Genomic DNA, 57,434 nt, shown 5'->3' on the forward strand with positions numbered 1-57,434 from the left:
TGAAGATCACATGTGATCAAGGAAACGCGGGATTGCTCCGGCGGAATTCGAGATCACAAATAGATCGAAGATCAAACAACTCTCATCAAGGCTAGCAGCTCACGGGCCACGTCTTCGACAGAGGTGTTGACCAGGGTCGTATCGAACTCCGCTTCGGCCGCGAGCTCGACCTTGGCGGCCGCGAGTCTGCGCTCGATCACCTCGGGGGCCTCGGTCCCCCGGCCGGTGAGCCGGCGGACCAGCTCCTCCCAGCTCGGCGGGGCGAGGAAGACCAGCTGCGCCTCGGGCATCGACTCGCGGACGAGTCTGGCGCCCTGGAGATCGATCTCGAGGAGGACGGGTTCGCCCGACTCGAGACGGTCCAGGACGGCCCGGCGCGGGGTCCCGTACCGGTTGCCCGCGAACTCGGCCCACTCCAGCAGCTCGCCGTTGGCGATCAGCTTGTCCATTTCCTCGTCGGTGACGAAGAAGTAGTGGACACCGTGCTTCTCGCCGGGGCGCGGCCTGCGGGTGGTGGCCGAAACCGACAGCCAGACCTCGGGGTGTTCCTTGCGCATATGAGCGACGACCGTGCTCTTGCCGACCCCGGAGGGGCCGGAGAGCACGGTCAGCCGCGGACGTTCACTCATGCGGCGATTATTCCAGCTGTCCCGTAGTGCCCGGACCAGTCGGCCCGGACTCACGGAACTAAGCGCCGGTGCTGCCGAACTCGCGCTCCAGGGACGCGATCTGGTTGGAACCGAGTCCACGCACGCGGCGGCTCTCGGAAATTCCGAGCCGCTCCATGATCTGCTTGGCACGGACCTTGCCCACGCCGGGGAGGGACTCAAGGAGGGCGGAGACCTTCATCTTGCCGATGACGTCGTTCTCCTGACCCTGCTTGATGACCTCGTGCAACGAGGCGCCGGAGTGCTTGAGTCGATTCTTGACCTCGGCCCGCTCCCGGCGAGCCGCGGCGGCCTTTTCGAGCGCGGCTGCGCGCTGTTCAGGGGTAAGGGGCGGAAGAGCCACGCCTACGTCACCTCGGATGTCGAACTGTCGGATACGGACCGGTGAGGAACCTAGTCGCCCCTCACCTGGGGAGCAACGAGCAATACGCTCGCCCGTTTCTCCCCCACTGCCTTGAGAGCGTGGGAGGTGCCCTCACTCGACGGAGACTAGCGGCCAGGACCGCCTGAGTCAGCGAGAACAGACGAAAAGTCCTGGTCAGCCTCCGTCGAGCCCGACATTACGGACATATAGCCCCGGATTTCTGCCCGGATCCCTGTGCGAGCCCCTCCCTGAGGCCCCGTTGAAACATCACGGAATGGTCAAGGAGGCTCCCGCGGGCCCTCGCGAGGACCCTTTTCGCACCTCGGCGGCGCCTCTCAGCACCTCGAACAGCCGCGAATCCGTCACCGGATCGGGTCAGCCGGCGGCGACCGCCGCGCGGACCTCATCGGCGAAGCGCACCGACGCGTCGCGCAGGGCGGCGATCGAGGGGCCCGCCTTCAGGACGGCGCGGCTGACGTTCGGGACGACGTTGCGCGCGGCCGCGCCGAAGACGGCCGGCAGATCCGCCGGGGTCGCGCCCTGTGCACCGATGCCCGGGGCGAGGAGCGGACCGTTGATGTCCAGGTCGTACGAGGACAGGTCCCCGAGCGTCGCGCCGACGACCGCGCCGAAGGAGCCCATGGGCGTCTCGCCCGCGTTCTCCTCGCAGAGGTGGGCGAGCATCGTCGCGCCCACATTGCGCCCGTCGGCGCGTACGGCGTGCTGGACCTCGCCGCCTTCCGGGTTGGAGGTCAGGGCGAGGACGAAGAGGCCGGCGCCGGACTCGCGGGCCAGGTCGACGGCCGGCTTCAGGGACCCGTAGCCGAGGTACGGCGAGACGGTGAGGGCGTCCGAGAAGAGCGGGGAGCCCTTGTGCAGGAAGGTCTCCGCGTACGCGGCCATGGTGGAGCCGATGTCGCCGCGCTTGGCGTCCATGACGACCAGCGTGCCGGCGGCGCGCAGGTCCGCGACGGCGCGCTCCAGGACGGCGACGCCGCGCGAGCCGAAGCGCTCGAAGAACGCCGACTGGGGCTTGACGACGGCGACGGTGTCGGCGAGCGCCTCGACCGAGATCCGCGTGAAGCGCTCCAGGCCGTCGATGTCGTCGTTCAGGCCCCAGGCCGACAGGAGCGCCGCGTGCGGGTCGATGCCCACGCACAGGGGGCCGCGCTCATCCATGGCGCGGCGCAGGCGGGCGCCGAAGGGTTCGAGAACCGTCATGCGTGGGCCTTCTTCACGTCGGCGCCGACGGCGTCGGCGAGGGTGGCGTACGGCGAAGTGTTCAGGCGGGCGGCGAGGCCCTTGTGGAGGGCGCGGGCGTAGAACGGGCCTTCGTAGATGAAGGCGCTGTAGCCCTGGACGAGGGTGGCGCCGGCGAGGATGCGCTGCCAGGCGTCCTCGGCGTTCTCGATGCCGCCGACGCCCACCAGGGTGATCCGGTCCCCCACGCGCGCGTAGAGGCGCCTGAGGACCTCCAGGGAGCGTGCCTTGAGGGGTGCGCCGGACAGGCCGCCGGTCTCCTTCACGAGGGACGGGTCGGAGGCCAGGCCGAGACTGTCGCGCGCGATGGTGGTGTTCGTGGCGATGATCCCGTCGAGACCGAGCTCCACCGCCAGGTCGGCGACGGCGTCGACGTCCTCGTCGGCGAGGTCGGGGGCGATCTTCACGAGGAGGGGGACGCGGCGCGAGGTGACGGTGCGGTCGGCGGCCTCGCGCACGGCGGTCAGGAGCGGGCGCAGCGCCTCGGTTGCCTGGAGGTTGCGCAGGCCGGGCGTGTTCGGCGAGGAGACGTTCACGACGAGGTAGTCGGCGTGGGCGGCGAGCCGCTCGGTCGACTTCACGTAGTCGCCGACCGCCTCCTCCTCGGGCACGGCCTTGGTCTTGCCGATGTTCACGCCGACCGTGGCCCTGAAGGCGGGCCTGCGGGCCGCCAGGCGCTCCGCCACGGCCGCGGAGCCCTCGTTGTTGAACCCCATGCGGTTGATCAGCGCGCGGTCCGGCACGAGGCGGAACAGGCGCTTCTTGGGGTTGCCGGGCTGCGGCTCGCCCGTGACGGTGCCGATCTCGATGTGGTCGAAGCCGAGCATCGTCATGCCGTCGACCGCGACGGCGTTCTTGTCGAAGCCGGCGGCGAGCCCGAAGGGGCCGTGCATCCGCAGGCCGAGGGCCTCCGTGCGCAGCTCTTCGTGACGGGGCGCGAGGACGGCCGCGACGAACGTGCGGAGCACGGGGACGCGGGCCGCGAGGCGGATCCAGCGGAAGGCCAGGTAGTGGGCCTGCTCCGGGTCCATGCGCTTGAAGACGAGGTTGAAGAAGAGTTTGTACATCGTGGGTGTCCTCACACGGGGGGCTCACACGGAGGGGGACACCGTTTCCGATGTCCCCCTCTGTGGGCTGCTAGTCGCGGGCCGCGGTCAGGTGTTCCGCGTGTTCCTGGAGTGAACGGACGCCCACGTCACCGTGGTTGAGGGCGTCGATGCCCTGTACGGCGGCTGCGAGGGCCTGCACCGTGGTCAGGCACGGGACGCTGCGCGCCACTGCCGCCGTACGGATCTCGTAGCCGTCGAGGCGGCCGCCCGTGCCGTACGGGGTGTTGACGATGAGGTCGACCTGGCCGTCGTGGATGAGCTGGACGATGGTCTTCTCGCCGTTCGGGCCCTCGCCCTCGCTGAGCTTGCGCACGACCGTGGCGTTGATGCCGTTGCGGCGCAGCACCTCGGCGGTGCCGGACGTGGCGAGCAGTTCGAAGCCGTGGGCGACGAGCTCGCGCGCCGGGAAGATCATCGTGCGCTTGTCCCGGTTGGCGACCGAGATGAACGCGCGGCCCTTCGTCGGCAACGGGCCGTACGCGCCGGCCTGCGACTTGGCGTACGCCGTGCCGAAGACCGAGTCGATGCCCATGACCTCACCGGTGGAGCGCATCTCCGGGCCGAGGACGGTGTCCACGCCGCGGCCCTGGATGTCGCGGAAGCGGCTCCACGGCATCACGGCCTCCTTGACGGAGATCGGCGCGTCCAGCGGCAGCGTGCCGCCGTCGCCGGTCTTCGGGAGCAGGCCCTCCGCGCGCAGCTCGGCCACGGTCGCGCCGAGCGAGATGCGCGCGGCGGCCTTGGCGAGCGGCACCGCGGTCGCCTTCGAGGTGAAGGGGACGGTGCGCGAGGCGCGGGGGTTGGCCTCGAGGACGTACAGGATGTCGCCGGCCATGGCGAACTGGATGTTGATCAGGCCGCGGACGCCGACGCCCTTGGCGATGGCCTCGGTCGAGGCACGCAGGCGCTTGATGTCGAAGCCGCCCAGCGTGATCGGGGGCAGGGCGCACGCCGAGTCGCCGGAGTGGATACCGGCCTCCTCGATGTGCTCCATGACGCCGCCGAGGTAGAGCTCGTGACCGTCGTAGAGCGCGTCCACGTCGATCTCGATCGCGTCGTCGAGGAAGCGGTCGACGAGCACGGGGCGGGACGGGGAGATCTCCGTGGACTCCTCGATGTACGAGGCGAGGCGGGCCTCGTCGTACACGATCTCCATGCCGCGGCCGCCGAGGACGTACGACGGGCGGACGAGGACCGGGTAGCCGATCTCGTCGGCGATGGCCTTGGCCCCGGAGAAGGTGGTCGCCGTGCCGTGCTTGGGCGCGGGCAGTCCGGCCTCGGCGAGGACGCGGCCGAAGGCGCCGCGGTCCTCGGCGGCGTGAATGGCCTCGGGCGGGGTGCCCACGACCGGTACGCCGTTGTCCTTGAGCGCCTGCGCCAGGCCCAGCGGGGTCTGGCCGCCGAGCTGGACGACGACGCCCGCGATCGGGCCCGCGAGGGACTCCGCGTGGACGATCTCCAGGACGTCCTCGAGCGTCAGCGGCTCGAAGTACAGGCGGTCGGAGGTGTCGTAGTCCGTGGACACGGTCTCCGGGTTGCAGTTGACCATCACGGTCTCGTAGCCGGCATCGCTCAGGGCGAAGGAGGCGTGGACGCAGGAGTAGTCGAACTCGATGCCCTGGCCGATGCGGTTCGGACCGGAGCCCAGGATGATCACCGCGGGCTTGGTGCGCGGCGCGACCTCGGTCTCCTCGTCGTACGACGAGTAGAAGTACGGGGTCTTGGCGGCGAACTCGGCGGCGCAGGTGTCGACCGTCTTGTAGACCGGGCGGACACCGAGCGCGTGGCGCACCTCGCGGACGACGTCCTCGCGCAGGCCGCGGATCTCGGCGATCTGGGCGTCGGAGAAGCCGTGCCGCTTGGCCTCGGCGATCAGGCCGACGTCGAGGCGCTCGGCGGCGGCCAGCTCGTCGGCGAGCTCCTTGATGAGGAAGAGCTGGTCGACGAACCAGGGGTCGATCTTCGTGTACTCGAAGACCTCTTCCTGGGTGGCGCCGGCGCGGATGGCCTGCATGACGGTGTTGATGCGGCCGTCGGTCGGGCGGACGGCCTCGGCCAGGAGCTCGGCCTTGTCGCCGGGCTCGCCGACGAAGGTGAACTGGCTGCCCTTCTTCTCCAGGGAGCGCAGCGCCTTCTGGAGCGCCTCGGTGAAGTTGCGGCCGATCGCCATGGCCTCGCCCACCGACTTCATGGTGGTGGTGAGGGTGGAGTCGGCGGACGGGAACTTCTCGAAGGCGAACCGCGGGGCCTTCACGACGACGTAGTCGAGCGTCGGCTCGAAGGAGGCCGGCGTCTTCTCGGTGATGTCGTTCGGGATCTCGTCGAGCGTGTAGCCGACAGCCAGCTTGGCGGCGATCTTCGCGATCGGGAAGCCGGTGGCCTTCGACGCGAGCGCCGAGGAGCGGGAGACGCGCGGGTTCATCTCGATGACGATAATCCGGCCGTCGGCCGGGTCGATCGCGAACTGGATGTTGCAGCCGCCGGTGTCGACGCCGACCTCGCGGATGATCGCGATGCCGATGTCGCGCAGGCGCTGGTACTCGCGGTCGGTGAGCGTCATCGCCGGGGCGACGGTGATCGAGTCACCCGTGTGGACGCCCATCGGGTCGAAGTTCTCGATGGAGCAGACGACCACGACGTTGTCGTTCTTGTCGCGCATCAGCTCGAGCTCGTACTCCTTCCAGCCGAGGATGGACTCCTCCAGGAGCACCTCGGTGGTGGGGGACAGGGTCAGGCCCTGGCCGGCGATGCGGCGCAGCTCCTCCTCGTCGTGCGCGAAGCCGGAGCCCGCGCCGCCCATCGTGAAGGAGGGGCGGACGACGACGGGGTAGCCGCCGAGCGTGTCGACGCCCTTGATGACGTCGTCCATGGTGTGGCAGATGACCGAGCGGGCGGACTCGCCGTGGCCGATCTTGGCGTTGACGGCCTCGACGACGCCCTTGAAGAGGTCGCGGTCCTCGCCCTTGTTGATGGCCTCGACGTTGGCGCCGATGAGCTCGACGCCGTACTTCTCGAGGACGCCGTTCTCGTGCATGGAGATCGCGGTGTTGAGCGCGGTCTGGCCACCGAGGGTGGGCAGGAGCGCGTCGGGGCGCTCCTTGGCGATGATCTTCTCGACGAACTCGGGCGTGATCGGCTCGACGTACGTGGCGTCGGCGATCTCCGGGTCGGTCATGATCGTCGCCGGGTTGGAGTTCACGAGGATGACCCGCAGGCCCTCGGCGCGCAGGATGCGGCAGGCCTGGGTGCCCGAGTAGTCGAACTCGGCGGCCTGGCCGATGACGATCGGTCCGGAACCGATGACCAGGACGGACTGGATATCGGTGCGCTTAGGCACGCTGGGCTCCCTTTTCTGACATGAGCTCTACGAAGCGGTCGAACAGGTAGGCCGCGTCGTGCGGGCCCGCCGCCGCCTCGGGGTGGTACTGGACGCTGAAGGCCGGCTGGTCGAGGAGGTGGAGTCCCTCGACGACCTGGTCGTTCAGGCAGACGTGGGAGACCTCGGCGCGGCCGAAGGGGGTGTCGGAGACCTTGTCGAGCGGGGCGTCGACGGCGAATCCGTGGTTGTGCGCGGTGACCTCGACCTTGCCGGTCGTGCGGTCCTGCACCGGCTGGTTGATGCCGCGGTGGCCGTACTTCAGCTTGTAGGTGCCGAAGCCGAGGGCGCGGCCGAGGATCTGGTTGCCGAAGCAGATGCCGAACAGTGGGGTCTTACGGGAGAGGACCTCCCGCATGACCGCGACGGGGCCGTCGGCGGTGGCCGGGTCGCCCGGGCCGTTGGAGAAGAACACGCCGTCGGGCCGGACCGCGTAGATGTCCTCGGCCGTGGCCGTCGCGGGCAGCACGTGCACCTCGATGCCGCGCTCGGCCATGCGGTGCGGGGTCATGCCCTTGATGCCGAGGTCGACGGCGGCGACGGTGAACTTCTTCTCACCGATCGCGGGGACCACGTACGTCTCCTTGGTGGCGACCTCGGCGGCGAGGTTCGCGCCCTTCATCTCGGGCGCCTGGCGCACCTCGGCGAGCATCGTGCCCGCGTCGGGCAGCGCGTTGCCGGAGAAGATGCCGACGCGCATGGCGCCGCGCTCGCGCAGGTGGCGGGTGAGGGCGCGGGTGTCGATGCCGCTGATGCCGACGACGCCCTGCGCCCGCAGCTCCTCGTCGAGCGAGCGCTGGGAGCGCCAGTTGGAGGGCACGCGCGCGGGGTCCCGCACGACGTAGCCCGCGACCCAGATCTGCTTCGACTCGGGGTCCTCGTCGTTCACGCCGGTGTTGCCGACGTGCGGGGCGGTCATCACGACGACCTGCCGGTGGTACGACGGGTCGGTCAGCGTCTCCTGGTAACCGGTCATGCCGGTGTTGAACACCGCCTCACCGAAGGTCTCCCCCACGGCCCCGTAGGCGCGGCCGCGGAAGATGCGGCCGTCCTCCAGGACGAGTACGGCGGGAGCGTTGGCGGCTCCCCGGGTGGAGGTCGTCATCGTGCGGTGCCTTCCGTCGTGATGGTCGTGCTGCTTGAGCTGCTCGTACTGCTTGTGCTGTTCGTGTCGATCATGTTGTTGAGGGTCTCGACCCACTCGGCCTGCTCCGCGGCGTGGTCGGAGCGGAAGCCGGAGTCGATCAGTTTGTCCCCGTGCCCCCAGGTGACGATCAGGAGACCGCCCTCCGTGAGGACCTTGCCGGCGATGCCCTTGTCGAGCCGGGCCTCGCGCAGCTGTGCGACGGGGATGAAGAAGTCCGTGGCCCCGGGGCGTACGACGTCCAGACCCGCGTCCGTGAGCGTGAGCTCGACACGGCTGCGGGTGCCGAGGCCGTGCGCCACGATGCGGTCGAGCCACTGCCCCGCGGTCGTGGAGCCGTGGTACCGGCCGCTCAGCTCAAGTCTGGCCGGACCGGGCGCGGACGGCGATCCGGGCAGGGGCGGCTCGCCGCCTCCGTTGAGGGTGGCGGTGGGAGACGGGCGGGCGGGGAGCGGCGGCAGGTCGCCCTGGAGGGTGCCGCGCCACTTCCAGCCCTGGCGCATCAGCCAGTAGACGAGCGCGATGAAGAGGAGGAGCCCCACGATCCAGCCGATCCGGTCGGGCCAGTCCGTCACGTCCGCCGACTTCTGTTCGGCGGCGAGCACTGCCAGTGGTTGCGTCAGTCGTGTCACGCGAGCTTCCCGTCGACGAGCGTGGCCTTGCCCCGCAGCCACGTGTGCGTGACGCGCCCGGGCAGCTCACGCCCCTCGTAGGGCGTGTTGCGGCTGCGCGAGGCGAAGCCGGCGGGGTCCACGGCTCCACGGTAATCGGCGTCGACCAGGACCAGGTTCGCGGGCTCACCTGCCGAGACGGGCCGCCCGTGGCCCTTGGCGCCGCCGATCTGCGCGGGCTTGACGGACATGCGGTCGGCGACGCCGGCCCAGTCGAGCAGCCCTGTCTCGACCATCGTCTGCTGCACGACGGACAGGGCGGTCTCGAGCCCGACCATGCCCATGGCGGCCGCGGCCCACTCGCAGTCCTTGTCCTCGTGCGGGTGCGGGGCGTGGTCGGTGGCGACGATGTCGATCGTGCCGTCGGCGAGCGCCTCGCGCAGGGCCGTCACGTCGCGCTCGGTGCGCAGCGGCGGGTTGACCTTGTAGACGGGGTTGTACGAGCGGACCAGCTCGTCGGTGAGGAGCAGGTGGTGCGGGGTGACCTCGGCGGTGACGTCGATGCCGCGGGACTTGGCCCAGCGCACGATCTCGACGCTGCCGGCCGTGGACAGGTGGCAGATGTGCACGCGGGAGCCGACGTGCTCGGCGAGCAGTACGTCGCGGGCGATGATCGACTCCTCGGCGACGGCGGGCCAGCCGCCGAGCCCGAGCTCCGCCGACACGATGCCCTCGTTCATCTGGGCGCCCTCGGTGAGGCGGGGCTCCTGGGCGTGCTGGGCGACGACGCCGCCGAAGGCCTTCACGTACTCCAGGGCGCGGCGCATGATCACCGCGTCGTCGACGCACTTGCCGTCGTCGGAGAAGACGGTGACGCCGGCGGCGGACTCGTGCATGGCGCCGAGCTCGGCGAGCTTCTTGCCCTCCAGGCCGACGGTGACGGCGCCGATGGGCTGCACGTCGGCGTAGCCGGACTCCTGGCCGAGCCGGTAGACCTGCTCGACGACACCGGCGGTGTCGGCGACCGGGAAGGTGTTGGCCATGGCGAAGACGGCGGTGTAGCCACCGGAGGCGGCGGCGCGGGTGCCGGTGAGGACGGTCTCGGAGTCCTCGCGGCCGGGCTCGCGCAGGTGGGTGTGCAGGTCGACGAGACCAGGCAGGAGCACCTTGCCGCCCGCCTCGACGACCTGGGCGCCCTCGGCGGACAGGCCGGTGCCGACCGCCTCGATGACGGAGCCGTCGATCAGGACGTCCTGCTGCTCGCCGCCGAGCACCTTCGCACCTCGGATAAGGATCTTGCTCATGGTTCTTACTTCTCCTCGGTACGGGTGTGGGTGACGGCGGGCTCGTTGCCGCCCAGAAGCAGGTACAGGACGGCCATGCGGATCGAGACGCCGTTGGCGACCTGCTCGATGACCGTGCAGCGGTCGGAGTCGGCGACCTCGGCGGTGATCTCCATGCCGCGGACCATCGGGCCCGGGTGCATCACGATGGCGTGCTCGGGCATCTTCGCCATGCGGTCGCCGTCCAGGCCGTAGCGACGCGAGTACTCGCGCTCGGTCGGGAAGAAGGCTGCGTTCATCCGCTCGCGCTGGACGCGCAGCATCATGACGGCGTCGGACTTCGGCAAGGTGCTGTCGAGGTCGTACGAGACCTCGCAGGGCCAGGTCTCGACGCCGACCGGGACGAGGGTCGGCGGGGCGACGAGGGTGACCTCGGCGCCGAGGGTGTGCAGCAGGTCGACGTTCGAGCGGGCGACGCGGCTGTGCAGGACGTCCCCGACGAGCGTGATGCGCTTGCCCTCGAGGTCCTTGCCGAGTCCGGCGTCGCGCCCGACCAGGCGGCGGCGCATCGTGAACGCGTCGAGGAGCGCCTGCGTGGGGTGCTGGTGGGTGCCGTCGCCCGCGTTGATGACCGGGGCGTCGATCCAGCCCGAGGTGGCGAGGCGGTAGGGCGCGCCGGAGGCGCTGTGCCGGATGACGACGGCGTCGACACCCATCGCCTCCAGGGTCTGGGCGGTGTCCTTGAGGGACTCGCCCTTGGAGACGCTGGATCCCTTGGCGGCGAAGTTGATGACGTCCGCGGAGAGGCGCTTCTCGGCGGCCTCGAAGGAGATCCGGGTGCGGGTCGAGTCCTCGAAGAAGAGGTTGCAGATCGTGCGGCCGCGCAGGGCGGGCAGCTTCTTGATCGGCCGGTCGGCGACCCGGGCCATCTCCTCGGCGGTGTCGAGGATGAGGACGGCGTCGTCGCGGGTGAGGTCGGCGGCCGAGATGAGGTGTCGCATCATCGGGGAGGCTCCGTAGGAAAGTTCAGGAGTATTCGGGCATACGGGCGCGCGGCGGCACCCTCAGGGTCGGGCTGAGGGTGGCTACTGCTCGCCGGCCGGAGCGGTCCGCTTGGCGCCGAGCAGCACGGAGTCGCGTCCGTCCTCCTCGGCGAGCTGGACCTTGACCGTCTCCCGCAGCGACGTGGGGAGGTTCTTGCCGACGTAGTCGGCGCGAATGGGGAGTTCGCGGTGGCCACGGTCGACGAGGACCGCGAGCTGCACGGCGCGGGGGCGCCCGATGTCGTTCAGGGCGTCGAGTGCGGCGCGGATGGTGCGGCCGGAGAAGAGCACGTCGTCGACGAGGACGACGAGGCGGCCGTCGATGCCGTCGGCGGGGATCTCCGTGCGGGCCAGCGCCCGCGGCGGGTGCATGCGCAGGTCGTCGCGGTACATGGTGATGTCGAGGGAGCCGACCGGGATCTTGCGTCCGGTGATCTCTTCGAGCTTGTCCGCGAGCCGGCGGCCCAGGAAGACGCCACGGGTGGGAATGCCCAGGAGCACGACGTCTTCGGCGCCCTTGGCGCGCTCGACGATCTCGTGAGCGATGCGGGTCAGTACCCGCGCGATGTCGGGGCCCTCGAGTACGGGGCGTGCCTCATCGGAGCTGCTGATGTCCATAAAAAACGGACCCCCTTCTCCGCCTCACGGGACGGACCTTAAAGGACGTCGGATTTGCGCCATCCACGGTACCAGGCCCGCAATGCCGCTGATCACCCCCCTGGAGGTGCGAGAGACGCCGTTCCAGGGGAAGGTCGGTAACGGACCACTCGGCTTGACGCAGCCAAGTAACGCTGCGTAACCTCACAGTGAGTTACCAACCACGCGGCGGAGCCGCACGTTGATACAGCGTCCGGGAGCTATATGTCCAGCGAATACGCCAAACAGCTCGGGGCCAAGCTCCGCGCCATCCGCACCCAGCAGGGCCTTTCCCTCCACGGTGTCGAGGAGAAGTCCCAGGGACGCTGGAAGGCGGTCGTGGTCGGTTCGTACGAGCGCGGCGACCGTGCCGTGACCGTGCAGCGCCTCGCCGAGCTGGCGGACTTCTACGGAGTGCCGGTGCAGGAGCTCCTGCCGGGCACCACGCCGGGCGGTGCGGCCGAGCCCCCGCCCAAGCTCGTCCTCGACCTGGAGCGCCTGGCCCACGTCCCGCCGGAGAAGGCGGGCCCCCTGCAGCGCTACGCGGCGACGATCCAGTCCCAGCGCGGCGACTACAACGGCAAGGTGTTGTCGATCCGCCAGGACGACCTGCGCACCCTCGCCGTCATCTACGACCAGTCGCCCTCGGTCCTCACCGAGCAGCTCATCAGCTGGGGCGTCCTGGACGCCGATGCGCGTCGCGCCGTCGCACACGACGACCTCTGACGGACAGAAGTCGGCAGAAACGTCACGCCAGAGGGGCGGGCCCGCGTTTTCGCGGCCTGCCCCTCCGGCGTTTCCGTGCCCTGCCGTCGTCCCAGGAACGCGTCAGGCCCGGAGCGGAACACTGATTCAGTGTTCCGCTCCGGGCCTGACGGCTGTCGCTGCCTGTCTGCTACGCCTCGTCGCGGCGCAGCGTCGGCTTCAGGTCCTTGAAGCGTCCCAGAAGCCCGTTGACGAAGGCCGGGGAGTCGTCCGTGGAGAACTCCTTGGCGAGCTGCACGGCCTCGTCGAGCACCACGGCGTCCGGGGTGTCGTCGACCCAGACGAGCTCGTAGGTGCCCAGGCGCAGGATGTTGCGGTCGACGACCGGCATCCTGTCCAGCGTCCACCCAACGGCGTACTGCGAGATGAGCTCGTCGATACGCGCGGTCTTGCGCGCGTATCCCTCGACCAGCTCCATCGTGTACTCGCTGACCGGCGGCTGCCGGGTGTCGGACCGGGAGTGCCGGATCCAGTCCGCGAGGACCGTCTGGACGTCGACTCCGCGCTGGTCTGCCTCGAAAAGGATCTGGAAGGCGCGCTTGCGGGCCGTGTTGCGAGCAGCCACGGTTAGCTGTTCACCCGGCCGAGGTAGTCGCTCGTGCGGGTGTCGACCTTGATCTTCTCGCCGGTCGTGATGAAGAGCGGCACCTGGATCTGGTGGCCGGTCTCCAGCGTGGCGGGCTTGGTGCCACCGGTGGAACGGTCGCCCTGGACACCGGGCTCGGTCTCCTGGACGACGAGCTCGACGGCGGCCGGCAGCTCGACGAAGAGCACCTCGCCCTCGTGCTGCGCGACGGAGGCGGTGAAGCCCTCGATCAGGAAGTTGGCGGCGTCACCGACGGCCTTGCGGTCGACCATGAGCTGGTCGTAGGTCTCCATGTCCATGAAGACGAAGTACTCGCCGTCCATGTAGGAGAACTGCATGTCGCGCTTGTCGATCGTGGCCGTCTCGACCTTGACGCCGGCGTTGAAGGTCTTGTCGACGACCTTCCCGGAGAGCACGTTCTTGAGCTTGGTGCGCACAAAGGCAGGGCCCTTGCCGGGCTTGACGTGCTGGAACTCGACGACGGACCAGAGCTGGCCCCCGTCGAGCTTGAGCACCAGGCCGTTCTTGAGGTCGTTCGTGGAAGCCACGGTTGCGGAATCTCCTGGACTGACGATGGACGACCCCGGGCGCGCGCGCCTTACAGCGCGAGCAGCTCCTTGGTCGTAATGGTGAGTAGCTCGGGTCCGCCGTCCGCCTCGGGGCGCACGACGAGCGTGTCATCGATCCGGACACCGCCCCGGCCCGGGAGGTGGACCCCCGGTTCGACGGTGACCGGCACACAAAGGTCCAGTTTACCCATGGCCGCGGGGGCCAACTGCGGCTCCTCGTCGATTTCGAGTCCGACACCGTGTCCGGTGAGCTGTGAGAGGCCGTCCGCGTACCCCGCGGAGTCCACTACGTGGCGTGCCGCGCGATCCACCTCGCGGCACTCGGCGCCGGGTGCGAGGCTCTCCCGGCCGGCCTTCTGGGCTGCGAAGACCAGGTCGTACAGGTCGATCTGCCAGTCCGCGGGCGAGGTTCCGATGACGAACGTACGGCCGATCTCGCAGCGGTAGCCGCGGTAGGCGGCGCCGAGGCAGACCGAGAGGAAGTCGCCCTCCTCCACACGGCGATCGGTGGGGCGGTGGGCGCCGCGGCCCGAGTTCGGCCCGGTGCCGACCGAGGTCGGGAAGGCGGGGCCGTCGGCACCGTGGTCGACGAGGCGGCGCTCCAACTCCAGTGAGAGGTGGCGTTCGGTGCGGCCGACGAGGATCGATTCGAGCAGTTCACCGAGGGCCTGGTCGGCGATCTCGGCGGCGATGCGCAGACAGGAGATCTCGTCCTCGTCCTTGACGAGCCGCAGCTGCTCCACGGCGCTGCCCAGGTCGCCGAGGCGCAGCCGGGGCGCCACGGAGCCGAGCGCCCGGTGCCTGGCCACGGTCAGATGGTGCTCCTCGACGGCGAGCGAATCCGCCCCGAGGGTCAGCGCGACGTCGGCCGCGGCGACGGCGGGGTCCCCGCCGGGCGCATCGAGCACCTGGATCCGCAGCGACTCGTCGGGCCGCCCGTCGGCGGGCTGTTCGCTGGGCGGCACCCGGCACATCAGGACGTCACCTTCGGCGCCGGGGCCCTTGCCCAGCAGGAGTACGGCGCCGTGGGGCGCCGCACCCGCGAGATAGCGAACGTTGGCGGGGCGCGAGACAAGGGCGGCGGCACTGCCGCCCGCCGCAGCGCGCTCCCTCAGCCGGTCCCTACGGGCCGCGTACACCTCTGACATGAATCGAGCGTACGAGTGATATAGGTGCGCGGCCTGGTCAGCGCGTCCGGACGGGCGGCGAGGTGGCCGCTCCAGGGTGCTCTGCGCGGCCCGCTACCACTGGGGCGGGCTCGCGATCGAGCGGGCGAGGACGTCGTCGAGGACGCGGGCCGTGGTCGGCACGTCCAGCTGGGAGTTGTCGATGATGGGCAGACCCGAGCCGTACCAGCCGGCCATGCGGCCGTGGATGCGGGCGACTTCCTCGTCCGTGAGGCGGCGGTTCCCGCTGCGCTCCGCGTTGCGCTCGAGGACGATCTCCAGGCCGGGGAGCAGCACCACGGGCAGCAGGCCGGGGCCCACGTGCCGCTTCCAGCCGCCGAGGCCCACGACCGGACGGTCGGGGAAGACGGCGTCGTCGAGGATGCAGGAGATGCCGTTGGCCAGGAAGTTGCGCGCGGCGAAACCGCAGGTGCGGCGGGCGAGGCGGTACTGGGCCTCCGAGTGGTCGTTCCACCCCGACTGCGGGTCGGCGAATCCGGAGCGCACCCACTCGCGCACGTCGTCGAGGCTGATGTGAGCCGTGGGGACGCGGCGCTGGTCCGCCCAGTACTTGGCGACGCTCGTCTTGCCCGCGCCGGCGGGGCCGATGAGCAGGACGGCGAGCGTCGTGGCGGTGGCGTCGGCGGTGCCCGCGGCGGGCGGCGGGCTCGGCATGGCGACGGGGCCGCCGGGCGGGAGCTGCACATGGCCCGTGGTGTCCCGTGAGGGGGTCTGCGGGGACTGCTGAGGGGCGCCCGGGTGCGGGGGCCGACCCTGCGGCGGCTGGGTGTGCGGGGCCTGAGGGTGCGGCGCGGGTTGGTGCGGGGAGGGCGCCGGCGCGTGCGGCGCTGGTGCGTGCGGTGCCGGGCCCGAGGGGCCGGGTGGGCCGGCGAAGCCGGGGGCAGGCGGTGGCGGACCCGCCGGTCCGGGGCCCGGGTGGGCGCCCGGGTGATGCCCGGCCTGGGACCAGCCGGCGGCCGGTCCGTGCCCCGGCTGAGGGGGCGGCGGCAGCGGCGAACCCACTCCGTGCTGCATCCGGTGCGACTCCGTCTCGTACAGGCAACTGGCGCCGGCGAACAAGGCGCTACCGAACGGTACCTTCCCCGGCCGCCGTTGTGTGAACGGCCGGGGAGGTCGCGAAGTGCCCGAAGACGGGAGCTATTCGGCCACTTCGCCGTACGCCGCGAGGAGCACGGCCGGGTCGGGTCCTTCGAGGACCGTCGGCTTGGCGAGGCCGTCGAGGACGATGAACCGCAGCAGGTTGCCGCGGGACTTCTTGTCGACCTTCATGTTCTCCAGGAGCTTGGGCCACTGGTCGTAGCGGTAGCTCAGGGGCAGCCCGACGGACTCGAGGACGCTGCGGTGCCGGTCGGCGGTCGCGTCGTCCAGGCGCCCGGCGAGACGGCCGAGTTCGGCGGCGAAGTGCATGCCGACGGAGACGGCGGCGCCGTGCCGCCACTTGTACCGCTCGTTCTTCTCGATGGCGTGCGCGAGGGTGTGCCCGTAGTTGAGGATCTCGCGCAGGCCCGACTCCTTGAGGTCGCCGGAGACGACCTCGGCCTTGACCTTGATGGAGCGCTCGATGAGCTCGGCGGTGTGCGGGCCCTGCGGGGAGCGCGCCGCCTCGGGGTCGGACTCGATCAGGTCGAGGATCGCCGGGTCGGCGATGAAGCCGGCCTTGATGATCTCCGCGAGCCCGGACACGAAGTCGTTGACCGGCAGCGAGTCGAGGGCCGCGAGGTCGCAGAGCACTCCGGCCGGCGGGTGGAAGGACCCCACGAGGTTCTTGCCCTCGGCGGTGTTGATCCCGGTCTTGCCGCCGACGGCCGCGTCCACCATGCCGAGCACGGTGGTCGGCACGGCGATCCAGCGCACCCCGCGCAGCCACGTCGCGGCCACGAACCCGGCGAGGTCCGTGGTGGCGCCGCCGCCCACGCCGACGACGACGTCGGTGCGGGTGAAGCCGGACTGCCCGAGCGCCTTCCAGCAGTAGGCGGCGACCTCCGCCGTCTTGGCCTCCTCGGCGTTGGGCACCTGGATGGCGACGACCTCGAAGCCCTGGTCGGCGAGGTCGCCGCGCAGCGCTTCACCGGTCTCGGCGAGCGCCTCCGGGTGGATGATCGCGACGCGCTGGGCGGACTCGCCGATCAGACTGCCGAGTTCGCCCAGGAGCTGCCGTCCGACGAGGACCTCGTACGGGTCGGTGCCCGCCGTGCCGCCGACCTGGATCCGGGTCACCTGCTGCTCGGTCATGCTTCCTTCAACTCCAGGGCGTCGAGGACCGCGCGGGCGACCTCTTCGGGGGTGCGGTCGTCGGTGGGTACGACGACGCGGGCGACTTCGGTGTACAGGTGGCGGCGGGCCTCCATCAGCTCGCGCCACTGGCGGCGCGGGTTGACGGCGAGCAGCGGGCGCGCGGTGTTGAGACCGGTCCGCTTGACCGCCTCCTCGACGTCCATCGACAGATAGACGACGGGGTACGGGGCGAGCAGCGCGCGCGTCGACTCGTCGAGGACCGCTCCGCCGCCGAGCGCGAGCACACCGGTGTGCTCAGCGACGGCCGCGCGCACGGCCTGCCGTTCCAGTTCGCGGAAGTGCGGCTCACCCTCGTCCACGAAGATGTCCGCGACGGTGCGGCCCTGGGCGGCCACGATGTCCGCGTCGGTGTCCCGGAAGGCGCAGCCCAGTGCCACGGCGAGCAGTTCGCCCACCGTGGACTTGCCGACGCCCATCGGGCCGACGAGTACGACCAGCGGGCCGGTCACCGGATCTGGAGGTGGTCGAGGTACGACTGCACGTTGCGCCGGGTCTCGGGGACGCTGTCGCCGCCGAACTTCTCCGCGACGGCATCGGCGAGCACGAGCGCGACCATGGCCTCGGCGACGATGCCGGCGGCCGGGACCGCGCACACGTCGGAGCGCTGGTGGTGGGCCTTGGTCGCCTCGCCCGTCGCCACGTCGATGGTGGCGAGCGCCTTCGGGACCGTCGCGATCGGCTTCATCGCGGCGCGCACGCGCAGCAGCTCACCGGTGGAGAGCCCGCCCTCCGTGCCGCCGGAGCGGCCCGACGTGCGCTTGATGCCTTCGTCCGTGCTCACGATCTCGTCGTGCGCCTTGGAGCCGGGCACGCGCGCGAGCTCGAAGCCGTCGCCGACCTCGACGCCCTTGATGGCCTGGATACCCATGAGGGCCCCCGCGAGCCGGGCGTCAAGACGCCGGTCCCAGTGCACGTGCGAGCCGAGGCCCACCGGCACGCCGTAGGCGAGGACCTCGACGACGCCGCCGAGGGTGTCGCCGTCCTTGTGGGCCTGGTCGATCTCCGCGACCATCGCCTTCGACGCGTCCGCATCCAGGCAGCGCACCGGGTCGGCGTCGAGCTTGTCGACATCGGCCGGGGTCGGGTAGACGCCGTAGGGCGCCTTGGCGCTCGCCAGCTCGGTGACGTGGCTGACGATCTCGATGCCGGCCGTCTCCTTGAGGTAGGAGCGGGCGACGGCGCCGAGGGCGACGCGGGCCGCCGTCTCACGCGCGGAGGCCCGCTCCAGGACCGGCCGGGCCTCGTCGAAGCCGTACTTCTGCATGCCGGCGAGGTCGGCGTGACCCGGGCGGGGCCGGGTCAGCGGCGCGTTGCGCGCCAGATCGGCGAGGATCTCGGGGTCGACCGGGTCGGCCGACATGACCTGCTCCCACTTGGGCCACTCGGTGTTGCCCACCATGACCGCGACCGGCGAACCCATGGTCAGGCCGTGGCGCACGCCGCCGAGGAAGGTCACCTCGTCGCGCTCGAACTTCATCCGCGCGCCGCGTCCATAGCCGAGCCGCCGCCGGGCCAGGTGGTCCGCCACCATGTCCGTGGTGATCGGCACGCCGGCGGGAAGTCCCTCCAGCGTCGCGACAAGTGCGGGTCCGTGGGACTCCCCAGCGGTCAGCCAGCGCAACCTGCTCAACGGTGCTCCTCTTGCTCGCGCCTCGAACTGCGATGGCGCGGCCGGGTGCGCGGCCCTGGCCCGCCACCCCCGATCCTCCCACGTCCGCGCACCCGACCCGGCCCCCGGTCCATCAGACGGACGCCGGACGGACACGGCCCGGGTCAGCCGGCCAGCGCCCGCTCCCCCGCCCGGCGCATCGCGCCGAGCGGCGCCGGGGCGCGCCCCGTCATCTGCTCGACCTGGAGGACGGCCTGGTGCACCAGCAGGTCGAGCCCGCTGACGACGGCTCCGCCGTACCCGGACCAGCGGGCCGCGAGCTGCGTCGGCCAGGGGTCGTAGAGGACGTCGAAGAGGGTGCCGGGCCGTTCGGGGACCTCGGCGGCGAGGGCGTCCGTGGTCCCGGCGGGCGTCGTGGCGACGACCAGCGGCGCGGTGAAGGCATGCGCCGCGTCCGACCACTTCCCGATCTTGACGTCCACGTCGAGCCGCTCGCCCCACTCCCGCATCTCGGCGGCGCGGGCGTCGCTGCGGACGTACGCGACGATCTCGCCGGCGCAGACCCGCGACAGGGCGGCGAGCGCGGAGGACGCGGTGGCGCCCGCGCCCAGGATCGCGGCGGACTCGACCTTGTCGATGCCGCGCTCGGCGAGGGCGGCGACCATGCCGGGGATGTCGGTGTTGTCGCCGACCTTGTGCCCGTCCTCGGTGAGGACGACGGTGTTGACGGCCTCGACGGAGGCGGCCGTGTCACTGATCGTGTCGAGCAGCGGGATCACGGCGCGCTTCAGCGGCATGGTCAGCGAGAGGCCCGCCCACTCGGGCCCGAGCCCGGCCAGGAAGTCGGGCAGGGCCACCTCGTCGACCTCGAAGCGGTCGTAGGACCAGTCCGTCAGGCCCAATTCCTCGTAGGCGGCACGGTGCAGCACCGGGGACAGGGAGTGCGCGATGGGCGACCCGAGTACGGCCGCCCTTCTGATTGCTGACATCAGTTCTTCCTCGACGCGTTCCACTTGTCGACCAGCTTCTGGTGTTCCTCGTTCGTCTTGGTGAACTCGCTGGTCTTGCCGTCCATCGAGATGAAGTAGTACCAGCCGTCGCTGGTCGGGTTGACGGCGCCCTTCAGGGCTTCCTCACCCGGGTTTCCGATCGGCCCGGGCGGCAGGCCCTTGTAGTAGTACGTGTTGTAGCGGTTGTCGTACTTGCGCAGCGCGGTGAGACTCAGGTCGATCTTGCTCTGGTTCTTGACGTAGTTGTATGTGGAGTCGAACTCCAGCATTCCGTTCGTCTGCTCGTTGCCGGGCTTGAGGCGGTTGTAGACGACCTCGGCCATCTTGCGGAAGTCGTCGTGGCTCGTGCCCTCGGCCTGCGCGAGGCTCGCCACCGTGATCAGCTGCCACGGGCTGTCGAGGCCAAGGCTCTTGGCCTTCTTCTCGACGCCGTAGGCCTCGTACTTCTCGGTCGCCCGCGACACCATCTGCTTCAGGACCGCCTCGGGCTTTCCGCCCTTGGCGACGCCGTAGCTGGACGGGTAGAGGAACCCTTCCAGGGGGTCCTTCACATTCGGCTCGTTCATGGCCCAGGAGGGCAGTCCGAGCTTCTTGTAGTCCTTCTTCGCGACCTTTTGTGTGGTGCCCTTCGCGATGCCGAGCCGCGTGTCGATCTGCTCGTAGACCCACGCGTTACGGCGCCCCTCGGCGATGATCAGGTTGTTCCGGCTGCTCGGGCTGAGCATCAACTCGAGCGCACTCGCGGCCGACATTTCCTTTTCGAGCCTGTATCCGCCCTCCTGAATGAACTTGCCCCGCGGATTCTGCTCCTGCGCCGAAACGAAGGCGTCCACGCTCTTGATGACGCCCGCGTCCTTCAGGCGCTGCCCGATGACATAGCCGCCCGCACCCTTGGGAATGTCCACGGAAACGGATTCGCCATTTCCGGACCCCGCGTAATCCGGCGCCGATCCAAAACGGTCCTGATAGAACTGATACCCGAAATAGCCGACACCGCCGACGCCGCCCGCGAAGATCACGGTGAGCACCAGGCAGGCGCATCCGCTGCGCCGCTTCTTCGGCTTCTTCGGCTTCTTGCCGCCGCGGCTGCGCCGGCCGCCCCCGTCACGCGGGTCGTCGTAGTCATCGTCGTCGTCATCGCCGCCACCGGCGAAGAACGCGTGTTCACCCTGGTCGGGGCCCGGGTCCCAGTTCGTTTCCGGCTCCGGGGCGGCCCCGCGCCGGCCGGGCGGCTCCGGCGGCGGGTACGCATCGGGGGTGCCGTAGAGATCCGGCTGCTCACCGCCGTACGCGACAGGCTGCTGCTGACCGCCGTACGGGTCCACCGGATCGGCGTTGTACGGGACATGGCCGTGCTGACCGGTGTCCCAGCCGCCACCCTGCGGCTGACCGCCGTACTGCTGACCGCCACCCTGCGGCTGACCGCCGTACTGCTGGCCGCCCCCGTACTGCTGCTGGCCGTACTGGTCGTGCTGACCGGTGCCCCACTCGCCGCCGTACTGCTGCGGCTGCTGCTGGGCCTGAGGATGCTGTTGCGGCTGCTGAGGGTGGTGCTGCCCCTGGCCGCCGTAGGCAGACTGGCCGTCGGCGGCCTGCTGCCCCCACCCCTGGTCCCCGTACAACGGGTCCTCGGGGTGCCACGGTTCGGAGCCCGGGCCCCGGCCATACTCAGTCATCGATCCCCTACAAGCCGCGAGGCGGCGGCCGCTTCTGGGTGGCAGGGCAACCGGTCCGCCTCTTGATGCTGTGCGGCAGCTGTTCGAACGCCGCCGATCGCGCGGAACGTTACCGTATCGCGATCACATGACCACTTCGACGCCCTCGCCCGGAGCTTTACCTGACGCCCGTTCGGACTCCAGTGCCTGCTGGAGGATGATGACGGCGGCCGCCTGGTCGATGACAGACCGGCCCTTTTTGGACTTCACGCCCGAGGCGCGCAGCCCCTGACTGGCCGTCACTGTGGTCATCCTCTCGTCCACGAGCCGCACGCCGACGGGGGCGATCCCGGCGGCCAGCTCCTGGGTGAACGCGCGGACCTTGGCCGCGGCCGGTCCCTCGCCGCCCTTGAGGGAGCGAGGGAGTCCGACGACGACCTCGATCGGCTCGTACTCCTCCACGAGTTGCCGGAGCCGCCGGTGGGCGGCCGGGACATCGCGTCCCGGCACGGTCTCCACCGGCGTGGCGAGGATCCCGTCGGGGTCGCACGAGGCGACCCCGATCCGGGCGTCCCCGACGTCGATCGCGAGCCGGCGGCCGCGTCGCATCAGGCGGTTTCCGCGACGAGTCGCTCGACCGAGGCCACGGCGTCACCGATGGCGGCCGGGTTCTGGCCGCCACCCTGGGCGACGTCCGGCTTGCCGCCACCGCCGCCGCCGAGGGTCTTGGCGGCCGTGCGGACCAGGTCGCCGGCCTTCAGACCGCGCTCACGGGCGGCCTCGTTCGTGGCGATGACCGTCAGCGGCTTGCCGTTGACCGTCGTGAACAGGGCCACCACGACCGGGCGTCCGCCCTGGATGCGGCCGCGCACGTCGAGGACCAGCTTGCGCAGGTCGTCGGCGCCGGTGCCGTCCGGGACCTGGCCGGTGACGAGCGCGATGCCGCGTACGTCGGTGGCGCCAGCGGCGAGACCGGCGGCGGCCTGGAGGACCTTCTCCGCGCGGAACTTCTCGATCTCCTTCTCGGCGTCCTTCAGCTTGCCGAGCATCGTGGAGACCTTCTCCGGCAGCTCCTCCGAGCGGCCCTTGAGCAGCTCGGTCAGCTGGTTGACGACCGTGTGCTCGCGGGCGAGGAAGTTGTACGCGTCGACACCCACGAGGGCCTCGATGCGGCGGACGCCCGAGCCGATGGACGACTCGCCGAGCAGCTTCACCAGGCCGAGCTGGGCGGTGTTGTGCACGTGCGTGCCGCCGCACAGCTCCTTGGAGAAGTCGCCGATGGTGACGACGCGGACGCGCTCGCCGTACTTCTCGCCGAACTCGGCGATGGCGCCCTGCTTCTTGGCGTCGTCGATGCTCATGACCTCGGCCATGACGTCCAGCTCGCGGGAGAGCACCTCGTTGATCTTCTGCTCGACGTCCGTCATCACGGCCGTGGGCACGGCGGACGGGGAGCCGAAGTCGAAGCGGAAGCGGCCCGGCTGGTTCTCGGAACCGGCCTGGGCGGCCGTCGGGCCGAGGGCGTCGCGCAGCGCCTGGTGCGTGAGGTGCGTGGCGGAGTGGGCGCGGGCGATGGAGCGGCGGCGCGTGATGTCGATGACGGCCTGGGCCGGGGCGCCGACGGTGACCTCGCCGACCTGGACGACGCCCTTGTGGACGTAGACACCCGGGACGGGCTTCTGGCAGTCGCGGACCTCGATGACCGCGCCGTTGTCCAGCTTGATGCGGCCGGTGTCGCCGATCTGGCCGCCGCCCTCGGCGTAGAACGGGGTGCGGTCGAGGACGACCTCGACCTCGTCGCCCTCGGAGGCGGCCGGGGAGGAGACGCCGTTGACCAGCAGGCCGACGATCGTGGACTCGCCCTCGGTCGACGTGTAGCCGATGAAGTCGGTGGCGCCGGCGGCGTCCGCGATCTCGCGGTAGACGCCGACGTTGGCGTGGCCGGTCTTCTTGGCCTGGGCGTCGGCCTTGGCGCGCTCCCGCTGCTCCTTCATCAGGCGCCGGAAGCCGTCCTCGTCCACGGACAGGCCCTGCTCGGCGGCCATCTCCAGGGTGAGGTCGATCGGGAAGCCCCAGGTGTCGTGGAGCAGGAACGCCTTGTCGCCGGCGAGGACCGTGCCGCCCGCGGCCTTGGTGTCCAGGACGGCGGTGTCGAGGATGTTCGTGCCGCCCTTGAGCGCCTTGAGGAAGGCGGCCTCTTCGGCGAGGGCCACGGTCTCGATGCGCTTGCGGTCGGTGATGAGCTCCGGGTACTGCTGGCCCATCGTGTCGATCACGACATCGGCGAGCTCCTTGACGACCGGACCTGTGGCGCCCATGAGGCGCATGTTGCGGATGGCGCGGCGCATGATGCGGCGCAGGACGTAGCCACGCCCCTCGTTGCCGGGGGTGACGCCGTCGCCGATGAGCATCACGGACGTGCGGATGTGGTCGGAGACGACGCGCATCGAGACGTCGGTGTCGTGCTTCTCGCCGTACCGGACACCGGTGAGTTCGGTGGCCTTGTCCATGACGACGCGCAGGGTGTCCGTCTCGTACATGTTCTGTACGCCCTGCAGGATCATGGCGAGACGCTCGAGTCCGAGACCGGTGTCGATGTTCTGCGACGGCAGGTCGCCGAGGATCTCGAAGTCCTCCTTGCCGATGCCGGCGCCGCGCTCGTACTGCATGAAGACCAGGTTCCAGATCTCCACGTACCGCTCGTCGTTGACGGCCGGGCCGCCCTCGACGCCGAAGTCGGGGCCGCGGTCGTAGTTGATCTCGGAGCACGGGCCGCAGGGGCCGGGGACGCCCATGGACCAGAAGTTTTCCTTCTTGCCCAGGCGCTGGATGCGGTCCTTGGGTACGCCGACGACCTCGTGCCAGATGCGCTCGGCCTCGTCGTCGTCGAGGTAGACCGTGATCCAGAGCTTCTCCGGGTCGAGGCCGTAGCCACCGTCTGCCACGGAGCTGGTGAGCAGCTCCCAGGCGTACTTGATGGCGCCTTCCTTGAAGTAGTCGCCGAAGGAGAAGTTGCCGCACATCTGGAAGAACGTGCCGTGGCGGGTCGTCTTGCCGACCTCTTCGATGTCCGGCGTGCGCACGCACTTCTGGACGGAGGTGGCGCGCGGGGCGGGCGGCTTGACCTCGCCGAGGAAGTACGGCTTGAACGGGACCATGCCCGCGTTGACCAGCAGCAGAGTCGGGTCGTCCGCGATGAGCGACGCCGAGGGCACGACCTTGTGGCCACGCTCCTCGAAGAAGCTCAGCCAGCGGCGGCGGATTTCAGCCGACTCCATCAGTGGTCCTCATTCCGGTTGTACGAGTACGTCGTGTTCTCGAGGTACTTGGGGTTGTTCTTCACGTGGTTCTCGATGCCGGCGAAGCGGCGCTGCGCGGGGAGTTCGGCGTCCACGGGGGCGTTGAGGCCCAGTGCGTCGTCGAGTTCGGCCTCGCGCTCGGCCATGCCGTCGCGGACGTCGAGGGCGAAGTCCTTCAGGCGGTGGCCGGCCTCGATCGCCTTGTTCGCGGCCTGCGCGGCGAGGCTCTCCGGCGTCAGCTTCTTCAGCTTGCGGTTGACCTTGGTGGTGGCCCATACGCCGGCGGCTGCGCCCGCGGTGAACCAGAACGTGCGGCGGAACATCGCTGCGTCAGTCCCTCTTATTCCGGTTGTTGCGGGTGGCCTGCTTGCTGCGCCGCGGCGACGGGACCGTGCGGCCCACGATCACGGTGCGGCGGGACGGCTTGGCGGGCGCTTCGGCTGCGGAGGCACCCGTGGACTTGCGGCCGATCGCCCGGCGCACGCCGTAGCCGAAGGCGGCCACCTTGACGAGCGGGCCACCGAAGGTGGAGGCGACGGTGGAGGACAGCGCCGACGCGTTCGACGTGACCTCCTGGACGTCCGACGCGATGGCGTCGACCCGGTCGATCTGCGTCTGTGCGGAACGCACGGCAGCGGAGGCGTCGGCAAGCAGCGGGACCGCCTGCTCGGTCACATCCGCCACGAGCTTGGTGGTCGCCCTGAGCGTCTGGGCCAGCCTCGCCAGAGCCACCGCGAGGAAGGAGACCAGGATCGCCCAGAAGACCGCCACCAGGATCCCGGCCACCTCTCCACCGGACACTTAGCACCGCTTCCTGAACATCGAAAAGTCGTCTCCCGAGCCTATCGCGCCGGGGTCCGCGCTCCGTACCGGATTACCCCTCACCGCGGGCGGAGTTGCGCGTACCGATTGTACGGAGCGCTTACGCATGAGTACGCTCCGTACCTCATGCGACGCGAACTGCGCCCAGCCGACGGGCCCGAGGGTTCCACCCCGCCCGGCAACCTCCCCCTCGAGCTCAACCGCTTCGTCGGCCGGACCGACGAACTCGCGGAACTCACGCGGGCTCTTGATGCGGCCCGCCTGGTCACCGTGACCGGTGCCGGCGGAGTCGGCAAGTCCCGCTTCGCCGCGAGAGCGGCGGCCCCGGTCGCGGAACATCTGGGCTGCGACGCGGTCCGGCGGGTGGACCTCGCCACGGTGCGCGAGCCGAACCTGGTCGAGTACGCGCTCGCCGCGGCCCTCGAACTGACCGACCACACGAGCCGCCCGCAGCGCGAGGTCCTTCTCGACCACCTCGGACAGCGTCAACTCCTGCTGGTCATCGACGGGTTCGAGCATCTCGTCGACGTGTGCGCCTCTCTCGTCACCGAACTGCTCGGCGCGGCGCCGGGGCTGCGGATCCTCGCGGTGGGGCGCAGGCCGCTGTCCGTCGCAGGGGAACGTGTCTTCCCGCTGGCACCGCTCGGTACGGCGGACGCGACGGAGCTCTTCGTCGACCGGGCCGCCGCGCTGCTGCCCGGCTTCGCCCTGGACGACGGGAACCGGACGGACGTCGTCGAGGTGTGCCGGCGGCTCGACTGCCTGCCGCTCGCGGTGGAACTGGCGGCGGGGCGGCTGCGGGCGCTGTCGCCCGCGGACCTGCTCGGCCGGCTCGACGACCGGTTCAGGCTGCTGACGGGCGGCACGCGCGGGGCACTGCCGCGGCATCAGACGCTGCGGACGGCGATCGGCTGGAGCCATGAGCTGTGCACGGCGCAGGAGCGGCTGCTGTGGGCGCGGCTCTCGGTGTTCTCCGGGCGGTTCGACCTGGACGCGGCGGAGTACATGTGCAGCGGGGACGGTCTGCACGCCGAAGCGGTCCTCGATGTGCTCTCCGAGCTGATCGCGCAGTCCGTGGTGATCCGCGAGGAGGCGGACTCCGTGGTGCGCTACCGGCTGCTCGACACGGTCAGGGCGTACGGCGCGGACTGGCTGGAGGTGTCGGGCGACACCGCGCGGATGCGGCGTCGTCACCGCGACTGGTACATGGGCCTCGCCACGTGGTGCGAGCTGGACTGGTTCTCGCCGCGGCAGGCGCAGGTGGCGGCGCAGATCGGGGCGGAGCTGCCGAATCTGCGCGCCGCGCTGGAGTTCTGTCTGACGGAGCCGGGCGAGACGCATATGGGGCAGTACCTCGCGGGCACGTTGTGGTTCTTCTGGGCGGGCTGCGGCCGTCTGTCGGAGGGGCGGCACTGGCTGGAGCGCAGTGTGGAGCTCGACGCCGAGAGCGAGGACGGTGACTGCGCCCGATCCCGGCTCAAGGCGCTGTGGGTGCTCGGCTATGTGGCGATCCTCCAGGGCGACACGGTGCCCGCGCTGGCTGCGCTCCAGGAGTGCCGCGACGAGGCGGAACGTCTCGGCGACGCCACGGCGGTCGCGTACGCGGAGCACCGCAGGGGCTGCCTGGCTCTGGTCACGGACGATCTGCCGCGCGCCGAGGAACTGCTGCGGACGGCCCTCGCCGGCTACCGGGAGATCGGTGAGCTGAACAGCAGCGTGCTGATGGGCCAGGTCGAGCTGGCGATGGCCGTGGCGTTCCGGGGAGATCTCGCCACGGCGGTCGAGCTGTGCGAGGACGTGCGGCTGGTCTGCGAGGACCACGGCGAGCGGTGGACCCTGGCGTACGCGCTGTATGTCCTCGCGTACGCGGAGTGGACCAAGGGCGATCTGGTGCGGGCGCGGCAGCTGCTGCGCGAGTGCCTCGTCATCGCGGACACCTTCGACGACCTGCTGGGCACGGTCCTGACGATCGAGCTGCTGGCGCTCGTCACGGTGACGGAGGGGGACGCGGGCGAGGCGGCGCTGCTGCAGGGCGCGGCGGGCCGGATCTGGCCGTCGGTGGGGCTGCCGCTGTTCGGCTCGGCGCACTACAACGCGCCGCACGAGCGGTGCGCGTCGGACGCCCGGGCGATCCTCGGCGACACGCGGTTCGAGTCGTTCGTCGCGGCCGGGGCGCGCCTTGAGCCCGGGGAGGCGGTTCAGCGGGCGCTCGGGCGGGACACCGCACCGCGGCCGGCCGTGGTGCCGCGGCCGCGCGCCGCGCATCCGGCCCCGGAAACGCGCGAACCCGCCGCCTCCCCGACCGTGCAGGGCGGGGAGGCGGCGGGCTGAAACGCAGGAAGTGCTGCGTCCGCCGGATGATCAGCGGGCGTAGTACTCGACGACGAGCTGCTCGTCGCAGATCACGGGGATTTCCTTGCGGTTCGGGTCACGGTCCAGACGGAAGGCCAGGGCCTTCAGGTTGACCTGGAGGTAACGCGGGATCTCGCCGTCGGGGGCGAAGCCACCCTCACGCGCGACCTGGAACAGCGGCTTCTCGCGGCTGCGCTCGCGGACCATGACGACGTCGTCGGGACGGACACGGTACGACGGCTTGTCGACCTTGCCACCGTTGACCTCGATGTGGCCGTGAACGACCATCTGGCGGGCCTGGTAGATCGTGCGGGCGATGCCCGAACGCAGAACCAGGGCGTCGAGACGACGCTCCAGCTCGATGACCAGGGCCTCACCGGTCTTGAGCTGCGTCTTGGCGGCACGCTCGTAGGCGCGGACGAGCTGGCGCTCGGACACGTCGTACTGCGCGCGCAGACGCTGCTTCTCCAGCAGACGGACCTTGTAGTCCGAGTTCTGCTTGCGGCCGCGGCCGTGCTCGCCCGGCGGGTAGGGGCGGGCCTCGAAGTACTTGACGGCCTTCGGGGTCAGCGCGATACCGAGGGCACGCGACTTCTTGACCTTGGGGCGGGACTGGTTCGTCATGAACCAAACACCTCATTGTTCTGTGTGGATACGGCTTCACCAGGGTTAAGGGAGGTCGCATCCGCAGCCGGGGAAACCCGCCTTGTCCTTGCGGACGGGGCAGGCAGCCGCTCCCTGGTCTGGGCACATACGTGCAGCACGCGAGTGGCCCACCGACCGTTTCCCGGAAGTCCGGGATGGTGGTGGGCTGCCCGCGACACCTATCGACGGTGCGCGACGCTCCTGGATCCCCATGCCTTGCGGCGTCGGGGTTCCGGCTGCATGTCCCGCTCTGGTGGTGCCGGCCGGGGCCGGACGCGAGACGCAGCGCTTGTAAGAGTTTACAGGGTGGCGAGGAGTGCCGCGGAACGGGGTCACGCGCCCGAAGGGGCGCGCGGAACTGCGCGACCGGCCACAGAACCCCCGCACCCGCCGGACACGCTCAACCCCCGCCTTCCCCGCGCAGCCGCTCCCGCACCCGCTCCACGACGTCCGCATACCGGGCTTCGCCGCCGTACCGCGTCGGCTCGTAGTACCGCCGGCCGGCAATCGCGTCCGGCGCGTACTGCTGGGCGGCGATGCCTCCGGGGACGTCGTGCGGATACACGTATCCCTGGGCGTGGCCGAGCTTGGCCGCGCCCTTGTAGTGGCCGTCGCGCAGATGGGGCGGGACGGGGCCCGTAAGGCCCTTGCGGACGTCTTCCATGGCGGCGCCGATCGCCGTCGTCGCGGAGTTCGACTTCGGGGCCAGGGCCAGGGCGATCGTCGCGTGGCTGAGGGTGAGCGCCGCCTCGGGGAAGCCGATCATCGCGACGGCCTGGGCTGCCGCGACCGCCGTGGGCAGTGCCGTCGGGTCGGCGAGGCCGATGTCCTCGCTCGCGGAGATCATCAGGCGGCGGGCGATGAAACGGGGGTCCTCACCCGCCTCGATCATGCGGGCCAGATAGTGCAGGGCGGCGTCCACGTCAGAGCCGCGGATGGACTTGATCAGGGCGCTCGCGACGTCGTAGTGCTGGTCTCCGTCCCGGTCGTACTTGACCGCGGCGCGGTCGACGGACTCCTCCAGGGTCTGGAGGGTGATCTCCTTCTCCTGCTTGGCGAGGGCCGAACCCGCGCCCGCCTCAAGGGCGGTGAGGGCCCGGCGCGCGTCGCCGCCCGCTATGCGCAGCAGGTGGCCCTCGGCCTCATCGGGGAGCGTGACCGCGCCGGCGAGACCGCGCTCCTCGGTGAGCGCCCGCCGGAGCAGCGCGCGCAGGTCGTCGTCCGTGAGGGATTCGAGGGTGAGGAGCAGGGAGCGGGACAGGAGCGGCGAGATGATCGAGAAGTACGGGTTCTCGGTCGTTGCCGCGATGAGCGTGACCCAGCGGTTCTCGACGGCCGGCAGGAGAGAGTCCTGCTGGGCCTTGCTGAAGCGGTGGATCTCGTCGAGGAAGAGGACGGTCTCCTTGCCGTGGCCGCCGAGCGCCCTGCGGGCGCCGTCGATGACGGCCCGCACTTCCTTGACGCCCGCGGTGATCGCGGAGAGCTCCACGAAACGCTTGTTCGTCGCCTTGGAGACGACGTACGCGAGGGTCGTCTTGCCGATGCCCGGCGGGCCCCAGAGGATCACCGACGAAGGCCCGGCGGGGCTGTACCCGCCGTGGGCTCGATCGCCCTCCCCCACAAGGCGGCGCAGGGGTGAGCCCGGCTTCAGCAGATGCTGCTGGCCGACTACTTCGTCGAGGGTGCGCGGGCGCATCCGGACGGCCAGAGGACTGCTGGACGGGTCCTTTTCCTGGCGGTCTTCGGCTGCGGCGGTGAACAGGTCGGGCTCCACGTCGAAGACCCTATGTCACCCCACTGACAATCCCGCCCGGCCCCGTGAAGCAGGGGCCCCGGCCGCATATCAGCTGGTCCAGAAGTCCCACCAGCGGGTCAGGATCAGCATCCCGATGATCCCGACGTGCAGCACGGGAAGAACCCACGTGAACTCGCCGAAGAACGACCGCAGCCAGGACGGCGCGGGCAGGAACCCGTTGCGCACGTTGAACGACGTCACGTACCAGAACATGACGATCGTGGCGACCCACGCCAAGGAGCACCACAGGCACAGCGAGTTGATCCGGTACAGCGACTGGAACTGCAGCCACGTGCAGAACCCGACCCCGAACAGCGTGCCCGCGTTGAACGTCAGCCAGTACCAGCGCGGGAACCGCGCCCGCCCCAGCAGGCTCATCCCCACGCAGATCACGACCGCGTAGGCCGCGAGCCCCAGCATCGGATTCGGGAACCCGAACACCGACGCCTGCTCGCTCTTCATGATGTTCCCGCAGGACACGACGGGGTTCAGACTGCAGCCCGGCGTGAAGTTCGGGTCCTCGAGCAGCTTGAACTTGTCGATCGTGATGACCCACGCCGCGAGCAGCCCCGCCGCACCGGTGATCACCAGAAGCAGCGCGAAACCCAGGGAGCCTCCGGCACTGCGGGGAGCGCCCGCTCCGTCGTCGCCGGTGGAAGAGGCGCTGTCGCTTGCCGTGGTCGTCTTGCTCATCACGCCGTTCCGTCGCTTGGGGTGGTGGCCTGCTGGCAGCCTTATTCTGCCGCACGCTCCTGTGTGTCCACCGTTCGATGGACATAAGCATGTACGGCCGACGGTCCCGAAGCGTTCGCACCGACGGGGCGCTCCTTGACCTGACGACACACAGGGCACGAACAGAGACGAGACACACGGCACGAACAGAAAGGAGCGGGTCACCCGAGTGACCCGCTCCTTCGTCCGTCCCAGAGGCCGGGCTATGCCAGCTTGCCCTTAAGGACAGTCACGATCTCCTCGACCGCCACCGCCTCCTGTTCGCCCGACTCCATGTCCTTGAGCTGGACGACGCCGTCGGCGAGGTCGCGTTCGCCGGCGACGATGGTGAAGCGGGCGCCGCTGCGGTTCGCGTTCTTCATCGCGCCCTTGAGGCCCTTGCCGCCGTACGAGAAGTCGGCGGATACGCCGGCCCGGCGCAGCTCCGTGACCTTCGAGAAGAGGACGCGGCGCGCCTCGTCGCCGAGCGGGACCGCGAACACGCTGGTGGTGGAGGGGAGTTCGAGCTCCACGCCCTCCGCCTCCAGCGCCAGGACCGTGCGGTCGACGCCGAGCGCCCAGCCGACGGACGGCAGCGACGGGCCGCCGATCATCTCGGACAGGCCGTCGTAGCGGCCGCCGCCGCCCACCGCGGACTGCGAGCCGAGACCGTCGTGGACGAACTCGAACGTGGTGCGCGTGTAGTAGTCGAGCCCGCGGACCAGCTTCTCGTCGTCCTCGTAGGCGACGCCCTCGGCGGTCAGGAGTTCACGGACCTGCTCGTGGTACGCCTTGCAGCCGTCGCACAGGTAGTCGCGCAGCGAGGGCGCGCCGACGAGCTGCTTCTGGACGTCGGGGCGCTTGTCGTCGAGGACGCGCAGCGGGTTGATCTCGGCGCGGCGCAGGGTGTCCTCGTCGAGGTCGAGGACGCGCAGGAAGTCCTGGAGCGCGGCGCGGTAGACGGGCCGGCACTCGTTGTCGCCGAGCGAGTTCAGCAGGATGCGGAAGTCGCGCAGCCCGAGCGAGCGGTACGCCTGGTCGGCCAGGATGATCAGCTCGGCGTCGAGCGCCGGGTCCTCAGCGCCGATCGCCTCGGCGCCGACCTGCGAGAAGTGCCTGTAACGGCCCTTCTGGGGGCGCTCGTAGCGGTAGTACGAGCCCGAGTACCAGAGCTTCACCGGGAGGTTGCCGGCCTTGTGGAGGTTGGCCTCCAGGGCGGCACGCAGCACGGACGCGGTGCCTTCGGGCCGCAGGGCGAGCTTGTCGCCGCCCTTGGTCTCGAAGGCGTACATCTCCTTGGTGACGATGTCGGTGGACTCACCGACACCGCGCGCGAACAGCTCGACGTTTTCAAAGCCGGGCGTCTCGACGTAGCCGTAGCCGGAGTTCCTCAGCGGGGTGGAGATGGCGTCGCGCACCGCGAGGTACGTCGCGGAGTCGGGGGGAAGCAGGTCGTACGTGCCCTTGGGGGCCTGAAAGGTGCTCACGGAAGTCTCTCGTCACATTCCTCGTCGGGGAGCCTCGAAGGAGGTTCCCTGGCCGGCGGCCACCTGCCGCAGATACGGGTTGGTGGCGCGCTCCTGGCCGATGGTCGTCTGGGAGCCGTGCCCGGAGAGCACCACGGTCCGGTCGTCGAGCGGCAGGCACACGCGTGCCAGCGATTCGAGCATGTCGTCCATGGAGCCACCGGGCAGATCGGTGCGTCCGATGGAGCCGGCGAAGAGCAGATCCCCGGAGAAGAACACGGACGGGATGTCCGCGCTCTCGGGCATCGTGAAGGTCACCGACCCCTTGGTATGACCCGGCGCGTGCGCCACGGTCAGGTCGAGACCCGCCAGCTTCAGTTCGGCGCCGTCGCTCAGCTCCCGCACGTCGTCGGGCTCCCCCACGGTCAGCTCACCCATCAGCGGCATGCCGATGGAGCGGCCGAGCGCCTTCTCCGGATCGCTCATCATGTAGCGGTCGGAGGGGTGGATCCACGCCGGGACGTCATGGGCCCCGCACACGGGGACGACGGAGGCGACGTGGTCGATGTGGCCATGCGTGAGGATGACGGCGACCGGCTTGAGCCGATGCTTCTTGAGCGCGTCCTCGACTCCCTGGGTGGCCTGGTGGCCGGGGTCGATGATCACGCACTCCTCACCCGCGGCGGGGGCAACCAGGTAACAGTTGGTGCCCCAGGCCCCGGCGGGGAACCCGGCAATCAGCACGATCGTCCTTCGTATGTCGTCCGGCGGAAGTGTGTCCGCAGAAGAATGCGGCAGATCAGAGCCTACCGGCGCTGCCGATTCCACAGCTAACCCATATACGGTACGGGGCACACAGCAGGCGGTCGTAACAGGTCCAGTTCAGACCCGGTTCGTCCCGTTCGATCACTTCGGATCGGTTCGGAATCAGGTCTCGCGACGTACGAGGAGTAGACCCGGTGGTCAGCAGCGATCAGCGGCGGCGGCAGCTCGCCCGGGAGAAGTTCTTGCGGCAACAGCAGCGGCGGGAGTCGGCGCGGCGCAGGGCGCGCACACGCAACACGGTGATCGCGTCGGCGTTGGCCGTGGTCGTGGTGGCGGGCGCCGGCGCGTTCGCCGCCGGGGCCTTCGACGGCACGGACAAGAAGACCACGAAGGACACGGCGGCCTCCGAGCCGAGCGCGAGCCCCTCCAAGGCCGCCGACCCGTGCGGGAAGCCCGCCGCGGGCAAGGTGAAGCCGCTCAGCTGGAAGAAGGAGCCGGCGCTCACCATCGACAAGTCGGCCGGCTACACGATGAACCTCGCGACGACGTGCGGCGACATCGGCCTCGACCTCAAGGCGAAGGAGGCCCCGCACACGGTCAACTCCTTCGACTTCCTCGCCGGCAAGGGTTTCTTCGACCACACCAAGTGCCACCGCCTCACCAACGAGGGCATCTACGTCCTGCAGTGCGGCGACCCCAAGGGGACCGGCTCGGGCGGCCCGGGCTACACCATCCCGGACGAGAACCTGAAGGACAAAAGCCTGAAGGGGAACGTCTATCCGGCGGGCACCGTGGCGATGGCGAACACCGGCCAGAAGCACACCGGCGGCAGCCAGTTCTTCCTCGTCTACCAGGACAGTCAGTTGCCGCCGAGCTACACACCGTTCGGGACCATTTCCGATTCCGGCATGAAGGTGCTCAAGAAGATCGCCGCCGCCGGCGCCCAGCCCGCGGACCCCACGACACAGAACACCGCCCCGAACGCAACCGTCGTGATCAACAAGGCGACAGTCACCAAATCCTGACCCCCCAGGAGCGAAAATTTCGGTCGCGCGGGATGCGGACAGCCGCCCCGCCGGTCGCCTATGTTGGCCGTGACGAAACTGTGGACGATGCCCGGGGCCCCAAGGCGCCCCGCAGGCATCATGTGGAGGAGGCGCTGTGAGCAGCGACCCGTGGGGCCGCGTCGATGAGACGGGGACCGTGTACGTGCGTTCGGCCGACGGCAGCGAGCGTGAAGTCGGTTCGTGGCAGGCAGGTTCTCCTGACGAGGCCCTCGCCTACTTCAAGCGCAAGTACGACGGCCTGGTCGTCGAGATCGGGCTCCTCGAGCGCCGGGTGCAGACGACCGACCTGTCGGCGAAGGACGCCACGACCGCCATCGAGCACCTGCGCGAGCAGGTGACGGATGCGCACGCCGTCGGCGATCTGGAGGCTCTGGGCAAGCGCCTGGACAAGCTCGTCGAGACCGTCGACGCGCGCCGCGAGGAGCGCAAGGTCCAGAAGGCGAAGCAGTCCGACGAGGCGCGGCACGCCAAGGAGGCCCTGGTCACCGAGGCCGAGGAGTTGGCCCAGAGCGAGCAGTGGCGCGCGGCCGGCGAGCGGCTGCGGGCGCTGGTGGACACCTGGAAGGGTCTGCCGCGTCTGGACCGCAAGTCGGACGACGAGCTGTGGCACCGCTTCTCGCACGCGCGCTCGGCGTTCTCGAAGCGCCGCAAGGCGCACTTCGCCTCGCTGGACGCGCAGCGCGAGGACGCCCGCCAGGCCAAGGAGAAGCTGGTCGCCGAGGCCGAGTCGCTGTCGGGCTCGACCGACTGGGGGACCACGGCCGCCCGGTACCGCGAGCTGATGACGGACTGGAAGGCCGCGGGCCGCGCGCAGCGCGAGCACGAGGACGACCTGTGGAACCGCTTCCGCGGCGCCCAGGACGTGTTCTTCGCGGCGCGCAGCTCGGTCTTCGCCGAGCGGGACGCCGAGCAGGGCGAGAACCTCAAGCTCAAGGAGGAGCTCGCCGACGAGGCCGAGAAGCTCCTGCCGATCGGGGACCTGAAGACGGCCCGCGCCGCCTTCCGCTCGATCAACGAGCGCTGGGAGGCCATCGGCCACGTGCCGCGCGACGCGCGTCCGAAGGTCGAGGGCCGGATGCACGCCGTGGAGCGGGCACTTCAGGAGTCCGAGGAGACCGAGTGGCGCCGGACGAACCCGGAGGCACGCGCGCGTGCCGAGGGGCTCACCGGCCAGCTGCAGGCCGCGGTCGACAAGCTGCGGGGCCAGATCGACACGGCCCGCGCGCAGGGCAACAACGCGAAGGCCGACAAGCTGGAGCGTGAGCTCGACGGCCGTCAGGCGCTGCTCGACCAGGCGCTCAAGGGCCTGCACGAGTTCGGCGGCTGAGCAGTCATCGCATGAGGGGAAGGGCCCCGGCGCTGAGCGCCGGGGCCCTTCCCCTGTCTGTCGGCTAAGGTCTGCGCGCCGACGTCACGCGGTAGACGTCGTAGACGCCCTCCACTCCCCTGACCGCCTTCAGGACGTGACCCAGGTGCTTGGGGTCGCCCATCTCGAAGGTGAAGCGGGAGGTGGCCACCCGGTCGCGGGACGTCTGCACGGCCGCGGAGAGGATGTTGACGTGCTGGTCGGACAGGACCCTGGTGACGTCCGAGAGCAGCCGCGAGCGGTCGAGGGCCTCGACCTGTATGGCGACGAGGAAGACCGAGGACTGCGTGGGCGCCCACTCGACCTCGAGGATCCGCTCGGGCTCACGGGACAGCGACTCGACGTTCACACAGTCGCTGCGGTGCACCGATACGCCGCTGCCGCGCGTGACGAAGCCGATGATGGGGTCGCCGGGGACGGGTGTACAACAGCGGGCCAGCTTGACCCAGACGTCCTCGACGCCCTTGACGACCACGCCGGGGTCGGCGTTCGCACGGCGCTTGGAGCGGCCACGTGACGGGGGTGCGCTCTCGGCGATGTCCTCGTTGGCGGCATCCTCGCCGCCGAGGGCCTGCACGAGCTTCTGGACGACGCTCTGCGCGGTGACGTGGCCTTCGCCGATCGCCGCGTACAGGGACGAGATGTCGGGGTAGCGCATCTCGTGCGCGAGCGTGACCAGCGAGTCGCCGGTGAGGATCCGCTGGATCGGCAGGTTCTGCTTGCGCATGGCGCGGACGATGGCGTCCTTGCCCTGCTCGATCGCCTCGTCGCGGCGCTCCTTGGAGAACCAGGCACGGATCTTGTTGCGCGCCCGGGGCGACTTGACGAAGCCGAGCCAGTCGCGGGACGGGCCCGCACCTTCGGCCTTGGAGGTGAAGACCTCCACCAAGTCGCCGTTGTCCAGGGTCGATTCCAGCGGTACGAGCCGCCCGTTGACCCGTGCTCCTATGGTCCGGTGACCGACCTCGGTGTGGACCGCGTACGAGAAGTCCACCGGGGTCGCGCCGGCCGGGAGCGCTATGACGTCGCCCTTCGGCGTGAAGACGAAGACCTCGTTGCGCGAGAGGTCGAAGCGCAGGGACTCCAGGAACTCTCCCGGGTCCTCCGTCTCCTTCTGCCAGTCGAGCAACTGGCGCAGCCACGCCATGTCGTTGAGGTGGTCGTCCTTGCCCGTGCTCTTCGGGGCGTCGGAGCGCACCTTGGAGGCACCGGCGACGGCCTCCTGCTTGTACTTCCAGTGCGCCGCGATGCCGTACTCGGCGCGGCGGTGCATGTCGAACGTGCGGATCTGCAGCTCGACAGGCTTGCCGTTGGGGCCGATCACGGTCGTGTGCAGCGACTGGTACATGTTGAACTTGGGCATCGCGATGTAGTCCTTGAACCGGCCGGGGACCGGATTCCATCGCGCGTGCACCGTGCCGAGGGCGGCGTAACAGTCCCTCACCGTGTCGACAAGGACACGAATGCCCACCAGGTCGTAGATCTCCGCGAAGTCACGGCCGCGGACGATCATCTTCTGGTAGACGCTGTAGTAGTGCTTCGGGCGGCCGGTGACGGTCGCCTTGATGCGGGCGGCGCGCAGGTCGCTCTGCACCTCGTCGGTCACTATGGCGAGGTACTCGTCGCGCTTGGGCGCGCGCTCGGCCACCAGACGCACGATCTCGTCGTACATCTTGGGGTAGAGGATCGCGAAGGCGAGGTCCTCCAGCTCCCATTTGATGGTGTTCATGCCCAGGCGGTGCGCCAGCGGAGCGTAGATCTCCAGCGTCTCTCGGGCCTTCTTCTCCTGCTTCTCGCGCTTGAGGTACCGCATCGTGCGCATGTTGTGCAGGCGGTCGGCGAGCTTGATGACCAGGACGCGTGGGTCCTTGGCCATCGCGACGACCATCTTGCGCACGGTCTCGGCCTGCGCGGCCTCGCCGAACTTGACCTTGTCCAGCTTGGTGACGCCGTCGACGAGCAGGGCGACCTGGTCGCCGAAGTCGCGGCGCAGGGTGTCCAGGCCGTACTCGGTGTCCTCGACAGTGTCGTGGAGCAGGCCGGCCATGAGTGTCGCGGGATCCATGCCGAGCTCGGCAAGGATCGTCGTCACCGCGAGCGGGTGCGTGATGTACGGGTCGCCGCTCTTGCGCTTCTGCCCGCGGTGCCAGCGCTCGGCGACCTGGTAGGCGCGCTCGACCTGACGCAGCGTGGACGTCTCGATCTTCGGGTCGTTGCTGCGCACTATCCGCAGCAGCGGCTCGAGAACGGGGTTGTACGGGTTCGAGCGCTGCACGCCGAGACGGGCGAGGCGGGCGCGGACGCGGTTCGAGGAGCCGGAGCGGGCGGGCTGGCCCGCTGCGGGGCGCACCACGGGCGGTGTGGGCGGCGCGGCAGGGGCCGGGGCGGCGGCCTTGGGGCCGGGGGCCGGGCGCTTGTCGGCGGGAGGCTTGGGGCGCGGCTGCTGCTCGGCCGCCTTGCCGCCCGGCGTGCCGGTTGCGCTCTGCCCGGGCTTCGCGGGCGCGGCTGGGGCAGCCGCGGCCTGGTCGGCCTTCTGGTCGGGCTTGGCGGCTGTGGGTACCCCCACGCGCTCGGCGCTGGGGGAGAGTGGCTTGGCCTCGTCTGGCAACGGCGCTCCTCGTGCGCGACGGGTCCCCCGTTCAGGTCCCGGAGAGCCCATGGTATCGACACTGGGCCGCTCCCTCGCCTTCGGCCGGGGGGACGGCTTTCACATGGGGGAACGCAAAAGGCGGGCACCGGATTCCTCCGGGCCCGCCTTTACGCCTGTGACCAGGTGTTCAGACCATGAGCAGTGAGTCCAGCGGGGCACCGTCGAGGGCCGGGAGCAGCCGCTCGCGGCCGCTCAGGAAACCCAGCTCCATCAGGACGGCAATGCCGGCGACCTCGGCGCCCGCGCGCCGGATGAGCCGCACCGACGCCTCGGCCGTACCACCGGTGGCAAGGACGTCGTCGATCACCATGACGCGGTCACCCGCGACCAGGTCCTCGGCGTGCACCTCGATCTCGGCCGACCCGTACTCCAGGTCGTACGACTGGCTGAGCGTCGCCCCGGGAAGCTTGCCGGCCTTGCGTACGGGGATGAAGCCGAGCCCGGCGCGTACGGCCACGGGGGCGCCCAGGATGAACCCGCGCGCCTCCAGACCGACGACCTTGGTGGCGCCGTTCGCGACGCACAGCTCCGCGAGGGCGCCGGTGAGCGCCGTGAAGGCCGACGGGTCCGCCAGGAGCGGGGTGATGTCCTTGAACATCACGCCCGGCTCCGGGTAGTCCGGCACATCGCGGATGCGGCTGAGCAGCAGCGTCGAGAGTTCCGCGAGCTCCGTCATCGGCGCTTCCCCGAGGGCCGCCCGCGGCCGCGGTTGCGCGACGCGGGCTGGTGGCGGGGGCCGACGACCGCGGTCGCCGCCTCGCCGTCCGACTGGTCGTCGTAGTCGTCGTAGTCGTCGTCCTGCGGCGCCGGGGCCTCGGCCGACTCGCCCTTGGCGGCAGCCGACGCGCGCTTGGCGAGCACACGCTTCTTCAGGGCCTTGATCTGCGGGTCGCGTTCCTTGAGGTCGGCGACGAGCGGAGTGGCGATGAAGATCGACGAGTACGCACCGGCCGCGAGGCCGACGAACAGCGACAGCGAGATGTCGTTGAGCATGCCCGCGCCGAGGAAGCCGCCGCCGATGAACAGCAGGCCCGCCACCGGCAGCAGCGCGACGACCGTGGTGTTGATCGAACGCACCAGCGTGCCGTTGATGGAGCGGTTGGCGATTTCGCTGTATGTGAAGCGGGTCTGCTTGGTGATGTCCTTCGTGCCCTCCTTCAAGGAGTCGAAGACCACCACCGTGTCGTAGAGCGAATATCCGAGGATGGTCAGCAGACCGATCACCGTGCCGGTGGTGACCTCGAAGCCGACCAGGGCGTAGATCCCGACCGTGATCGTGATGTCGTGGATCAGTGCGACCAGGGCCGCGATGGCCATGCGCCATTCGAAGGCGATGGCCAGATAGATCACCACGAGGATCATGAACACGATCAGGCCGGTCCATGCCTTGTTGGCGATCGTCTCGCCCCAGCTGGGTCCGACGAGGTCGGCGTTGATCTTCGCCTCGGGGACGTTCAGGTCCTTGGCGAGTTCGGTCTTGATCTGGTCGGACTTCGCGGTGTCCACGCCGGAGACCTGGATGCGCAGACCGCCGGTGCCGAGTTCCTGGACGATCGCGTCGTGCCCGGAGGCCGCTTCGGCGGAGCGCTCCGCCACGCCCGCGGAGACGCTGGTCTTCGGGGTGGTGAAGACCGCGCCACCCTCGAACTCGATGCCCATGTTCAGACCACGCACCGCCAGGCCGACGATGGCCGTGATGGTGATCAGGATCGAGATGCCGTACCAGATCTTGCGCTTGCCGATGAAGTCGTAGCCGACTTCACCGCGGATGAGCCGGGCGCCGAGATGGCCGAGCTTCGACATCTCACGCCTCCTTCGTGTTGACAGGGCCTACGGGAGAGCCGGGGGCACGGCGTGTGCGGCGCAGTGGCGGCTTGGCGCCGAGGCGCTTCGGGTCGAGCCCGGACCACGGGTGTCCGTTCGCGAAGAACTTCTTGCGGGCCAGGATCGTCATCAGCGGCTTGGTGAACAGGAACACGACGACCACGTCGAGCACGGTGGTCAGGCCGAGCGTGAACGCGAAGCCCTGGACCTTGCCGACGGTGACGACGAACAGCACCGCGGCCGCGAGGAACGACACGAAGTCGGAGACCAGGATCGTGCGCCGGGCCCGCGGCCAGGCGCGCTCGACGGAGGGCCGAAGCGAGCGGCCCTCACGGATCTCGTCCCTGATGCGTTCGAAGAACACGATGAACGAGTCCGCCGTGATTCCGATCGCCACGATCGCACCGCAGACCGCCGGCAGGTTCAGCGCGAAGCCGATGGCCGGGCCGAGGAGCGTCATGATCACGTAGGTGAGGACCGCGGACACGAGGAGCGAGGCGAGCGCGATCAGCGACAGGCCGCGGTAGTAGACCACCAGGTAGATGATGACCAGCAGGAGGCCGATGGCGCCGGCGATCAGACCGGCGTGCAGCTGCTCGCCGCCGAGGGCCGCGGTGACCGTCGTGACGCTCTGCTCCTGGAAGGAGAGCGGGAGGGCACCGTAGGACAGCACGTTGGCGAGGTCCTGGGCGGACTGCTGGTCGAAGCTGCCGGAGATCTCCGCGCTGCCGCTCAGGGTCGAGCTGACGCTGGGGGCCGAGACCACGTCGCCGTCGAGCACGATGGCGAACTGGTTCATCGGCGGCTGCTGCTGCGAGAGCTTGCTGGTGATCTTCGCGAACTTCTTCGAGCCGCCGCCCGTGAAGTCCATGTTGACGACCCAGGCGCCGGTCTGCTGGTTGATCGTGGCCTGCGCCTTGTCGACGTCCTTGCCGTTCACCTCGGCGGGGCCGAGGATGTACTTCTCCCACTGGCCGGACGAGTTCTTGCCGCACGCCACGGCAGTGTCCTCGGGCTTGACGCCCGAGGTGACCTGGCTGCGGGCGGCCTTGTCGGTGCAGTCGAGGTCCGTGAACTTCTTCTGCAGTGCGGCGGTGGCCGCGTCCGGGGTGGGGCTGGCCAAGGGGGTGGGCTTGCCGCTCGCGGAGGCGCTGGCGCTCGGCGACGGGGAGGAGTCGGCCTTCAGACCGTCGGTGACGGCGCGGCCCTGCGAGGTCGCGGAGGCCGTCGGCGTGGGGGTCGGCGTGCTGGACGCCTTGTCCTTGCCGCCGTCCGTGGCCTTGTCGGTCGCCTTGTCGGTGGCCTTGCCCTTGTCCGAGCCGGAAGGGCTGGCGGAGGGCTCGGGAGTGGGCGCACCGGCGGCCACGGTGAGCACGGGGCGGAAGTAGAGCTGGGCGGTCGTGCCGACCTGCTCGCGCGCCTGCGCCTCGTTCGTCCCCTTGGGGATGTTGACGATGATGTTGTCCGAGCCCTGGGTCTGGACCTCGGACTCCGTGACACCCAGACCGTTGACGCGGCGCTCGATGATGCTCACGGCCGTGTTCATGTTGGTCTGGTTGACCGCGTTCTTCTGACCCGGCTCGCTCTTCGCCTTGAGCGTGATGCTCGTACCACCGGCGAGGTCGATGCCCAGGCGCGGCGTGGTGTGACCGGACAGGAACATCCCGCCGGTCAGCGCCACCATCGCGATCAGGATGAAGGCCAGTGTGCGGCCCGGCCTGCTCTGGGCGCCGTGACTTCGGCCCTTCTTGGGTGCTGCCACCTTCTCGTTCTCCCTCTCCATCCGTCCCGCAGCGGGGTACGTGCCCGGACGGCCATGAAATGGTGTCGAGAATCCGTGCGGACATCACACGTCCGGGACCGCGGAGCGCAAGCGGGCGCGCGCGGTCCTGGGGGCGTGACTACTTCGCGTCGGACTCGCCGTCGGTCTTCTTCGGCTCAGCGCCTTCGGCCTCGGAGGCTACGTCAGTGGCAGCAGCCTCGTCCTTCTTGTCGAGGTCGATGCGCGAGTCGTCCGACGCGTCGGCGGGCTCGTCGGTCTCGGTGAGGGAGGAAGCGTCGTCCGGCACGATCGCACCATCGGCGCCGAGGGCGTCGTGGTCATCGTTGTCGTCACTCTCGGTGCCGTGGACGATGCGGTTGTACTCGTCGTCGGCGAGGACGGCGCCGATCGAGTTCTTCGCGTAGACGGCGTGGACGCCGGGGGCCACCTCCAGAAGGACCATCTCGTCGTGGACCTCCTTGACGGTGGCGTACATGCCCCCGATCGTGCGGACGCCGGAACCGGGCTGCATCTGGTCCCGCATCTGGCCTGCCGCCTGCTGCTTCTTCTTGGCGGAGCGGGTCATCAGGAACATGGCCCCGATGAGCACGATGAACGGGAGGAGGGTCACGATATTCACGGGACGGAAATTCCTTCGCACGACCGCGCACGTAGGCGGCCTGTTGGATGGGGGTGGGCACGCCGTCCACAAGGGCGGCATCGGCGGAGTCTAAGCGAGTCCGCACTCAAGGAACAACGCTCAGCATGGCACCGAGGTTCCTGACCTCGCGACTACCCTGCGCGATCACGCCCCGAACAGGTCCCCTTGTCCGCTTGTTCCCCTTGTCTGCTGGGGCGGCGTGAGGCCGAGGTGGGCCCAGGCGGCGGGCGTGGCGACCCGGCCTCGCGGCGTACGGGCGAGCAGACCCTCTCGTACGAGGAAGGGTTCGGCGACCTCCTCGACCGTCTCGCGCTCCTCCCCCACGGCGACCGCGAGGGTGGAGAGGCCGACGGGGCCGCCGCCGAAGAGCTTGATCAGCGCTTCGAGGACGGCGCGGTCGAGCCGGTCGAGGCCGCGGCCGTCCACCTCGTAGACGCCGAGGGCCACCCCGGCGATGTCACGGGTGATGTGGCCGTCGGCCTTGACCTGCGCGTAGTCGCGGACCCGGCGCAGCAGGCGGTTGGCGATACGGGGGGTGCCGCGGGAACGGCCGGCGATCTCGGCGGCGCCCTGGGGGTCGATCTCCACGTCGAGGAGGTTCGCGGAGCGGTGGATGACGCGCTCCAGTTCGGCCGGCTCGTAGAACTCCATGTGCGCCGTGAAGCCGAAACGGTCGCGCAGCGGCGGGGGCAGGAGACCCGCGCGCGTGGTGGCGCCTACGAGGGTGAACGGGGGCAGCTCCAGCGGGATGGCCGTGGCGCCGGGGCCCTTGCCGACGATGACGTCGACCCGGTAGTCCTCCATCGCCATGTAGAGCATCTCTTCGGCGGGGCGGGACATGCGGTGGATCTCGTCGAGGAAGAGGACCTCGCCCTCCTGGAGGGAGGAGAGGATCGCGGCCAGGTCGCCGGCGTGCTGGATGGCCGGGCCGCTGGTGATCCGGATGGGGGCGCCCATCTCGGCCGCGATGATCATGGAGAGCGTGGTCTTGCCGAGGCCGGGCGCGCCGGAGAGCAGGACGTGGTCGGCGGTGGCACCGCGCGCGCGTGCCGCCCTGAGGACCAGGTCGAGCTGTTCACGGACCTTCTCCTGGCCGATGAACTCGCCCAGGTCCTTGGGGCGCAGGGCGGCCTCGACCGCCTGGTCCTCGCCGTCGGCGACAGAGCCCACGAGCCGCTCGGTGTCGGGCGTCGCGTCGGTCGTGTCGTCCCAGTTCATGAGGTGTGCCTCGCGGTGGTGGTGGTTCGGGCGGGGAGCGGGCGCGGCCCGGTCAGCGGGTGCGGTTCAGCGTCTGGAGCGCGGCCTTCAGGAGCTTGCCGACCTGCGGCGTGCCGCCCTCCTCCTCGGCCTGCGGGGCGACGGCCTCGATGGCCTCGTCGGCCTCGCGCGTGGCGTAGCCGAGCCCGATGAGCGCGGCGTGCAGTTGGTCGCGCCAGCCCGACGTCACGGGGGCGCCCACGCCCGTACCGGTGCCGAGGGGCGCACCGAGCCGGTCCTTGAGTTCGATGAGCAGCTTCTGGGCGCCCTTCTTGCCGATGCCGGGCACGGCGGTGAGCGACTTCTCGTCACCGGAGGCGACAGCGCCGCGCAGCGCGTCGGGGCGGTGCACGGCGAGCATCGCCTGCGCGAGGCGCGGGCCGACGCCGCTGGCGGTCTGGAGCAGCTCGAAGGTCTGCCGCTCGTCGTCGTCGGCGAAGCCGTACAGCGTGAGCGAGTCCTCGCGTACGACGAGGGAGGTGGCGAGCTTGGTCTGCTGGCCGACGCGGAGGCCGGAGAGCGTGTTCGGAGTGCACTGGACGGCCATGCCGATGCCGCCGACCTCGACCACCGCGGTGTCAGGGGCGAGCGCGGCCACCGGGCCGCTGACGAAGGCGATCATGCGATACGGCCTTTCGGTGCTGTGGCTGATTTCGATGCGTGCAGGGCGACGGCCTGCTGGAGTCTGTTCTGCGCGGGGGCGCGCCAGATGTGGCAGATGGCGAGGGCGAGAGCGTCGGCCGCGTCGGCGGGCTTGGGGGGAGCGTCCAGTCTCAGCAGGCGCGTCACCATGGCGCCCACCTGAGCCTTGTCGGCCCGTCCGCTGCCCGTCACGGCGGCCTTGACCTCGCTGGGCGTGTGGAGGGCTACGGGGATGCCGCGGCGGCTGGCGCAGAGCATCGCGACCGCGCTCGCCTGGGCCGTCCCCATGACCGTCCGCACGTTGTGCTGGCTGAACACCCGCTCCACGGCGACGAATTCGGGCCCGTACTCGTCCAGCCACTGCTCGATGCCCTGCTCGATGGCGACGAGGCGGTGGCCCAACTCCGCGTCGGCCGCGGTCCGTACGACGCCGACACCGCGCATCGTCAGAGGCCGCCCCGCGACCCCCTCGACCACGCCGACACCGCACCGGGTCAGCCCCGGGTCCACGCCGAGTACGCGCACCCCACCCCTCCTTCGATAGCCGTTTGTGCAGGCTATCGGGTACCGCTGACAATGCGACGGGCCGACGGGTGTTGTGTCCCGTCGGCCCGTGCGCTGCCTGCGTGTCAGGCGTCGACCTTCTCCATGACCTCGTCGCTCACGTCGAAGTTGGCGAAGACGTTCTGCACGTCGTCGCTGTCCTCGAGCGCGTCGATGAGCTTGAAGATCTTGCGGGCGCCCTCCTCGTCCAGCTCGACCTGCATGGTCGGGACGAAGTTGGCGTCGGCCGAGTCGTAGTCGATGCCGGCCTCCTGGAGCGCGGTGCGCACCGCGACCAGGTCGGTGGCCTCGCTGAGCACCTCGAAGGACTCACCGAGGTCGTTGACCTCTTCGGCACCCGCGTCGAGCACGGCACCGAGGACGTCGTCCTCGGACAGCTCACCCTTGGGGACGATCACGACACCCTTGCGGTTGAACAGGTACGAGACGGAGCCGGGGTCGGCCATGTTGCCGCCGTTGCGGGTCATGGCGACACGCACGTCGGACGCGGCACGGTTGCGGTTGTCGGTGAGGCACTCGATGAGCACCGCGACACCGTTGGGACCGTAGCCCTCGTACATGATCGTCTCGTAGTCGGCGCCACCGGCCTCGAGGCCGGCGCCGCGCTTGACCGCGGAGTCGATGTTCTTGTTGGGGACCGAGCTCTTCTTGGCCTTCTGGATGGCGTCGAAGAGCGTCGGGTTGCCGGACACGTCGGAGCCACCCGTGCGGGCAGCGACCTCGATGTTCTTGATCATCTTCGCGAAGAGCTTGCCGCGCTTGGCGTCGATCACGGCCTTCTTGTGCTTCGTCGTAGCCCATTTAGAGTGGCCGGACATCTGCCTGTCTCCTTCGCGTAACCAACCCAGTACGAACTCCCCCTGGCCTCAAGGGCCGGGGGACCCCCCGAGATCCTACAAGGACCCGGCCACCCGCTTCGCCCGCACCATGTCGACGAACAGTGCGTGCATCCTGTGGTCGCCGGTCAGCTCGGGGTGGAAGGACGTGGCGAGGGCGTTTTCCTGCCGTACAGCGACTATGTGCCCGTCGTACTCCGCGAGTACTTCGGCACGCGCGCCCACGGACTCCACCCAGGGGGCGCGGATGAAGACGCCCTCCACGGGGTCGCCCTCCACGCCGCGTACGTCGACCGCCGCCTCGAAGGACTCGTTCTGACGTCCGAAGGCGTTGCGGCGCACGATCATGTCGATCCCGCCGACCGTCTCCTGGCCCGAACGCGGGTCGAGGATCTTGTCGGCGAGCAGGATCATGCCCGCGCAGGTGCCGTACACCGGCATGCCTTCACGCACGCGCGCGCGCAGGGGCTCCATGAGCCCGAACAGGACGGCCAGCTTGGAGATGGTGGTCGACTCCCCGCCGGGCAGGACGATGCCGTCCACCTCGGCCAGTTCCTCGGGCCGCCGCACGGGCCTGGCCACGGCGTCCGCCGTGGCCAGGGCGACGAGGTGCTCCCGTACGTCGCCCTGGAGCGCGAGGACGCCCACTACGGGAGAGGTCATTACCAGCCCCGGTTCGCGTAGCGCTCGGTCTCGGGGAGGGTGTCGCAGTTGATGCCGACCATGGCCTCGCCCAGGTTGCGCGAGGCGTCCGCGATGATCTTGGGGTCGTCGTAGAAGGTGGTGGCCTTCACGATGGCGGCGGCTCGCTTGGCCGGGTCGCCGGACTTGAAGATGCCGGAGCCGACGAAGACACCCTCGGCGCCGAGCTGGCGCATCAGGGCGGCGTCGGCGGGCGTGGCGACACCACCGGCGGAGAACAGCACCACCGGCAGCTTGCCGAGCTCGGAGACCTCCTTGACGAGCTCGTAGGGGGCGCGCAGCTCCTTGGCGGCGGCGTACAGCTCGTTGTTGTCGAAGCCGCGCAGCTTGGCGATCTCGTTCTTGATCTGGCGCAGGTGGCGGACGGCCTCGACGACGTTGCCCGTGCCGGCCTCGCCCTTCGAGCGGATCATGGCCGCGCCCTCGGCGATGCGGCGCAGGGCCTCACCCAGGTTGGTGGCGCCGCACACGAAGGGGGTCGTGAACGCGAACTTGTCGCTGTGGTTGACCTCGTCGGCCGGGGTGAGAACCTCGGACTCGTCGATGTAGTCGACGCCGAGCGACTGCAGGACCTGGGCCTCCACGAAGTGGCCGATCCGGGACTTGGCCATGACCGGGATGGAGACGGCCTCGATGATCTCCTCGATCATGTTCGGGTCGGACATCCGGGCCACTCCGCCGTCCTTGCGGATGTCGGCCGGCACCCGCTCGAGCGCCATGACGGCCACCGCGCCGGCGTCCTCGGCGATCTTCGCCTGCTCGGCGTCGACGACGTCCATGATCACGCCGCCCTTGAGCTGCTCGGCCATGCCGCGCTTCACGCGCGCGGTGCCGGTGGTTTCGACGAACTGGGGGGTGCTGGACACGGGTGACCTCGCTCGGTGGAAAAAAGGGGGATTCCTACTTCACAGAGGAAACGCCCCGCGACCAGTCCACATCAAGGGCCAATATCCGACCGGTGGCTCATTCTTCGCGAACGCGCCTGGCCCCCTGTTATGCCTGTCGGCTTATGTGGTGGGCCTGTCCGCGAGCGCGACGGGCGGCTCATCGTCCATCTCGAAGGCCAGCGGGAACGGTGCATGGCCCGCGAGCCGGAACCAGCGCACCTTGCGATGCCTGCGCAGGGCGCGTGCGGCCCGTACGGCGTCGTTGTGGAAGCGCCGGGCCATGGGCACCCTGCGGACGGCCTGAGCGAGCTCCTCGGCCGCGTCGGGGCCGCCCGGGGCGGCGCGCACCGCCTCCATCTGCCCTGCCTCGCCGAACACGGCCCGCAGCGCCTGGCTCAGCTCGCTCTCGGCGACCTCACGGTGGTCCTCCTCGGCCTGCCGTGCCGCGTGCGCGGCCTCGTACAGGACGATCGAGGCGGCGGGGTCGAGCACTCCGGAGGTGGCCAGCTCCTGCGCCACCGAGGCGCGGCGCAGCAGTTGGGCGTCGAGGGCGGCACGGGCCGCGTCGATCCGGGCGTGCAGCCGGTCGAGGCGGCCGGCGGTCCAGCTCAGGTAGAGGCCGACCGCGATGAGGAAGACCGCGATCCAGATCAAAGTGGAGGTCACGGGCGCAAAGGCTACAGCCGTGCCCCGCAGCGGCGGTCAGGCGCGTACGGGACGGGAGGGACGTACCGGTTTGTGCGCGATGGCGCGCCGGTACGTCCCGTCAGTCGCGGGCGAGCCCGAACCGGGCCCGCAGTCCGCTGCGTTCGTCGGTGGCGACCGCCGCCGCGCCGGTGGTCACCGTCTCGTACACGGACAGGATGTCCGCCCCCACGGTCGACCAGTCGAAGCGCCGCACGTGCTTGCTGCCGCGCTCCCGCAGCTCCTCGCGCCGGGTGGCGTCGCCCAGGAGCCGGACGGCCGAGTCCGCGAGGGCGTCCGCGTCCTCGTTGGCGAACAGCTCGCCCGCGCCGCCCTGGTCGAGGACCTGCGCGAACGCGTCGAGGTCCGAGGCCAGGACCGGCGCGCCCGCCGACATGGCCTCGACGAGGATGATGCCGAAGCTCTCGCCGCCGGTGTTGGGGGCCACGTACAGGTCGACGCTGCGCAGCAGTCTGGCCTTGTCCTCGTCGCTGACCATGCCGAGGAACTCGACACGTTCGCGCATCTCGGCGGGCAGGCTCTCGACGGCCTCCTCCTCGTCGCCGCGTCCGGCCACGAGCAGCCGGGTGCCGGGCCGCTCGGCCAGGATCCTCGGCAGGGCCTTCATCAGTACGGGAAGACCCTTGCGGGGCTCGTCGATGCGCCCGATGAAGCCGATGGTGCCGCCCTCCCGTCTCCCACCACCACCCTCAACGGAGCTACGCGCCCCTCCTGATTGCCACTCGGCCTTGGGCTCGGCGCGGGCGAAGAAGTCGACGTCGACGCCGTTCGGGATGACGACGGCGTCCCCGCCGAGGTGCTCCACGAGCGTGCGCCGCGCGTACTCGCTCACCGCGATGCGCGCGCTGATCTTCTCCAGGGCGGGCTGGAGGATCGGATACGCGGCGATCATGGCGCGGGACCGCGGGTTCGACGTGTGGAACGTGGCGACGATCGGGCCCTGAGCCGCCCAGCAGGAGAGCAGCCCCAGCGAGGGCGAGGCCGGCTCATGGATGTGGATCACGTCGAACGTGCCGTCGTGCAGCCAGCGCCGCACCCGCGCGGCGCTCAGGAAGCCGAAGTTGAGCCGGGCGACCGAGCCGTTGTACGGCACGGGGACCGCGCGGCCCGCCGAGACGACGTACGGCGGCAGCGGGGTCTCGTCGTCGGCCGGGGCGAGTACGGACACCCGGTGCCCCAGGGCGATGAGGTGCTCCGCGAGGTCGCGGATGTGGAACTGGACGCCGCCCGGCACGTCCCAGGAGTACGGGCAGACGATGCCGATCTTCACGGTCGGCGCTCCTCGAGGTCAGCGAGCCACAGGCGCTGCAGCATGTGCCAGTCCTCCGGGTGCTCGGCGATGCCGGTGGCGAAGGCATCGGCCAGCGCCTGTGTCATGACAGACGTCTTTTCGGCGCGGGTACCTGTCTCGGGCACCTCGATGGGCGCGTGGATACGTCCGCGCATGACGGGCGACCTGTCGTACCAGAGGGTGACCGGGAGGAGCAGGGCGCCGGTCTGCTGGGCGAGTATCGCGGGGCCCGCGGGCATGCGCGCGGTGTCGCCGAAGAACTTCACCTCGACGCCGGACTCGGACAGATCGCGGTCGGCGACGAGGCAGACCAGGCCGCCGGCGCGCAGCCGCCGGGCGAGCGTGCCGAAGGCGGATCCGCCTTCGTGCGGCAGGACCTCCATGCCGAGGCTCTCGCGGTACGCCACGAAGCGGTCGTAGAGGGTCTCGGGCTTGAGCCGCTCGGCGACCGTGGTGAACGGGGTCTCCAGCTTCGCGGTGACCCAGGCGCCCGCGAGGTCCCAGTTGCCCAGGTGGGGCAGGGCGATGATGACGCCCTTGTCGGAGGCGAGGCCGTCGGTGAGGTGGTGGACGTCGTCGACGTCGAACCCGTTCCGTACGCGGTCCGCGCTCCAGGACGGCAGCCGGAACGACTCCATCCAGTACCGCAGGTACGAGCGCATGCCCGCCTGGGAGAGCTGCTTGAGGCGCTCCGGTGAGGCGTCGGGCACCACGCGCGCGAGGTTGGACTCCAGGCGCAGGACGCTCTTGCCGCGCCGCCTCCACGCGAGGTCGGCGATGGTGCGGCCCAGGCGGACCGCGACGGGCTCCGGGAGCTTCTTGACCGTGCTCCAGCCCGCTCCGTACAGGGCGTCGACAAGTCGTTCGCGCGCGTTGCTCACGATGCGGTCCCGCTCTCCTGGGAAGCCTCGGCCGCGGCCTCCGCGTCGGCCTCGGCCGATTCCCTGCGGACGGTCACCATCCGCTGGATCAGCGTCACGAGGCTGCCCGCGGCGACGGCCCACAGGGCGATCGGGAGCACGATCTGGATGCCGGGGACGCCGAACGTGTGCAGCCCCGCGAGGCCTGCGGCGACAAGGGTGATCACGAGCCGCTCGGCGCGCTCCACCAGGCCGTTCACCGCGACGGGCAGGCCGATGGCCTCACCGCGGGCCTTGGTGTACGACACGACCTGGCCGCTGGCGAGGCAGAAGATGGAGACGGCGCACAGCGTGTTGTTGTCGCCGGATCCCGCGTACCAGAGGGCGAGGCCACCGAAGATCGCGCCGTCGGCGACGCGGTCGAGCGTGGAGTCGAGGAACGCGCCCCAGCGGCTGGTGCGGCCGAGCTGGCGCGCCATGTTGCCGTCCACGAGGTCCGAGAACACGAACAGCGTGATGACGATCGTGCCCCAGAAGAACTCCCCGCGGGGGAAGAAGACCAGTGCGCCCGCCACGACCCCGGCCGTGCCGAGGAGCGTGACCGCGTCGGGGCTGACCCCGCGACGGATGAGAAACGCGGCGAACGGTGTGAGGACACGCGTGAAAAATGCACGCGCGTACTTGTTCAGCATGGCCTTCCCGAGGGTCGGATGGCCGCGCGGCCCTTCTGGCCACCGGCTGGCCCATCGTAGTCACGCGCGCGCGTGGACGACCGCCGGGCACCCGCGTGCCCCGAGCAACCGCGTACGACGTATGGACGCACCATGGCCGGAGTGCAAAGCTCGAAGACACCGCGGGCGTCGTCGGAGCCGCCATCGCGGGTCCCGCGTGTCCGCGCCCAATGGGACCCCCTCTTCAGCAGGGGTGCCACCTCACCGTGCAAGTAACCGGGAGGAAAGGCATGGGCGACAAGGCGAATACACACCCCGGAGCCGCCGGCAGGGCTACGGCGGCCGACCACCCCTCGTCCGTGAGGAATGTGGTGCTGGTCGGCCACAGCGGATCGGGCAAGACGACATTGGTGGAGGCTCTCGCGCTGACCGCGGGGGCGGTGAACAGGGCGGGCCGGGTGGAGGACGGCACGGCCGTTTCCGACTACGACGACATCGAGCACCGGCAGCAGCGGTCGGTGCAGCTCTCACTGGTGCCCCTCGAATGGGACGGGTACAAGATCAATCTTCTGGACACCCCCGGATACGCGGATTTCGTAGGGGAGCTGAGGGCCGGTCTGCGGGCTGCGGACGCGGCCCTCTTCGTCGTCTCGGCGTCCGACGGGCCCGAGACCATGGCGGGCGCGACGCGCATGGTGTGGGAGGAGTGCGCGGCGGTCGGCATGCCACGCGCCATCGTGGTCACGCATCTGGAGGCGGCGCGCTCCGACTTCGAACAGATGACGCGGACCTGCGAGACGTTCTTCGGCGGCGACGACCCGGACGCCGTCATCCCGCTCTACCTGCCGCTGCACGGCGAGCCGGGGCCGGACGGGCACGCGCCCGTGACCGGTCTCGTAGGCCTCCTGTCGCAGCGTGTGTTCGACTACGCGTCGGGCGAGCGCAAGGAGTCCGAGCCCGACCCCGATCAGCTGCCGCTCATCGAGGAGGCACGCAACCGTCTGATCGAGGGGATCATCGCCGAGAGCGAGGACGAGACCCTCATGGACCGCTATCTGAGCGGCGAGGAGATCGACTACAAGACGCTGGTCGGGGACCTGGAGCGGGCCGTGGCGCGCGGTGTGTTCCACCCGGTGCTGGCCGCGGCGCCCGCGGCGCAGGGCGCCCGGCAGGGCATCGGCACGGTCGAGCTGCTCGAACTCATCACGGGCGGCTTCCCCACTCCCCTGGAGCGCGCGGCCCCGGTGGTCACCACCCCGTCGGGCGACGCGCGCACGGTGAACGTCTGCGATCCGGACGGCCCGCTGGTCGCCGAGGTCGTGAAGACGGCATCGGATCCGTACGTGGGCCGGATCTCGCTGGTACGGGTCTTCTCCGGAACCCTGCGCCCCGACGACACGGTGCATGTCTCGGGACACGGCCTCACCGACCGCGGCCACGAGGACCACGACGTCGACGAACGCATCGGCGCCCTGTCGTCGCCGTTCGGGAAGCAGCAGCGCGTGCTCACCCACTGCATCGCCGGCGACCTGGCGTGCGTCGCCAAGCTCGGCCGGGCGGAGACCGGCGACACCCTCTCCGCCAAGGACGACCCGCTCCTCATGGAGCCGTGGGACATGCCGGACCCGCTGCTCCCGCTGGCGATCCAGGCGCACAGCAAACCGGACGAGGACAAGCTCTCTCAGGGCCTGTCCCGGCTGGTCGCCGAGGACCCCACGATGCGGCTCGAACAGAACCAGGACACCCACCAGGTCGTCCTGTGGTGCCTCGGTGAGGCGCATGCCGACGTCGCCCTGGAGCGGCTGCGCAACCGGTACGGCGTCCAGGTCGACGTCGTCCCGCACAAGGTCTCGCTCAGAGAGACGTTCGCCGACAGGTCGGCGGGCCGCGGGCGCCATGTGAAGCAGTCAGGCGGGCACGGACAGTTCGCGATCTGCGAGATCGAGGTGGAGCCGCTGCCGAACGGCTCCGGCATCGAGTTCGTGGACAAGGTCGTCGGCGGCGCGGTGCCGCGGCAGTTCATCCCGTCCGTGGAGAAGGGTGTACGGACGCAGGCCGCGAAGGGCGTGGCCGCGGGCCATCCCCTCATCGATGTGCGGATCACGCTGCTCGACGGGAAGGCGCACTCGGTGGACTCCTCCGACGCGGCGTTCCAGACGGCAGGCGCGCTGGCACTGCGGGAGGCGGCCGCGGACGCGAGGATCCATCTCCTGGAGCCGGTCGCCGAGGTGCAGGTGCTCGTCGCCGACGACTACGTGGGCGCGGTGATGAGCGATCTGTCGGGGCGGCGCGGCCGCGTGGTCGGCACGGAACAGGCACCGGGGTCTCGCACGCTCGTACGGGCCGAGATCCCGGAGATCGAGATCGGCCGGTACGCGGTGGACCTGCGGTCGCTGTCGCACGGCACGGGGCGGTTCAGCCGGGCGTACGCGCGCCACGAGCCGATGCCCCCGCAGCTGGGCGACAGATTGCGCGAACAGGCCGAGGACGTCTCGTAGTTGGCCGTCCCGCTGCCATCCGACAGCCAGGCCGCCCGCCCGGTCCCCTTCCGGGCGGGCGGCTTCGGCCGTCCCCTGACGGATGTCGGTGCGCCCGGATACGCTGAAGACCTGATCAAGCCGATGACCTGATCAACAGGTGTGCGGAGCAAGGAAGTCGGGAAAGCCGCAGGAGCGAAGGCGCGCGGCGATGGGGGCGGGCAGTGGCGGACGACGTATTCGACTTCAGGCCCGGGGCGCAGGTGCCGTTGCACGGCTCCGCGGGCCAGACCGTGGCCACATACGCCCTCGCTTCGGCGGCGTACCGGGACGCGAAGGTGGACGATCTGCTCGCCGCCAACAGCGAGTGGCACAAGTCCGAAGTGAAGAAGGGCATTTGGTCGCTGGCCGCGCCGAATCTGGGCGAGGCTTTCTCGCGGGCTGTCCAGGGCCGGCTGCTCGGCGGCGACCGCAAGCCGCTCATCCAGTCCTTCGGCACCGAGCCGCAGGTCGTCGTCGAGCACTGTCTCGCGGCGAACCGGATCCGTAAGCAGCGCGACAGCTGGCTCACGGCCGTGATGGCGCTGTGCGGCCTGCTCTTCCTGCCCGGCCTGATCGTCTGGCTGCTCGTCTTCCAGGTCCGCCGCATGATCGGCAGCCAGGAGAACAAGCGCATGGCCGCGCTGTTCACCGCGCTGATGGTGGCGGTCGCCGCCGTCGCCGTGATCTTCATGGTCAAGCTGCCGTTCACGGGCTTGTGGGCCTGGTATCTGCGGGGGGCGATCGTGGCGCCCGTGGTCGGCTGGCTGTGGGCCCGGCAGATCTGCGAACGCACGGCGCAGGACATGCGGGAGCGCTGGGACAGCCTGCTCGCGGGCGGCGGCATCGGCGCCAAGATCCCGGAGGCGGTGCCCGGCAGCCCGGGCGAGACGGCCGCCGAACGGCTGCGCCAGAGCCTCGCCAAGCTGACCGCCGAGCAGCAGTCGAACGCCGTGTTCTACGCGGGCCCCAAGGGCATCCTCGGCATGGGCACCCGCTGGGGCAGCTGGCAGCTCGCCGAGGAACTGATCCCCCGCGACGAGGGCGCGGAGATCCACCCGTTCCGCAGCTGGGACGTCATACGGGCGGTCCACGACAAGCTGCGGCTCCTGGAGCGCGGCCCGCTGCACACGGGCGGGTTCCCGACGCCGTCGATCAGGCACTGGATCGTCTCGCCGATCGGGGAGAACGCGAAGAAGGTGGCGCGCCCCAGCGGCACCGACGTCGAGGCCTTCCAGATCAAGAACCACGAGATACAGCGGATCTGCAACGAGCAGCAGTTCGGCAGCGGCGACCGCCACTATCTGGGCGTGCAGTTCACCCTCTGGGACGGCCAGTTGGTGATCACGATGCTGATCACGGTGACGGTGCTGCACGAGACGCTGCGCATCGAGGTCACGGGCCATGCGCTCGGCCCGGTGCACTCCCTGTTCACGACGAAGCCCGAGCCGAAGACGAAGGAAGTCGCGAAGGCCGTCAAGTTCTGGGAGACGGTGGAGAAGAAGCTCCCCCTCATCGAGCCCGACGAGGTGGTCCGCCTCGCGGTGCGCGCGCCGTTCACCTGGTACCCGCCGCTCCTGGACTTCATAGGCGGCAAGCTGATCCTGCCGGAGCCCTTCGGACTGCGGCACGCCTGGGCGGACAAGCCCTGGCGCCACCGCTTCATGGCGGACGACGCGCTGCGCACAGCCACCCCGGTCCTGCGCGTGGTGCACGCGGCGGCGATCAAGGTACTTGAGGAGAACGGCGTGGACACGGAGAAGTTCGGTACGCGCTCGTCGTTCCTCAGCAACCTGGTCCAGGCCCCGACGCCCATGAACGCCGACGTGTACGACGCGTAGCCGGGCCCGGCCGGCCAGGGACGCAAGTGCCTGGCCGACCGGTCACGATCGGCTCAGTCGGCGTCCGGCCAGGCCTTGGCCAGCGCGGTCCTGGTGTCGCCGAGCAGCTGCGGCAGCACCTTGGTGTGTCCCACGACGGGCATGAAGTTGGTGTCGCCGCCCCAGCGCGGAACGATGTGCTGGTGCAGATGCGCGGCGATGCCGGCCCCCGCGACCGCGCCCTGGTTCATGCCGATGTTGAAGCCGTGCGCCCCGGACGCGGTGCGCAGTGCGGCCATCGCGCGCTTGGTGAAGAGAGCCAGCTCGGCGGTCTCGCCGTCGTCCAGGTCCGTGTAGTCGGCGACGTGCCGGTACGGCAGCACCATCAGGTGCCCGCCGTTGTACGGGTACAGGTTGAGGATCGCGTAGACGCTCGCGCCGCGCGCCACGATCAGCGCTTCCTCGTCGGTCATGCCGGGTGCGGCGCAGAAGGGACAGCCGTCGTCGGCTCCCGGTCCGGTCGGCTTGTTCTCCCCCTGTATGTAGGCCATCCGGTGCGGCGTCCAAAGGCGTCCGAACCCGTCCGGCACACCCACCGGCCCCGTGTGCTGCTCCGGCTCACTCGTCATGAGATGCAGCATATGGCTTCGCCCGTTCGGAGCGTGTCGGCGGGGCAGGTCCCGGTCCCCGGCCGCGATCCTTGACCGATGGACGAGAGACGGCGGACGCCGTGGGAGCACCGGATGGAGACCCCGCTGACGCTGGCGGCCCTGCTGTTTCTCGCGTCGTACGCGATCAGGGTCCTGGGGCACGGGCTTCCGGAGGCGGTGCGCGACGCGTGTCTCGCGGTGACCGCCGCCGCCTGGGCCGCCTTCGCGCTGGACTTCGCCATCCGATGGTGCCACAGCGGCAAGGGGCTCTCGTTCGTGCGCCGCCACTGGCTGGACGCGGTGGTCGTGGTGCTGCCGCTGCTGCGCCCACTGCAGGTCGTGCGGACCTACGACGCCGTGCGGCGGCGGCACGAAGAACCGCGGCTCAGCCTGCACGCGCGCGTGGCGACCTACGCCGGGATGTCCGCCACACTGCTCGGATTCGCGGCGGCGCTGGCCGTGTACCAGGTCGAGCGCGGGCAGCCGCACGCCACGATCCGTACCTTCGGGGACTCCTTGTGGTGGGCCTGCTCGACGCTGGCGACCGTCGGATACGGGGACGTGGTGCCGGTGACCCTGCTCGGGCGTCTGGTGGCGGTGGCTCTGATGGGGTGCGGTGTGGCGCTGCTCGGAGCGATCACGGGCGCGTTCTCGTCCTGGATGTTCCAGGTGTTCAGGCGTGACGACGACGAGAGGCCCCCGGAAAACTTCCCGGGGGCCTCCTGATTCGTACGCCGTGCCGTGAGCGGCGGGCGTCAGACCTGCACGCGCTCCTCGACGACCTTGACGATCTTCTCGATCGCCTCGTCGACGGGGATGCCGTTCTCCTGCGAGCCGTCGCGGTAGCGGAAGGAGACGGCGCCGGCCGCCATGTCCTCGTCGCCCGCGATGATCATGAACGGCACCTTCTGCTTCTGCGCGTTCCTGATCTTCTTCTGCATGCGGTCCGAAGAGGAGTCCACGTCGACGCGCAGGCCCTTCTTCTTCGCCTTGGCCGCGAACTCCTCCAGGTACGGGATGTGCGCGTCACCGATCGGGATGCCGACCGCCTGAACCGGCGCGAGCCAGGCCGGGAAGGCGCCCGCGTAGTGCTCGAGGAGCACCGCGAAGAACCGTTCGATGGAGCCGAACAGCGCGCGGTGGATCATGACCGGGCGCTGCTTGGTGCCGTCGGTGCCGGTGTACTCGAGGTTGAAGCGCTCCGGCAGGTTGAAGTCGAGCTGCACGGTCGACATCTGCCAGGTGCGGCCGATGGCGTCCTTCGCCTGGACGGAGATCTTCGGGCCGTAGAACGCGGCGCCGCCCGGGTCGGGGACCAGCGGGAGGCCCTGCTTCTCGGCGACCTGGCGCAGCGTCTCGGTGGCCTCTTCCCAGACCTCGTCCGAGCCGACAAACTTCTCCGGGTCCTTGGTGGAGAGCTCCAGGTAGAAGTCGGTCAGGCCGTAGTCGCGCAGCAGGTTGAGGACGAAGGTGAGCGTCTTGTCGAGCTCCTCCGCCATCTGCTCCTTGGTGCAGTAGATGTGCGCGTCGTCCTGCGTGAAGCCACGGGCGCGGGTCAGGCCGTGCACGACGCCCGACTTCTCGTACCGGTACACGGTGCCGAACTCGAAGAGGCGCAGCGGCAGTTCACGGTAGGAACGCCCGCGCGCATCGAAGATCAGGTTGTGCATCGGGCAGT

At 70.1% G+C, this 57,434-nt stretch carries 52 protein-coding genes (1 of these 52 cut by a window edge); 7 read left to right on the plus strand and 45 right to left on the minus strand.

Annotated elements, in window-relative coordinates:
* Positions 1-71: 71 nt before the first annotated feature.
* From gmk to pyrR, 10 genes are all read right to left on the minus strand, one after another.
* Positions 72-629, minus strand: a complete 558-nt coding sequence (gmk, locus tag ACY0PA_RS09475) for a guanylate kinase (protein WP_473084228.1) — start codon at positions 627-629, stop codon at positions 72-74.
* Between the two features lie 58 nt (positions 630-687).
* Positions 688-1,011, minus strand: coding sequence for an integration host factor (locus ACY0PA_RS09480; RefSeq protein ID WP_026246651.1), 324 nt, complete (start codon positions 1,009-1,011; stop codon positions 688-690).
* A gap of 396 nt (positions 1,012-1,407) precedes the next feature.
* On the minus strand, positions 1,408-2,253 hold the full coding sequence (gene pyrF / locus ACY0PA_RS09485) for an orotidine-5'-phosphate decarboxylase (RefSeq protein WP_473084229.1): 846 nt from the start codon (positions 2,251-2,253) through the stop codon (positions 1,408-1,410).
* Entirely contained in the window at positions 2,250-3,359 is a 1,110-nt protein-coding gene (locus tag ACY0PA_RS09490) for a quinone-dependent dihydroorotate dehydrogenase (RefSeq protein ID WP_473084230.1), read from the minus strand. Before ACY0PA_RS09490 ends, pyrF begins: the two co-directional genes overlap by 4 nt.
* A gap of 70 nt (positions 3,360-3,429) precedes the next feature.
* On the minus strand, positions 3,430-6,738 hold the full coding sequence (carB, locus tag ACY0PA_RS09495; protein ID WP_473084231.1) for a carbamoyl-phosphate synthase large subunit: 3,309 nt from the start codon (positions 6,736-6,738) through the stop codon (positions 3,430-3,432).
* Positions 6,731-7,882, minus strand: coding sequence for a glutamine-hydrolyzing carbamoyl-phosphate synthase small subunit (carA, locus tag ACY0PA_RS09500; RefSeq protein ID WP_473084232.1), 1,152 nt, complete (start codon positions 7,880-7,882; stop codon positions 6,731-6,733). The genes carB and carA overlap by 8 nt, the downstream gene beginning before the upstream one ends.
* On the minus strand, positions 7,879-8,553 hold the full coding sequence (locus ACY0PA_RS09505) for a PH-like domain-containing protein (protein ID WP_473084233.1): 675 nt from the start codon (positions 8,551-8,553) through the stop codon (positions 7,879-7,881). The genes carA and ACY0PA_RS09505 overlap by 4 nt, the downstream gene beginning before the upstream one ends.
* Positions 8,550-9,836: a dihydroorotase gene (locus tag ACY0PA_RS09510; protein WP_473084234.1), complete on the minus strand. Its 1,287-nt coding sequence runs from the start codon at positions 9,834-9,836 to the stop codon at positions 8,550-8,552. Before ACY0PA_RS09510 ends, ACY0PA_RS09505 begins: the two co-directional genes overlap by 4 nt.
* A gap of 5 nt (positions 9,837-9,841) precedes the next feature.
* A complete protein-coding gene (locus ACY0PA_RS09515; protein WP_469332877.1) occupies positions 9,842-10,819 on the minus strand; it encodes an aspartate carbamoyltransferase catalytic subunit in 978 nt (325 codons plus the stop codon).
* Between the two features lie 81 nt (positions 10,820-10,900).
* Positions 10,901-11,476: a bifunctional pyr operon transcriptional regulator/uracil phosphoribosyltransferase PyrR gene (pyrR, locus tag ACY0PA_RS09520; RefSeq protein WP_100597418.1), complete on the minus strand. Its 576-nt coding sequence runs from the start codon at positions 11,474-11,476 to the stop codon at positions 10,901-10,903.
* A 243-nt stretch (positions 11,477-11,719) separates the two neighbouring features.
* Between pyrR and bldD the strand changes: the two genes are divergently transcribed.
* Positions 11,720-12,220 carry a transcriptional regulator BldD gene (gene bldD, locus ACY0PA_RS09525; RefSeq protein WP_100597417.1) on the plus strand — a complete coding sequence of 167 codons (501 nt, stop codon included), beginning with the start codon at positions 11,720-11,722 and terminating at the stop codon, positions 12,218-12,220.
* A 169-nt stretch (positions 12,221-12,389) separates the two neighbouring features.
* Here bldD and nusB read toward each other — a convergent pair whose 3' ends face one another.
* The 13 genes from nusB to ACY0PA_RS09590 all read right to left on the minus strand — a co-directional run bounded on the left by nusB (position 12,390) and on the right by ACY0PA_RS09590 (position 25,270).
* Positions 12,390-12,824, minus strand: coding sequence for a transcription antitermination factor NusB (gene nusB, locus ACY0PA_RS09530; RefSeq protein WP_473084235.1), 435 nt, complete (start codon positions 12,822-12,824; stop codon positions 12,390-12,392).
* A 2-nt stretch (positions 12,825-12,826) separates the two neighbouring features.
* Positions 12,827-13,393, minus strand: coding sequence for an elongation factor P (efp, locus tag ACY0PA_RS09535; protein ID WP_127828530.1), 567 nt, complete (start codon positions 13,391-13,393; stop codon positions 12,827-12,829).
* A 50-nt stretch (positions 13,394-13,443) separates the two neighbouring features.
* Entirely contained in the window at positions 13,444-14,562 is a 1,119-nt protein-coding gene (locus tag ACY0PA_RS09540) for a M24 family metallopeptidase (protein WP_473084236.1), read from the minus strand.
* Positions 14,563-14,655: 93 nt separating this feature from the next.
* Positions 14,656-15,615, minus strand: a complete 960-nt coding sequence (locus ACY0PA_RS09545; RefSeq protein WP_473084237.1) for an AAA family ATPase — start codon at positions 15,613-15,615, stop codon at positions 14,656-14,658.
* A 123-nt stretch (positions 15,616-15,738) separates the two neighbouring features.
* Positions 15,739-16,833 (minus strand): 3-dehydroquinate synthase, encoded by a 1,095-nt coding sequence (aroB, locus tag ACY0PA_RS09550; protein WP_473084238.1) that lies wholly within the window; start codon positions 16,831-16,833, stop codon positions 15,739-15,741.
* Positions 16,830-17,345: a shikimate kinase gene (locus ACY0PA_RS09555; protein WP_473084239.1), complete on the minus strand. Its 516-nt coding sequence runs from the start codon at positions 17,343-17,345 to the stop codon at positions 16,830-16,832. The genes aroB and ACY0PA_RS09555 overlap by 4 nt, the downstream gene beginning before the upstream one ends.
* Positions 17,342-18,526, minus strand: coding sequence for a chorismate synthase (gene aroC, locus ACY0PA_RS09560; RefSeq protein WP_473084240.1), 1,185 nt, complete (start codon positions 18,524-18,526; stop codon positions 17,342-17,344). Before aroC ends, ACY0PA_RS09555 begins: the two co-directional genes overlap by 4 nt.
* 143 nt (positions 18,527-18,669) lie before the next feature.
* A complete protein-coding gene (locus ACY0PA_RS09565; RefSeq protein ID WP_473084241.1) occupies positions 18,670-19,494 on the minus strand; it encodes a shikimate dehydrogenase in 825 nt (274 codons plus the stop codon).
* Positions 19,494-21,191, minus strand: a complete 1,698-nt coding sequence (gene mltG, locus ACY0PA_RS09570) for an endolytic transglycosylase MltG (protein WP_473084242.1) — start codon at positions 21,189-21,191, stop codon at positions 19,494-19,496. Before mltG ends, ACY0PA_RS09565 begins: the two co-directional genes overlap by 1 nt.
* 123 nt (positions 21,192-21,314) lie before the next feature.
* Positions 21,315-21,779: a Holliday junction resolvase RuvX gene (gene ruvX, locus ACY0PA_RS09575; protein WP_473084243.1), complete on the minus strand. Its 465-nt coding sequence runs from the start codon at positions 21,777-21,779 to the stop codon at positions 21,315-21,317.
* Positions 21,779-24,448: an alanine--tRNA ligase gene (gene alaS / locus ACY0PA_RS09580; RefSeq protein WP_473084244.1), complete on the minus strand. Its 2,670-nt coding sequence runs from the start codon at positions 24,446-24,448 to the stop codon at positions 21,779-21,781. The genes ruvX and alaS overlap by 1 nt, the downstream gene beginning before the upstream one ends.
* Entirely contained in the window at positions 24,448-24,792 is a 345-nt protein-coding gene (locus ACY0PA_RS09585) for a DUF6167 family protein (protein ID WP_326776714.1), read from the minus strand. The genes alaS and ACY0PA_RS09585 overlap by 1 nt, the downstream gene beginning before the upstream one ends.
* Positions 24,793-24,799: 7 nt before the next feature.
* Complete coding sequence (locus ACY0PA_RS09590) at positions 24,800-25,270, minus strand: DUF948 domain-containing protein (protein ID WP_473084245.1); 471 nt, start codon at positions 25,268-25,270, stop codon at positions 24,800-24,802.
* Between the two features lie 147 nt (positions 25,271-25,417).
* Between ACY0PA_RS09590 and ACY0PA_RS09595 the strand changes: the two genes are divergently transcribed.
* Complete coding sequence (locus ACY0PA_RS09595; RefSeq protein WP_473084246.1) at positions 25,418-27,622, plus strand: ATP-binding protein; 2,205 nt, start codon at positions 25,418-25,420, stop codon at positions 27,620-27,622.
* Between the two features lie 30 nt (positions 27,623-27,652).
* On the opposite strand, the gene rpsD is transcribed toward ACY0PA_RS09595, so the two are convergent.
* The 5 genes from rpsD to ACY0PA_RS09620 all read right to left on the minus strand — a co-directional run bounded on the left by rpsD (position 27,653) and on the right by ACY0PA_RS09620 (position 33,004).
* Positions 27,653-28,267, minus strand: a complete 615-nt coding sequence (gene rpsD / locus ACY0PA_RS09600) for a 30S ribosomal protein S4 (RefSeq protein WP_100597404.1) — start codon at positions 28,265-28,267, stop codon at positions 27,653-27,655.
* Between the two features lie 421 nt (positions 28,268-28,688).
* The gene (locus tag ACY0PA_RS09605; RefSeq protein ID WP_473084247.1) at positions 28,689-30,062 is read right to left on the minus strand and encodes a replication-associated recombination protein A; all 1,374 of its coding nucleotides are present in this window, start codon (positions 30,060-30,062) and stop codon (positions 28,689-28,691) included.
* Positions 30,063-30,131: 69 nt separating this feature from the next.
* Complete coding sequence (locus ACY0PA_RS09610) at positions 30,132-30,776, minus strand: vitamin K epoxide reductase family protein (protein WP_473084248.1); 645 nt, start codon at positions 30,774-30,776, stop codon at positions 30,132-30,134.
* Positions 30,777-31,018: 242 nt separating this feature from the next.
* Complete coding sequence (gene hisS, locus ACY0PA_RS09615; protein WP_473084249.1) at positions 31,019-32,281, minus strand: histidine--tRNA ligase; 1,263 nt, start codon at positions 32,279-32,281, stop codon at positions 31,019-31,021.
* Positions 32,282-32,293: 12 nt separating this feature from the next.
* Positions 32,294-33,004, minus strand: a complete 711-nt coding sequence (locus tag ACY0PA_RS09620) for an MBL fold metallo-hydrolase (RefSeq protein WP_399970859.1) — start codon at positions 33,002-33,004, stop codon at positions 32,294-32,296.
* 215 nt (positions 33,005-33,219) lie between these two features.
* Between ACY0PA_RS09620 and ACY0PA_RS09625 the strand changes: the two genes are divergently transcribed.
* Together ACY0PA_RS09625 and ACY0PA_RS09630 are read left to right on the plus strand one after the other, a co-directional pair.
* Positions 33,220-34,050, plus strand: coding sequence for a peptidylprolyl isomerase (locus ACY0PA_RS09625; protein WP_473084250.1), 831 nt, complete (start codon positions 33,220-33,222; stop codon positions 34,048-34,050).
* Positions 34,051-34,186: 136 nt separating this feature from the next.
* Positions 34,187-35,419: a DUF349 domain-containing protein gene (locus tag ACY0PA_RS09630; protein WP_326776708.1), complete on the plus strand. Its 1,233-nt coding sequence runs from the start codon at positions 34,187-34,189 to the stop codon at positions 35,417-35,419.
* Positions 35,420-35,483: 64 nt separating this feature from the next.
* On the opposite strand, the gene ACY0PA_RS09635 is transcribed toward ACY0PA_RS09630, so the two are convergent.
* The 15 genes from ACY0PA_RS09635 to pgsA form a co-directional block, all read right to left on the minus strand.
* Positions 35,484-38,066, minus strand: a complete 2,583-nt coding sequence (locus ACY0PA_RS09635; RefSeq protein ID WP_473084251.1) for a RelA/SpoT family protein — start codon at positions 38,064-38,066, stop codon at positions 35,484-35,486.
* Between the two features lie 169 nt (positions 38,067-38,235).
* A complete protein-coding gene (locus tag ACY0PA_RS09640; protein ID WP_356272280.1) occupies positions 38,236-38,784 on the minus strand; it encodes an adenine phosphoribosyltransferase in 549 nt (182 codons plus the stop codon).
* Positions 38,781-39,911 (minus strand): protein translocase subunit SecF, encoded by a 1,131-nt coding sequence (gene secF / locus ACY0PA_RS09645; protein WP_473084252.1) that lies wholly within the window; start codon positions 39,909-39,911, stop codon positions 38,781-38,783. The genes ACY0PA_RS09640 and secF overlap by 4 nt, the downstream gene beginning before the upstream one ends.
* A 1-nt stretch (position 39,912) precedes the next feature.
* A complete protein-coding gene (secD, locus tag ACY0PA_RS09650) occupies positions 39,913-41,694 on the minus strand; it encodes a protein translocase subunit SecD (RefSeq protein ID WP_473084253.1) in 1,782 nt (593 codons plus the stop codon).
* A 139-nt stretch (positions 41,695-41,833) separates the two neighbouring features.
* A complete protein-coding gene (gene yajC / locus ACY0PA_RS09655; protein ID WP_473084254.1) occupies positions 41,834-42,334 on the minus strand; it encodes a preprotein translocase subunit YajC in 501 nt (166 codons plus the stop codon).
* 165 nt (positions 42,335-42,499) lie between these two features.
* Complete coding sequence (gene ruvB, locus ACY0PA_RS09660; RefSeq protein WP_326776703.1) at positions 42,500-43,573, minus strand: Holliday junction branch migration DNA helicase RuvB; 1,074 nt, start codon at positions 43,571-43,573, stop codon at positions 42,500-42,502.
* Positions 43,574-43,625: 52 nt separating this feature from the next.
* Positions 43,626-44,234 (minus strand): Holliday junction branch migration protein RuvA, encoded by a 609-nt coding sequence (gene ruvA / locus ACY0PA_RS09665; protein WP_473084255.1) that lies wholly within the window; start codon positions 44,232-44,234, stop codon positions 43,626-43,628.
* Positions 44,231-44,779 (minus strand): crossover junction endodeoxyribonuclease RuvC, encoded by a 549-nt coding sequence (gene ruvC / locus ACY0PA_RS09670; RefSeq protein WP_473084256.1) that lies wholly within the window; start codon positions 44,777-44,779, stop codon positions 44,231-44,233. Before ruvC ends, ruvA begins: the two co-directional genes overlap by 4 nt.
* A 104-nt stretch (positions 44,780-44,883) precedes the next feature.
* Complete coding sequence (locus ACY0PA_RS09675; RefSeq protein WP_266566512.1) at positions 44,884-45,636, minus strand: YebC/PmpR family DNA-binding transcriptional regulator; 753 nt, start codon at positions 45,634-45,636, stop codon at positions 44,884-44,886.
* A 75-nt stretch (positions 45,637-45,711) separates the two neighbouring features.
* The gene (gene pdxT, locus ACY0PA_RS09680; RefSeq protein ID WP_329575314.1) at positions 45,712-46,317 is read right to left on the minus strand and encodes a pyridoxal 5'-phosphate synthase glutaminase subunit PdxT; all 606 of its coding nucleotides are present in this window, start codon (positions 46,315-46,317) and stop codon (positions 45,712-45,714) included.
* Positions 46,317-47,165 (minus strand): pyridoxal 5'-phosphate synthase lyase subunit PdxS, encoded by an 849-nt coding sequence (gene pdxS / locus ACY0PA_RS09685; protein ID WP_356272560.1) that lies wholly within the window; start codon positions 47,163-47,165, stop codon positions 46,317-46,319. The genes pdxT and pdxS overlap by 1 nt, the downstream gene beginning before the upstream one ends.
* A gap of 198 nt (positions 47,166-47,363) precedes the next feature.
* Positions 47,364-47,909, minus strand: a complete 546-nt coding sequence (locus ACY0PA_RS09690; protein WP_356272295.1) for a LemA family protein — start codon at positions 47,907-47,909, stop codon at positions 47,364-47,366.
* A gap of 100 nt (positions 47,910-48,009) precedes the next feature.
* A complete protein-coding gene (locus tag ACY0PA_RS09695) occupies positions 48,010-49,218 on the minus strand; it encodes a glycosyltransferase family 4 protein (RefSeq protein WP_473084257.1) in 1,209 nt (402 codons plus the stop codon).
* Positions 49,215-50,120, minus strand: coding sequence for a phosphatidylinositol mannoside acyltransferase (locus ACY0PA_RS09700; protein WP_473084258.1), 906 nt, complete (start codon positions 50,118-50,120; stop codon positions 49,215-49,217). Before ACY0PA_RS09700 ends, ACY0PA_RS09695 begins: the two co-directional genes overlap by 4 nt.
* On the minus strand, positions 50,117-50,791 hold the full coding sequence (pgsA, locus tag ACY0PA_RS09705; RefSeq protein ID WP_473084259.1) for a phosphatidylinositol phosphate synthase: 675 nt from the start codon (positions 50,789-50,791) through the stop codon (positions 50,117-50,119). The genes ACY0PA_RS09700 and pgsA overlap by 4 nt, the downstream gene beginning before the upstream one ends.
* Before the next feature lie 269 nt (positions 50,792-51,060).
* Here pgsA and ACY0PA_RS09710 point away from each other — a divergent pair, with 269 nt between their 5' ends.
* Together ACY0PA_RS09710 and ACY0PA_RS09715 are read left to right on the plus strand one after the other, a co-directional pair.
* Positions 51,061-53,268: an elongation factor G-like protein EF-G2 gene (locus tag ACY0PA_RS09710; protein ID WP_473084260.1), complete on the plus strand. Its 2,208-nt coding sequence runs from the start codon at positions 51,061-51,063 to the stop codon at positions 53,266-53,268.
* A 203-nt stretch (positions 53,269-53,471) separates the two neighbouring features.
* Positions 53,472-55,127 (plus strand): hypothetical protein, encoded by a 1,656-nt coding sequence (locus tag ACY0PA_RS09715; RefSeq protein ID WP_473084261.1) that lies wholly within the window; start codon positions 53,472-53,474, stop codon positions 55,125-55,127.
* Positions 55,128-55,180: 53 nt separating this feature from the next.
* On the opposite strand, the gene ACY0PA_RS09720 is transcribed toward ACY0PA_RS09715, so the two are convergent.
* Positions 55,181-55,747 carry an HIT family protein gene (locus ACY0PA_RS09720; protein ID WP_473084262.1) on the minus strand — a complete coding sequence of 189 codons (567 nt, stop codon included), beginning with the start codon at positions 55,745-55,747 and terminating at the stop codon, positions 55,181-55,183.
* Between the two features lie 66 nt (positions 55,748-55,813).
* Between ACY0PA_RS09720 and ACY0PA_RS09725 the strand changes: the two genes are divergently transcribed.
* A complete protein-coding gene (locus ACY0PA_RS09725) occupies positions 55,814-56,482 on the plus strand; it encodes a potassium channel family protein (RefSeq protein ID WP_473084263.1) in 669 nt (222 codons plus the stop codon).
* Between the two features lie 29 nt (positions 56,483-56,511).
* Here ACY0PA_RS09725 and thrS read toward each other — a convergent pair whose 3' ends face one another.
* Positions 56,512-57,434: the 3' portion of a threonine--tRNA ligase gene (gene thrS, locus ACY0PA_RS09730; RefSeq protein WP_473084264.1), read on the minus strand. The gene runs 1,054 nt beyond the window's last position; only the last 923 of its 1,977 coding nucleotides appear in the window; the start codon falls outside the window, past its right edge; it ends in the stop codon at positions 56,512-56,514.

The sequence above is a fragment of the Streptomyces sp. DS1-CR2 genome, from assembly GCF_055760475.1.

What these genes read in the sequence shown, in the direction of transcription:
- gmk (WP_473084228.1), bottom strand. Translation starts at nt 629, where the DNA reads ATGAGTGAACGTCCGCGGCTGACCGTGCTCTCCGGCCCCTCCGGGGTC.
- pyrF (WP_473084229.1), bottom strand. Translation starts at nt 2,253, where the DNA reads ATGACGGTTCTCGAACCCTTCGGCGCCCGCCTGCGCCGCGCCATGGAT.
- ACY0PA_RS09490 (WP_473084230.1), bottom strand. Translation starts at nt 3,359, where the DNA reads ATGTACAAACTCTTCTTCAACCTCGTCTTCAAGCGCATGGACCCGGAG.
- carA (WP_473084232.1), bottom strand. Translation starts at nt 7,882, where the DNA reads ATGACGACCTCCACCCGGGGAGCCGCCAACGCTCCCGCCGTACTCGTC.
- ACY0PA_RS09510 (WP_473084234.1), bottom strand. Translation starts at nt 9,836, where the DNA reads ATGAGCAAGATCCTTATCCGAGGTGCGAAGGTGCTCGGCGGCGAGCAG.
- ACY0PA_RS09515 (WP_469332877.1), bottom strand. Translation starts at nt 10,819, where the DNA reads ATGATGCGACACCTCATCTCGGCCGCCGACCTCACCCGCGACGACGCC.
- pyrR (WP_100597418.1), bottom strand. Translation starts at nt 11,476, where the DNA reads ATGGACATCAGCAGCTCCGATGAGGCACGCCCCGTACTCGAGGGCCCC.
- bldD (WP_100597417.1), top strand. Translation starts at nt 11,720, where the DNA reads ATGTCCAGCGAATACGCCAAACAGCTCGGGGCCAAGCTCCGCGCCATC.
- ACY0PA_RS09540 (WP_473084236.1), bottom strand. Translation starts at nt 14,562, where the DNA reads ATGTCAGAGGTGTACGCGGCCCGTAGGGACCGGCTGAGGGAGCGCGCT.
- ACY0PA_RS09545 (WP_473084237.1), bottom strand. Translation starts at nt 15,615, where the DNA reads ATGCAGCACGGAGTGGGTTCGCCGCTGCCGCCGCCCCCTCAGCCGGGG.
- aroB (WP_473084238.1), bottom strand. Translation starts at nt 16,833, where the DNA reads ATGACCGAGCAGCAGGTGACCCGGATCCAGGTCGGCGGCACGGCGGGC.
- ACY0PA_RS09565 (WP_473084241.1), bottom strand. Translation starts at nt 19,494, where the DNA reads ATGTCAGCAATCAGAAGGGCGGCCGTACTCGGGTCGCCCATCGCGCAC.
- mltG (WP_473084242.1), bottom strand. Translation starts at nt 21,191, where the DNA reads ATGACTGAGTATGGCCGGGGCCCGGGCTCCGAACCGTGGCACCCCGAG.
- ruvX (WP_473084243.1), bottom strand. Translation starts at nt 21,779, where the DNA reads ATGCGACGCGGCCGCCGGCTCGCGATCGACGTCGGGGACGCCCGGATC.
- alaS (WP_473084244.1), bottom strand. Translation starts at nt 24,448, where the DNA reads ATGGAGTCGGCTGAAATCCGCCGCCGCTGGCTGAGCTTCTTCGAGGAG.
- ACY0PA_RS09585 (WP_326776714.1), bottom strand. Translation starts at nt 24,792, where the DNA reads ATGTTCCGCCGCACGTTCTGGTTCACCGCGGGCGCAGCCGCCGGCGTA.
- ACY0PA_RS09595 (WP_473084246.1), top strand. Translation starts at nt 25,418, where the DNA reads ATGCGACGCGAACTGCGCCCAGCCGACGGGCCCGAGGGTTCCACCCCG.
- rpsD (WP_100597404.1), bottom strand. Translation starts at nt 28,267, where the DNA reads ATGACGAACCAGTCCCGCCCCAAGGTCAAGAAGTCGCGTGCCCTCGGT.
- ACY0PA_RS09610 (WP_473084248.1), bottom strand. Translation starts at nt 30,776, where the DNA reads ATGAGCAAGACGACCACGGCAAGCGACAGCGCCTCTTCCACCGGCGAC.
- ACY0PA_RS09640 (WP_356272280.1), bottom strand. Translation starts at nt 38,784, where the DNA reads ATGACGGAGCTCGCGGAACTCTCGACGCTGCTGCTCAGCCGCATCCGC.
- secF (WP_473084252.1), bottom strand. Translation starts at nt 39,911, where the DNA reads ATGTCGAAGCTCGGCCATCTCGGCGCCCGGCTCATCCGCGGTGAAGTC.
- ruvB (WP_326776703.1), bottom strand. Translation starts at nt 43,573, where the DNA reads ATGAACTGGGACGACACGACCGACGCGACGCCCGACACCGAGCGGCTC.
- ruvA (WP_473084255.1), bottom strand. Translation starts at nt 44,234, where the DNA reads ATGATCGCCTTCGTCAGCGGCCCGGTGGCCGCGCTCGCCCCTGACACC.
- ACY0PA_RS09675 (WP_266566512.1), bottom strand. Translation starts at nt 45,636, where the DNA reads ATGTCCGGCCACTCTAAATGGGCTACGACGAAGCACAAGAAGGCCGTG.
- pdxT (WP_329575314.1), bottom strand. Translation starts at nt 46,317, where the DNA reads ATGACCTCTCCCGTAGTGGGCGTCCTCGCGCTCCAGGGCGACGTACGG.
- pdxS (WP_356272560.1), bottom strand. Translation starts at nt 47,165, where the DNA reads ATGGCCGAGCAGCTCAAGGGCGGCGTGATCATGGACGTCGTCGACGCC.
- pgsA (WP_473084259.1), bottom strand. Translation starts at nt 50,791, where the DNA reads ATGCTGAACAAGTACGCGCGTGCATTTTTCACGCGTGTCCTCACACCG.
- ACY0PA_RS09710 (WP_473084260.1), top strand. Translation starts at nt 51,061, where the DNA reads ATGGGCGACAAGGCGAATACACACCCCGGAGCCGCCGGCAGGGCTACG.
- ACY0PA_RS09720 (WP_473084262.1), bottom strand. Translation starts at nt 55,747, where the DNA reads ATGCTGCATCTCATGACGAGTGAGCCGGAGCAGCACACGGGGCCGGTG.
- ACY0PA_RS09725 (WP_473084263.1), top strand. Translation starts at nt 55,814, where the DNA reads ATGGACGAGAGACGGCGGACGCCGTGGGAGCACCGGATGGAGACCCCG.